A 56,516-nucleotide genomic window follows, 5' to 3' on the forward strand; every position below is an offset into this window, starting at 1 on the left:
TTCTAACAATTCAGAGTGAATTTTTCTCATAGAATTAGTGACTTTCTGCCTATGTTCTTCCAGTTCTTCTATGCGGGAATAGGAACTTCCGAAATCCTGATTCCCCCCTTCAAAGAATTTAGTAACAACATCCCAAATTTTATTCTCTGTTACGGCATCAAACTCATCCTTTTGGAGAGTGGGCGACTCTTTCAAACCCTTTCTATAAGAAAATGTTTTCTTCATTGTATTTGCCTTTACAAATCAACCCCTGATTTCTCGGAGAATATCGGCTTGACTACCAAGTGCATACGCCGAGTTCACAATAAAGAAGCCAAAATTGTTGGACTTGGCTTCGTCTATGGCGGAGAGAACCAACTTCTTCTGTTTGCCCTCAATGCCATTCCTCGCAAAAAACTCATCAACACGCTCACCATTAATCACATCTTCACCGACACAATCACAAGCAGAACAATAAATACCACCATAGCGGCGGTATAAGCCCTCACAAAACCGCTTTGGAGAATACTGAAAAACCGCGCGAGCCTTTTCGTCGCGTCCGCAACACCGTTCACCGCGCCGTCCACAACGGAAGTATCAAACTCCGCGAAAGATTTTGAAAAATGCCTGAATGGAACCGAAAACACCTTTTCGTAAAACTCATTGAGCAGAATTTGAGAATGCGAAAACCTTCTCGCCGCGCCGATTGCCGTGGTTTCCACAATTTTCTCCCGCAAGCGCGGAGAGGCTTGGTATAACAGAAGCGCGGCACCGATTCCGCCAAACGCGGCAATCACCGAAACAAGCGCAAGGGTGTAATGGCTGAGCCCGCCGTTGGCGGAGGGAACAAACACGCCCGTAACAGGCTCAAGAAAATGCGTAAGAAACTCTTCACCGAACGGAAAAAACTCCGAGAGAAAATGTGGGACGGAAAGAAAACCGCCAAAAATCGCGAGCGCCGCAAGGCACACGAGAGGAATCGTCATAACTGGCGGAGACTCATAGATTTTTTCCGCCGCTTCGGGCGGAGTGTTGTTTCCGCCCTCAAAAACGCGGAGATAAAGCCGCATCATATAAAACGCCGTCAGCATCGCGCCGAAAACAGCGGCGACCCAGTGCAAAACAAAACCGCCGTCATAAACAGCGGCAAGAATGGAATCCTTGCTGAAAAATCCCGCAAAAAACGGCACGCCTGAAATTGCCAGAGTTCCAATGAGAAAAGTGAACGCGGTAACGGGGATTTTTTTTCTCAATCCACCCATAAATTTCATATCCTGCTCGCCGCCCAGAGCGTGAATAACACTGCCCGCTCCGAGAAAAAGTAACGCCTTGAAAAAAGCGTGCGTTACAAGATGAAAAATTGCCACTCCGAACGCTCCCGCTCCCGCCGCCATAAACATAAAACCGAGTTGGCTAACGGTTGAATACGCAAGAACTTTTTTTATGTCGGTCTGGGAAACCGCGATGTAAGCCGCCACAAGAGCGGTAAAAACCGCCACTGTTAGAATGACAAACTGCGCGTCCGGCGCCGAGGAATAAAGAACGGCGAGTCGCGCGAGCATATAAACTCCGGCGGTAACCATGGTCGCCGCATGGATAAGAGCGCTTACGGGAGTGGGTCCCGCCATCGCGTCCGGAAGCCATACATAAAGCGGAAACTGCGCGCTTTTTCCAACCGCTCCGATAAAAAGAAGCAAACACACGGCGGTAAGAGCCCACTGCGGAGCGGCGGGAGCGGCGGAAATAATTTCAGAAAATTCAAGGGAGCCGAAAACCGCAAACACCAGAAAAATTCCCAGCATAAAACCGAAATCCCCTATGCGGTTCACGACAAACGCTTTTCTGCCGGCATCAGATTTTGCTGAGTCATTGAACCAGAAACCGATGAGCAGGTAGGAGACAAAACCCACTCCCTCCCAACCGGCAAACATTACGACAAACCCCGAGCCGAGAACGAGCAGAAGCATAAAAAACACAAACAAATTCAGAAGCGCGAAATAGCGCGGAACCGCGCCGTCTCCTTTCATGTATCCGGCTGAATACACGTGAATCAAAAACCCCACCCACGTTATGACAAGTGTCATCACCGCGGACAGGCGGTCAAAAACAAAACTGAAAGATACCGCGAGTGAGCCGGAGGAGAACCATTCAAAAAATCTGAACTGCTCGGGCGAGCCGGAATAAACACCGTACGCGAGAACCGAAGCGCAAAGCGCGGAAATCAGAACTGCCACCGAACCGACAAAAGCGGACGCCTTCGCCTCAAAACCGGGCGACACAGCGTGCAAACGCCGGAGAAGTCCGGTTGAAATCAAAATGCCGTTGATGAACGCTCCGGCAAGAGGGGTTAAAAGTATTAAAGGCAACATCATCCGCGAAAGTTTCTTATCAAATCTATGTTCAGACTTTTCAGCCCGGAGTAGAGAACAATAACCAGCGCAAGCCCGATTGCGACCTCCGCCGCCGCCACCGTTATGGAAACCAGAACCAGCACATTGCCCGCTCCGTCTTCAAAAAGCCGCGAAAACGCTATGAGGCAAAGGTTTGCCGCATTAAGCATAATCTCAACCGACATCAGAACAACAAGAATGTTTTTTCTTGTGAACACACCGAAAGCCCCAATGACAAAAAGGGCAAACGCAAGCGCGATGTATCCGTCCGGCGTCAACGCAGACCCCTTGAAATCGCCACCGTTCCGACAATCGCCGCCACAATGAGAATTGAAGTTACTTCAAAAGCAAACAGATAGTCCGTGAGCAAAAGCCACGACATCTCCGAAACTGTTCCGTCAAAATCTCCCGTGCGGGCTGGCGCGGCGAACGGGGCAATTTTCAGCCCGAAATACACCGCCGCGACAATCGCGGGCAGAAGAAATGACAGTTTTTTCGGAATCTCCGACGGACCGAATTCCTCGTCGCTTTTGCGCACATTGAGAAAAACAATCGTGAAAAGAAAAAGAACGACAATTGCGCCCGCATAAACAAGCACCTGAACCGCCGCCAGAAAATGAGCGTCAAGAATACCGAAAAGCACGGCGGATGAAACGATTGTTACAACAAGTGAAATCGCGCACAGAGCCGTGTTTGGAAGCAAAACAACCGCAATCGCGGACACAACGGCGAGCGCGGAAAATATGTAAAAGAAAAGCGACTCGGCAACGGGCATTTGGTTGAACTTTACAGGAAATAGGGGGTGAGGCAATAGAAAGTCTCAGTATTCAACACCTTGCTTATCCTTATCTGTCCACCTTGTTAACAGTAGGTTTTGGTATATGCAATGGCATATTCGGATTTCCTTTTACAAATGGGGCAATACAAATAAGTCGGTGGGCATTCTTGCTTGGATACCACTGTTTCCGCCAATGCATACGGACCCACCAACGCTTGTCCCACTCTGATTTACCTGTGCCTGGTTGATCTTTTATTTTTCTCCAAGTTACTACATTAACTTCAGTTTGGCTTACTGGTAAATCCATACCTATGCGCTTTCGGTCCGGTCGTTTCAATGCCTTTTCGCTTAGCACATCTACAAGTTTTTGCTCTAAGAAAGCAGTCATTTTTGCCGCAATAAAAAACCATGGATGATGAGCCGGTACGGCTGGTGCTACTAGCCTGAGAATATCTTTTTCAAGAGCTTCTGCTATAACCACTTGTTTATTATCAGGAATATTTTCCTCTACAGGGTTAGGATATATTCCCAACACTTCTCTCTGAGGCGTAATGATTATTGCAAAAGGAAAAAAGTTTTTTGAAAGATGTAATCTGTCAGCGACTTTGCCTTCATTAATCTTTCTAAACAGGTGAAACCCTACACCAATACCTTCAGGAAGTATGAGCGACTCTGTTTCCAAGTTGTCAACATCGGGCATTGACAACACCTCTTCAATTTGTTCCGTGTGCCAATACCATGTCGGCATATCATCAAAAAACAAATCCTCGAAATGAGATTCTAGCATTTGTTTTACAGCCTCTGCTTCCCCCGCACTGCTAGTAGAAAAATGAGAATTGACTATGCGGTCCCAACGTTTTTTATCTGGTATATATCTTTTTATAATTTCATGTTTGGACAACATCTGTTGTTGTTTTGTTGTTTCCGCAATTTCTTTCCAGCTATCAGCGCCCTGAAAACAACCCCGATTAATAAGGGTCTCCGTTATTCTTTCCACTGTGGGATGGCACTTTGAACATAGGGCTACAAGATTCTCTAGATTATCTGTCCCGCCGCGTCTTCTTGAAACAATATGATGAACATGAAGATTTTGCTTTTCAGGTTTATCCCCGCAAATCCGACACACCTTATCTCTTTCTCTTACTTCGGTGTATATGTCCGTCTCTGCTATTTTTTCCCATTTCCCCGACTTCACTTTATTTCACCCCGACCCTCATGCACCACTTACTCACCGGACAAACATCGCACTTTGGCGAGATGGGTTTGCAGATTGTCTGCCCGAACGCGACAAGCAGACCGTTGTATTCAATCCAGTATTTTCCCGGCAGTTTTTCGCGTAGCGCAAACTCGGTTTTTTCCGGCGTTTTTGTGCGCACATAGCCAAGCCTATTGGAAATTCTGTGAACGTGTATGTCAACACAAATCCCGGGTTTGCCGTAACCGAGTGTTACGACAAGATTGGCGGTTTTTCTTCCGACTCCATCAAAATCCAGAAGTTCATCAATCGTGTCCGGCACTTCACCGCCGCGCTCATTTTCAAGCCGCTTGCAAAGTTTGATTATGTTCGCCGCTTTTGTTCTGTAAAAACCAACCGGATAGATCAGTTTTTGAACCGTTTTCTCTCCCAGAGAGATAATCGCACGAGGCGTTTTCGCTTCGGCAAATAATCTTCTTGAAGCCGCCGCGGTTGTTTCGTCTCTTGTGCGCAAACTCAAGATTGTGGAAATCAAAATCCTGAACGGGTCGCCGCCGTGCGTTTCCTCAAGGTTCATAACGGGCGGATTCCACTTTCGGGACTTAGTCCTCAAAATTGAGATGACTTTTGAAATGTTGGCGTCCGCAAACGCACCCTTATCAAAAGCCCGTATTGCGCGGGATGTTTTCGGCAACGGTCTATTGAAGCGGCTCATCGCCGCCCGCGGCGGCGCACATCTGCCTCAAATCCTCCCATTTTTGAAAGAAGCGCGCGGAAATTTCGTAAGACTCTTTCCACTTGCCCTCGTCAAGCAGGGAGAAAATCTTGGCGACCTGCTCAACCGAACGCTCCCTGTCAAGCGACTGCGGCGTCAGAACCGAGCACACATCGCCGTAGTTCAAAACCGCATAGCCGCCCTCCTCACGCCCTGAAAACCATCTGTCCATATTTCTCACACCTTTTTCCATCCACTCAACCATCGCACGCAGTTTTTCGTGATCTGTTTTGTCAAACGCGCGCGAAAGAGTCTCTTCGGCGGCGGCGAGTTTTTCCCGCGTGGGGCCGACCTTTGTGTTGTAATGAATTGAACTAAAACCCCAGTGGGAATAAAAATTACGCCTGCCCGATTCCTCAAAAGCGGCAAACCATTCAAACGGAACCGCGTTCTCGCACGAAAGTATGTTGGGATTTTCCGCGCCGCCCAGAGGACAGACGTATAGAACCCCGTCTTCGCTTCTGATGAAAAAACAGTCTCTCACGGCGGGCTCTTCAACCCCCATGTGGTCGGCAATGGCGCGGCGGAAGTTCCCGTATTCATTACCGAACCAGATGCCAAACGGAGACATGGGACCTCCCCAATACTGCTCGTAAAAATCTATGTATTGCCGCCAGTATGAACGCTCATCTTCGGGCACGCTTTCAATGGAATCGTAGATAATGAGAGTGCTCTGCGCCACGCGGCAAATACCTCTCAGCAAGTATAAGGGCGTCTGTGCCGGCACGCAAAACCGCCGGCCGGTTTCAAACCTCGTCTATGGTTTCTATAACGGTTTCCACCACCCACTTTTCGATGGATTTTTGCGAAATGCCACCGAGCAGTTTTTTGAACTCTCTCACGGGAACAACCACTTTTGCCGCAGAACTGTGTCCACCGCCTCCGCCCTGCTTCATCTGTTCGCGAAGAACTTTGCCGTTTTTGCCGTTTTCGGACCCGAACATATGGAAAAGGTGCCGCGCCACCCTGCCCGCGCTCTTAACATAGCCAACATTGCGCAACGAAAGCAGAAAGTAGGAATCCCGCAAAATCCCGAACGAAGCGACCCATTCGGTGTCTTTTACCTGCATACAGAAATCAGCCATTTTTGGAATCATGTATTCATGATTCACCTTGCCCAGATTAACAAAAAGCACACCGTCTTTAACCCGGTGACGCGCAAGCGATTTGCCGAACACCTTAAGTTGGTCGGAGGGAATTTCCGCCTTTTCTATTTTCCTCAAAAGTCCGAGGTTGGCTTTTTGATAGAGAAAGGTGAACGCTTCAATGTCGTCATCACCGGCATCGCGGGCGAGGGAAAATGTGTCGGTCTTTATCCCGTAGAGCAGAGCGGTCGCGAGCCGTTCGGAAATTTCCATCCCTGAAGCGCGCAACAATCCCGTCATTATTGTTGAGGTAGCTCCCTCATCGGCGCTTATCCTCACAAAACTGGCTTTGTAGTTTTCCACTTCGGGATGGTGGTCAATAACGGAATCCACCTTTGGAAGAATATCGCCGAAAAAAGACGGCTGAACATCAACCATGGCTACCGAATCAAAGTTTTTCGCCTGCCGCAGGGTGACGGAAACAACATCAATTTCAAGCATATCCATCATCGCAACATTTTCCGGGCGCGAAACGGTTGTGCCAAAATGCCCGATTGTCGCCGTCTGGCGATTCCTTCCCAGCAGAGTTCTCAAGGCAAGCGCACTTGCCATCGCGTCCGGGTCGGGATGGTCGTGAAGGAGAATCAGAATTTTATCCGCGCCTTCGTGAACCTTCTTCAATTTTGCTACACCAGATTTACTCATGACCTCTGACCGCTTCGGCACGCTTTTGAAAGATCGGAAACAAAATCCGCAATTTTATCAAGCATGGCGGCGTCCGCCGAAAACTCTTCCACCATGCGCATTATAGAGCTTCCCACAACCACCGCATCCGCAAAAGACGCGACTCTGCCCGCCTGCTCCGGGGTTGAAATTCCGAACCCGACACCGACCGGAAGACCGGTTTTGTTTCTTATTTTTTCAACAAGCCCTTTCACGTTCCCGTAGTCCATTTCAGGACGCTCTCCCGTAACGCCCGTGATTGAGACAAGATATATGAACCCTCCGGCAAGACGCGCGACCGCCTCTATGCGCTTGTCGGTTGTGTTGGGAGACAGCAGAAAAATCTCGTCCAGCCCTTTCTCTTTCAGGGAGGAGTTGAACTCCGCCGCCTCTTCGGGCGGCAGGTCAACGGTTAGAATGCCGTCCGCTCCGGCGGCTTTGGCATCCGCTGTGAGACGCTCAATACCGTAACGGTAAAACGGGTTGTAATAACCGAAAAGAAGAATAGGAATATCAGAGCGGTCCCTGATTTTCCGCACGGTTTTCAAGATCTTTTCAAGAGTCGCGCCTGACTCAAGAGCCCTTTCGCAAGCCCTTTGAATAACGGGCCCGTCCGCCATGGGGTCTGAAAACGGAATGCCTATCTCAAGTATGTCCGCGCCGCTTGAAGCTATTCGCACGGCGATTTCCTCAGTCAGTTGAAGAGATGGGTCTCCCGCGGTGAGATAGCACACAAGAGCCGCATCGCCGCGCTCTTTCAGTTCGGAAAATTTTTGATTGATTGCCTTAGGCATTGTGAAAAAAGGAATTTGCGTCTTTGAAGGAAAAGACGCCCGCCCGCCTCATTTTGGAAATGGAAATTATAACAGCAAAAAGTAAGCGGTCAATTAAACGGAAAAGTTGCCGGCGGCGGACGGTCTAATAATCCCCAAACGCGTAGTATTTGGTAAGGACGAAATTCAAGAAAAAACCTATGCAAATTGAAAAGCCGTTCGCAAGAAATATACCGTCAAAAGGAAGAATCGGCAGACTCTGTATTTCGCCGAAATGAAAACCGTCAACCAGAAGCCAGAGAATCAGCAAACTTACAACAAGCGCCGCCACGCCCGACAAAAATTTACGCCACGAAGCCATGGCAAGCGAGCGCCCTCTGATTCTGAAAACAAAATTCATGCAGATAAGAAAATTAACAGTCGTCCCGATTGAGAAAGAAATGGTTTTCGCCACAAACCATTCCGTCACCACAAACTGCGCTCCGCCCGGTAGGAAAACGGTAATTGAGCCAAACACGAGAATCTGTCTGACAATCTCAAAAACCATCAAATCAATCGTTGCCGAAACCACACCCACAAGCGCGTATTTCAAAAAATGGCGCGCCCACTGAGGTAACCGGCTCTCAATTTTCGTAACTTCTTCCATCTCTTCCTATCCATCCGCCCTCTGGGCGACCACGTCTATATCTTTGTCCCCCCTGCCCGAAAGGCAAACCACAACAGTCGCGCTTGCGGGCATGTCCGTAGCAACCTTCATTACATAAGAAACTGCGTGAGCGCTCTCAAGAGCGGGAATTATACCTTCGGTTTCAGAGAGAAAATAGAACGCTTCAAGCGCATCATCATCTGACACCGAAACGTATTCGGCAAGACCCGCATCGTGGAAAAACGAGTGCTCGGGACCCACGCCCGGATAGTCAAGACCGGCGGCAATAGAGTGCGCCTTCTCTATCTGCCCGTCATCGTCTTGAAGAACAAATGTTCTGCTACCGTGCAAAACCCCTTGAGAGCCCCGCGTGATTGTCGCTGAATTGTTGCCCGGCTCAAGTCCGCCGCCACCCGCCTCAACACCGACTTTCACCACTTCCGAATCTTCAATAAACGGATAAAACAAACCCGCCGCGTTTGAGCCGCCGCCAACACACGCAACAAGCAGATTCGGTTTTCCAACTCCGGCGGATGTGAATTGCTTTTTCACTTCGGTACCGATGACGGATTGAAAATCCCTGACCATTGTGGGATACGGATGCGGTCCCGCTACGCTACCGATAACATAAAAAGTGTCCGCAACGTTTGTTACCCAGTCTCTCATCGCTTCGTTCAGAGCGTCTTTGAGAGTCGCGCTTCCGGTATCAACGGGATGAATTGTCGCACCGAGAGCACGCATCCGCAAAAGGTTCATTTTCTGCCGTTCGGTGTCTTTTCGCCCCATGTAAACTTCGCATTTTTTCCCTGAAAGAGCGGCGACCGTGGCGGTGGCAACTCCATGCTGCCCCGCTCCGGTTTCTGCGATAATGCGGTTTTTGCCCATTCTGTCGGCAAGCATAATCTGCCCGATTGTGTTGTTTATCTTGTGCGCTCCGGTGTGCGCCAAATCTTCGCGTTTAAGATAGATTTGCGCGCCGCCGAGTTTTTTTGTCATTCTTTCGGCAAAATAAAGAGGCGTGGGTCTGCCCGCAAAATCCGCAAGACATTTGCCAACCGCGTTTGTGAAATCGGGGTCGGATATGGCTTTTTTATAAGCCTCTTCCAGTTCAAGAAGCGGGGGCATCAGGGTTTCCGAAACAAAACGCCCCCCAAAATCTCCGAAAAAACCTTCCTTATTCATTGTTGTCGGCAATTTGTACTTCTTCCATAAACTTTTTCAGTTTGCCCAAATCTTTCACGCCCGGGGTTTTTTCAACCCCGGAACAAACATCAACCGCGTAGGGCTTTGCCGCTCCAATGGACTCGGCGACATTGCCGGAATTAAGCCCGCCTGAAAGAAACAGTTTTTTGCCCTTCAAGTCAATCCCGCTCAATAAATCCCAGTTAAAGGTTCTGCCGGTTCCACCGAACTGCCTGTCGGCAAAAGTGTCAAGCAACACAAAATTTGAGTCGTAATCGTCTATCTCCTTCAAACTGTCTCTGTCTTTGACTCTAACCGCTTTCATATAGACGCCGGGGATTTGGCTGCAGAACTGCGGCGTTTCATCGCCGTGAATTTGAGCCAGATCAAGCCCGACCGATTTCATAACACCGCCGATAAAATCAACTTCCTGATTTACAAAAACCCCGGCCTTCACAACATCTGACGGCAGAAGAGACGCTATACGCGCCGCCGATTCGGGTTCAATATGCCTTCTGCTACCCGGATAAAAGATGAAACCCACAGCCGCCGCGCCCATATCCGCCGCCATAATGGCGTCATCGGCGTTAGTTATTCCGCAAACCTTAACTCTTGTCATCGGAAAACCACTATAACAGGCGCAAACGGGTTTTGGAATTACCGTTCAGGCGTTACCGGACTCACTGAAAAACAGGACGAACGGACGGCGGACCGTTATCTTTTTCTGGCGGACATCGGAACAAAATTCCTTTTGTTCTTTCCCGTATACACCTGACGCGGACGCGCTATTTTAGTCTCCGGATTCGTTATCATCTCTTCCCACTGAGCCAGCCACCCGGTGGTTCGCGCGATGGCAAAAAGAACAGTAAACATGCTCACCGGAAGTCCGAGACTCTGGTATATAAGACCGGAGTAGAAATCCACGTTGGGGTAGAGTTGCCTCTTTACGAAGTAGTCGTCTTCAAGAGCGATTCTCTCAAGCTCAAGCGCGATTTCAAGAAGCGGATTTTTGCCGACTTTAGAGAAAACCTTGTGCGCTATGTCCTTGATTATCGCGGCGCGCGGGTCGTATGCTTTATAAACTCTGTGCCCAAATCCCATAAGGCGGAATTCACCGTTTTTCGCCCTCTTTATGTAGTCCGGTATCCGCTTTTTATCACCTATCTCCGCAAGCATTTTCAGCACCGCTTCGTTTGCCCCTCCGTGCAGAGGCCCGTAAAGCGCGCTCACTGCGGCGGCGGTCGCGGAATAAGGGTCGGGCAAACTGCTTCCCGCGTCTCTCATAACACTTGTGCTACAGTTCTGCTCATGGTCAGCGTGAAGTATGAAAAGCACATCCATCGCTTTTTCAACAACGGGGTCCGGCTTGTATTTTCTCGTTCCCACTCTGAACATCATATTAAGGAAATTCCCCGTATAACTCAGGTCGTTGTCGGGATAGTTATACGGAAGCCCTATCGCGTGCCGATACGAAAACGCCGCGATTGTCGGCATTTTTGCGATAAGCCGATGAATTTGAATCATGCGATTGTCGCGGTCTTCCACGTCCTTGGCTTCGGGATAGAAGGTTGAAAGCGCGCCCACGGTGCTCATCATCATCCCCATCGGGTGAGCGTCATAGCGGTAACCGTCCATGAATTTCTTGATGTTTTCGTGCAGAAAAGTGTGGTGAGTGATGTTATAACCCCATTCGTCATACTGTTTTTTATTGGGTAACTCGCCATGAATCAACAAATAGGCAACCTCGAGAAAATTGCTTTTTTTCGCGAGTTGCTCAATGGGATATCCCCTGTATCTGAGAATCCCTTTTTCGCCGTCTATGAAGGTTACTGAGCTCTGGCAAGATGCCGTGTTTGTGAAAGCGGGGTCGTAACTCATCATTCCGAAATCGGTCTTTTTGACCTTAATCTGCCTTAAATCGGCGGCTTTGATGGTACTGTTGTCAACGGGAATTTCATATTTGCTCCCCGTTCTGTTATCCGTGATTGTAAGAGTGTTCTTAGGCATTTGTTTATCCCTCCTTTTCAACTACGACAACCGGACTGAAGCACCCTGAAAATAGAGAATTCGGTTGCTTAAAACTGTGATTGGCAGTTTACACGCAACAGCGCGCTTTATCAAACATCCCGGGCGGTCTAATCAAACTCCACAAGGGCGGAATCAATGCTTTCAAGACTGTTCGCAAGCAGTCTTTCGATGTCCGCTTCGCTTTTCGCGCGCATAAGTTTTCTCCTCAAACCTGCAAGAAATTCGGCGTCCGTGTGGTTTGCAATAAATCTGACAATCGGAATCCTGTATGGCGAAACGCTCAAGTTTTTGTATCCGAGCGCGGAAATCAGAAGAGCGCCCTTCGGAGAACCCGCTATTTCACCGCAAATCGAGACCTCAATCCTGTTTCTGTCCGAGCTTTTTCGTATTGTGTCAAGCACGCGCAAAACCGCCGGATGAAAAGAGGTGTAAAGATGCCCTACCGCACTTGAGTTCCTGTCAACCGCGAGCAAATACTGAACAAGATCGTTCGTGCCAACAGAAATGAAATCAACAATTTCAGCGTATTCATTAAGAAGCGGAACAAGCGCGGGCACCTCAAGCATAACACCGAGCGGCGGAATCTTGTCCGGCGCAAGCCCCGCTTCGGACGCGGTGTCGTCCATAATCTGTTTCGCGGTCTCAACCTCCCAGATGTTTGAAACCATCGGAAGCAAAATCCTCAGGCGCGCGCCGCCCACAGCGGCAAGCATTATGGATTTTATCTGCTCCCTGAACAGGTCAAGATATTCCATTGAGAACCGAATCGCCCTCAAACCGAGAAGAGGATTCTCCTCTTCGGGAATATTGAAATACGGAAGCACCTTGTCCGCGCCGATGTCAAGCGTTCTGACTGTTACGCTTCCGCCGAATTTGCGCGATATGTCACCGTAGATTTTTGTCTGCTCATCAACGCCGGGCGGTTTTTCAAAGCTCGCGAACGCAAACTCCGTTCTGAAAAGCCCCACATCGGAAACTCCGTGTCGCACAGCGGTTTCAATATCGTCCGGAAAACCTATATTCGCCGTGAGAATCATTTCCCGCGCCACGTCCGTAATCTTCTCATCGGACTCAAAAAGATGGCGGATTTCCTCAATTCTCCTGCCGCTACTTTCATACTCCTTCACAAGCATTTCATCGGGATTGACAAAAACAAAACCCGTTCTGCCGTCAACGATGACTTTGTCGCCGGAGTTAATGAGGTCGCAAACATTCTCTATCCCGATAACAACGGGTATGCCGAGCGATTTGGCAATTATGACCGCATGCGAAGTTTCCCCGCCTCTTTCGGTTATAACGCCCGCTATTTTGTTTTTACCAAGCATTGAAACAAACGAGGGGCCTATCTCCCGCGCGACCAGTATTGTGGAACTGTCGGAGCCCTCTAACGGCTCCGCTTCTTTTTTCTTGAACCTTACAAGTTCGTGAAGAAGTTTCTCGCCTATGTCTCTAAAATCCTGCGCTTTTTCCCTCACATACCTGTCCGAGTGGTGCTCAAATCTCCCGGCAATTGACTCAATACCCTGAACAACGGCTGTTTCTGCGGAAACATCGCCCTTTTCAACGCGCGAAATAATCACACCCCGAACCGAATCCGAGCTTTCGCTTGAAAGAAGCATCAGATGGGCTTCAAAAATCTCAATCTCGCTCGCGGAAAGAACATCGTCTTTTTGCAAAACCCCTATGAGGTCTTTCATATCTTTTTCAACGCGCAAGAACGCTTCAAAAAGACGTTTTTTCTCCTCATCCGCGGACTGCGGAGGCGGAGAGAACATGCCCGCGCTTCCGAAAAGCCCGCTTATGAGAAAAGCGTTTCCGACCGCGACTCCGGAAGACACTCCTTTGCCCTGATAGGTTCTGGTTTTGTGCTCAATGATGGAAGGCGTATGAAGCCGGTCAAGGGTGTCCGCAACTTCAAGAAGTCCGGCCAGACGCGAAGCGATAATCTCAAAAAGCGTCTGCTCGGCGGGGGTAATGTGGCGCCGCTGGCTTGTCTGCCCCACCAAAACGCCGACACAGTGGTTTTTAAGAACAATGGGAACGCCGAGATAACATTCGTATTTTTCCTCTCCGGTGTTTTCAATCGGTTTGTATTTAGGATGGCTGGAAACATTCATGGTCACAAAAGGACGCATGGTTTTGAATATCATTCCCGCTATTCCCTCACCGCTTGAAATTGTTATTTCGGCGTCCGTTTCGCTGTCAAATCCTGTGTTGGCCCTCAGGCGTAAGGTGCTGTTGTCGCCGTCAATTATGTATACTGAAACGACTTCGAAATGAAGCGACTCACTTATTTTGTTGACAACTCCCTTGAGAATAGTGTTCAGGCCTGTGGATTTATTCACAAAATCGCTTATTTCCTGAACTATTTTCAGATGGAGATGCTCTCTGTCCACGGTTGTTCGTGACATGTCGCCTAATTATACCGACAAAAAGAGAGCTAACGGCCGGGCTGAACTGAAATGAGAAAAGAAAACCAAAAACTGCGTGTGGCGATTATAGGGTCCGGTCCGGCGGGTTTTTACACAGCGGACAGGATTTTTAAAAAAAGTCCCGTTCCGGTACAGATTGACATGTTTGATTTGCTGCCAACCCCTCACGGACTCGTGCGGCAGGGTGTTGCGCCTGACCACCAGAAAATCAAAAGTGTATCAAAGATGTTTGACAAAATTGCCTCAGAACCCGGTTTTCGTTTTTTTGGATTTGTGGAGTTTGGAAAAGACATAACTCTCAGCGATATAAGGAAAAATTATCATCAAATAGTTTTCGCCACCGGAGCGCAAACGGACAAAAAAATTCAAATTCCCGGCGAAGATCTGGTCCGGAGCCACACGGCGACCGAGTTTGTCGCGTGGTACAACGGTCACCCGCACTTTTCAAATCTTGATTTCGACTTGTCGGGCGAACGCGCCGTTATAATCGGGGTGGGTAATGTCGCAGTTGATGTGGCGAGGATATTGTGCCTCAGTCCGGCGGAGATGCTCAAAACTGACATCGCCGACTACGCGCTTGAAAAACTCTCATCAAGCGGCATCAAAGAAGTATTCATAATCGGGCGCAGGGGACCCGCGCAGGCGGCTTTCACAAACCCCGAACTGAAAGAGCTTGGCAACCTTGAAGAGGCGGACGCGCAGGCGCGCCCGGAAGATGTGCGACTTGACACCGTAACGAGCAAGTTTCTTGAAAAAAATCCTGACGCGGCAACTGAGAAAAAACTTGAAATTCTCCGTGGGTTTTCACAACGGCGCTCAGGGAAAAAGAAAACCCTGCATTTCAGATTTCTGCTTTCCCCGTTGAGCATCGACCCCGGTACGGACGGCGGAGTGCAAAGTGTGACTTTCGCGAAAAACCGTCTTGTAAAAAAGGATGACGGAACCCTCGCCGCAAATGCCACCGGGGAAACCGAAACAATGGAAGTGGCGATTATTTTCCGCTCAATCGGTTACACGGGAGTCGCCCTGAAAGACGTTCCTTTTGACGAAAAATCGGGAGTTATTCCCAACGACGCGGGCAGAGTCCTGGATAAACCCGGCGGGAAGCAACTTGAAGGTCTCTATACGACCGGCTGGATTAAAAGAGGCGCGACCGGAATTATCGGGACAAATAAAATGGACTCCACCGAAACGGTTGATTTGATGCTTGAGGATTTTGCCGAAGGGAAAACCCTGAGCCCCTCCGCGCCTCAGGATGCGGTTGACAAACTGCTTCAGAAAACAAAACCGGACTACGTAAGTTACCGAAAGTGGTCTTATATAGACGGCAAGGAAAAGACAAAAGGCGAAAAAACGGGACGCCCGAGGGTTAAATACACAAGCATCGAAGACATCTTCAAAGCGTTGAAAAAATAAATCCCGCGTCCGGCACGTTAAACAGCCGTAAGTTTCAATCTGCGTCTTACAGGGTCAACTTTGCGTATCTTCGCTCTGACTTGCCCGCCTTCCTTTAAAACGTCCTTTTTTTCGCCGTGAAGCGGGAACTCCAGACAATACTGCGGGAAATACGCGAACACTCTCCCGTCCGCGATACGCGAAACAGTTCCCTCAAGCCGCGCTTGCGAGTCCATCATTCTGAAATGCTCAAAAAGCCAAAACCGTGTTCTGCTTCTCTGAACAACGCGCCTGTCATGAATTATCTGTTCGGTTTCGGAGATGATTTGCAGAATAGATTTTTCATCAAGCCCCGCTTCGCGGCGAATTTCGGACATAATCTGCCTCTGCACAATCAGGTCGCGGTATCTCCTTATGGGCGAGGTCGCCTGCGCGTAACACTCAACTCCGAGCGAGCGGTGCGAGTCCGGATAAATGTTGATTTTGGATGGCTTCATAAATCTGCCTATCCGAACCGGGAAAAGCGGGTCTTTTTCATCAACATCTCGCGCGGCGGGAGAAATGGGCTCGGTCTGGGAACGGAAAATTGCGGGCACGGAGTTTTGTTTGAGAAAGACGGCGGAAACATTGTTCGTGGCTATCATAAGTTCGGAAACAACAAGGTGTGCCTGGCCTTTGGGCTGCGCGAAGCCGGCTTTGATGTTTCCGTCCGCGTCCACGCGGATTTTTAACTCCGGAACATTCACTATCAACGCGCCCCGCTCAATCCTTTTGTGCTTCAATGCCGCGCATATCTCCGCAAGTTTCTTCCAATCGCCCCCGGTCTCAATTAACCCCTCCGCTTCGTCGTAAGTCATGTTGCGTTTGACGGAAATTTTTGTCGCGGCGAAACGAAAATCGCTCATCTCAAGGGTACACGGGTCAAAATCCATAAAAACCGAAAGCGCGGCGCGCTCGGTTTTCTCAATTAAACTGAGCCGCCCCTTTATCAGTTCCGAGGGGAAAATATCTACCCTGCGCTCGGGAAAATACATAGTTTCAGCTGCTTGCTTCGCCTCGCGATCAAGCGCGCCGTCCGGGCGAATGATTAGAGCGACATTGGAAATATGAACCCCTACGCGCAAACAGGTTTCGGAAGTCTCAAGGGAAATTGCGTCATCAATATCCTCTGTCGTCTCATCGTCAATTGAAAAAGTTTCAAGCGCGGTCAAATCCTCAAGAGAACCGGTTTCTGTTTTTCCGGAAATCAGGCGCGCTGACTCTTCAAGCGCTTCGGGCGAAAAACCGTCCTTGATTCGGGCGGCTATCATCACGGGGTCGGAACCTTCGGGCAAGTCACCTGATTCAATCAGCAATTCGGTCGCCTCTGCGGAATCTTTTATTCCGGTGTTTGATAAAATCGCGTGCGCGGTTTTGAAAGCGGGATTCTCCTCGGCATTTTCAATATAAGCAATCACGGCTTTCACGCACCTTTGCCTGTCAAAACCTTCAGGTTCGAACTCCGAGCCTGAAAGAACCGACCGTATCCACTGCTCCGACAAATCACCCTGTATTTTGTCCATGGCGCGTTTTTTGACACGGGCAAGCACTTTTTCAACGCATTTTTCGGCAAGCGGGCGGTAACCACCCTTGTACCGTTTGAAATAGACCGTGTCTTTGTCAACAGCCCAGAATAGTTTGAGGATTTCGTCCGCATCCGGCTCGGAGCCGGATGAATAAACCGACAAAATTTCGCCAAAGGAAACCGTCTCTCCCGCGCCGGCAAAATGCTCCCATAGAGGTTTTAAATCAAAACCGTCTTTGGCGGCTTCAAGATTTTTTCTGAGACGCCGCATCTCCATTTTCCACTCGGCGTCCGTTTTCAGGTCAAGCGTTATGCCCGCGCTGAACGCGACTTTGTCATCTGAAACCCGCATGTTTTTTCCTTCTTCGGAAAAAACCGTTACAGCGCCGTCCTCTGAGGAAATAAAAATTCCGCAACACGGCTCCTTTCTCTTTCTGAAAATTACAATTTCGCCCGGTTTCATCTCATCTGGATTTCCGGAAATTGAGAGCCGCGCCAATGAAATCCCTGAAAAGAGGATGCGGACACAAAGGAGTTGAAAGAAATTCGGGGTGAAACTGACATCCTACAAACCACGGGTGTTTTTTGAGTTCAACAATCTCCACAAGCGAAGAATCCGGCGACTCGCCACTTGCCACAAGTCCGCCCGCCTTGAGTTCTGAAAGGTAATCGTTATTGAATTCAAGACGGTGTCTGTGCCGCTCTGATATGCGCTTTTTCCCATATGCCTTGTGTGCGCGCGTGCCGTTTCGCAACACACACGGGAAAGCGCCGAGCCTCATAGTCCCCCCTTTCTTTTCAATGTCTTTCTGCCCGCTCAGAAAGTCAATCACCGGATGTGGCGAGTGGGCGTCCACCTCACTTGAATGGGCTTTTTTTATTCCGCAAACGTCTCGCGCGAATTCCACAACCGCCATTTGCATTCCGAGACAAATTCCAAAAAACGGAATGTTGTTTTTTCTTGCGCGCGCTATCGCTTTTATCTTGCCCTCATAACCTCTCTCTCCAAAACCGCCGGGCACCAGAATGCCGTCCGCGTCTTTGAGAAGTAACGAACTCTCATTTTTGATTTCCGCGGAATCAATGTATTTGATGTTCACCTCGCAACCGTTTGCCATTCCTCCATGAACAAGGGCTTCGTGAAGACTTTTGTAGGTGTCGCTCTGTCCCGTTACATATTTGCCCACAACCGCTATCGTAACGGTCTTTGACATTTTGCCGATGCTTTCAAACATCCTGCGCCAACCCGTCAGTCTGGGGTTTCTCGTCCATATGTTCAGCTGTGAGGCGACCGTTTCGTCAAAACCCTCACCGTGCAACACAAGCGGCACTTCATAGACTGAGTCCACATCCTTGCCGGATACAACCGAATTGAAATCAACATTGCAGAAAAGCGCGATTTTCCGTTTGATTTCATCGGGGAGTTGCTTTTCGGTGCGGCACAGAAGAACATCGGGCTGAATTCCAATCTTCAGCAACTCCTTCACGCTGTGCTGTGTGGGTTTTGTCTTAAATTCCCCCGAAGCGCCTGCGTAGGGAACGTATGTCAGATGTATGAAAACGGTGTTTTCCCTTCCAAGTTCAGACCGCAACTGGCGCACGGCTTCAAGGAACGGCAGACTTTCAATGTCTCCCACGGTGCCGCCTATCTCAACAATCACAACATCTTTTTCGCCGCTGTTGCCCAGCAATTCTATTCTGGATTTAATCTCATCGGTGATGTGAGGAATAACCTGAACGGTTTTGCCGAGAAACTCGCCCTCTCTTTCTTTTGTTATGACCGAATGATAGACCGTTCCCGAAGTAAAATTGCACGCGCGTGTAAGTTCGGCTTTTGTAAAACGCTGGTAGTGACCAAGGTCAAGATCGGTTTCGGCTCCGTCATCGGTAACAAAAACCTCTCCGTGCTCATAGGGGTTCATCGTTCCGGGGTCAACATTGATATAGGGGTCAAGTTTCTGAACGCCGATTGTGAGTCCTCTGCTTTCAAGCAGAAGCCCCAGAGACGCGGCGGCTATGCCCTTGCCAAGAGACGACATCACGCCGCCCGTAACAAAAACGTATTTGACGGGGCGGACTTTCTTTTGCGTGGAAGGTTTTCTGTTCATTAAGCTATCTCCCGCACACGCAAGGCAATCTCTCTTGACGCCTTGCCCCTGTGGCTTATGCGGTTTTTCTCTTCAGCGGAAATTTCAGCCATTGTTTTCCCTAAAGACGGGAGAAAGAAAACAGGGTCATAGCCAAATCCGCCATCACCTTTTTTTGCCTCCGCTATCACTCCTTCGCACACTCCGTCCACAACAATTTTCTCCCCGTCCGGCAAAATCAGAGTCAGAACGCAAACATAGCGTGCGCCTCTGTCCTGAACGCCTTTGAGTTCCGACATCAATTTATCCAAGTTTTCCTCATCGGTGGAGTTTTCGCCCGCGTAACGCGCGCTGCGCACTCCGGGTCTGCCGCCGAGCGCGTGAATTTCAATTCCCGAATCGTCCGCGAGCACGGCGGGCACAACGGAGCGTTCGGAACGAACAGTTTCAAAAACCGCTCGGGCTTTAAGAAGCGAATTTCCCGCGAAGGTTTCGCCGGTTTCCTCCGGCATAACAACCGAAGGAAAATCTTTGAGGGATAAAATTTTGTTGAAAACTCCGCTCATCAGGCAGCCGAATTCACGCGCTTTGCCTTCATTGCCGGTCGCAACAATGATTTCATCAAGGTTCACAGAATTATTCCATTTAATCTGGTGGAGGCGGCGGGAATTGAACCCGCGTCCGCAAAAGAGAATCACCCAGCCTCTACATGCTTATCCCGCCGTAATTTGACGGAGAAAGTTGCCGGCGGGCGAGCGCTTTTTCCGTTTTCCCGATGAGTTTTCTCACCCGTTCGCGCACCGGAAGCCGCGAACAAGCCAGCCTGCTGGATGCCGCCTCACGAAGCCCGCAGGCATTGCCGCGTGAAGCGCTGCGGCGTTAATTAGGCCGCAAGTGCGTTAATTGGTTCGCCGTTTAATAAGCGAGAGGTCAGTTTAACGAGTTAGCCAAGCTCGGCATGCAACATGAGCTGTCTTCAGATACGTCGAAGCCAGTTCGCCCCCTGTCGGGATACGGATACTAATGAATTGAAGGCGATATTTCAAGAATGGGTTTTGAGCAACTGTAATTTCAATTAAAAATGTGCCGCCGAAGTTTCCGCGCCAAAGAGGGATTTAATTTGTTCAACCGCTCCCACGCTTCTTTTGCCTTCTTGTCCTGACGGTTGAGTTTGTAAGAACCTGCCAAGTTATACCACGCTTCCGCAAACTCAGGATTTATTCGGAGTACCTCTCTATATGACTCTACCGCTTCCCCGTATCTGCCTTGTCTGCCATAAACATTCCCCAAGTTATACCACGCTTCCGCATACTCAGGATTTATTCGGAGTGCCTCTCTGTATGACTCTACCGCTTCCCCGTATCTGCCTTGTTTAGCATAAGAAAGTCCCAAGTTATTCCACGCACCCGCAAGCTCAGGATTTATTCGGAGTGCCTCTCTATATGACTCTACCGCTTCCCCGTATCTGCCTTGGTTATAATAAGAAACTCCCAAGTTATTCCACGCTTCCGCATCCTCAGGATCTATTCGCAACGCCTCACGAAAAGACTCTATTTCTTCCCCGTATCTGCCTTGTTTTGCATAAGTAGTTCCCAAGTTATTCCACGCTTCCGCAAGCTCAGGATTTATTCGGAGTGCCTCTCTATATGACTCTATCGCTTGTCCGTGTCTGCCTTGTTTGGCATAAGAAAATCCCAAATAAAACCACCCCAAAGAATCAGAAGGTAAAAGTTCAATCCACTTCAAGGAGTGCTTTTCAAGTTCAACCCAATCCTAACTATCAACCAGAGAATTTGCCAAGATGAGATTCAGCAAACGAAAACCGGCAATCAGTGTTTCGGAGCTTATAGTAGAATCGGTCTCAATCCCGCTTACACGGACTTCCTCTATCCATTCAACTGGAGTTGCAAACCCTATGTTTTGTGCCTCTTCCAAAACAAAAGACACAATGCCGACAAGATTGCCTTTCTTATCAAAAAGCCCACCCCCTGAGGAACCTGATGAAACTGATGCGTCAGTCTGAATAATCGGGGGAGAGTCTTTCTTATCTCTGCGCAGTTGAGAAACCAGCCCCGCGCTTAAACTGTAATCCATTCCTTCGGGCGAACCGATTGCGTAAACGGATTCACCAATTTTCAGAGAATTTGATGGGCGAATTTTTGCCTTTTTGCTTTTCAATCCCGGAACATTCAGCAAACAGACATCTTTTTCCCAATCGGCGCGGAAAAGCGTGGCGGTTTTTGGCTGCCCCGTTTTGGTATGAACGGTTATTTTTTCTCCGTTTTCTATAACATGACAGTTTGTAACAACTTCGCCTTTGCCGATGACAACACCGCTACCCTGTGATGTATTTTTCCCTTCGTCATCATAAACATAGACAACCACAACTGAGCGGGACGCTTTCTTAAAAACCTTTGAAGCGTCTTGCGCGAACGCAAAGGAAGCAAGTGCGAAAAACGCAATTGGCAACAGAAAAATTGTTTTCAATCTCACAGACATTCCGTTGATTTTATCACAAGTTTTCTCAATGCCACGGATAGGGGTCTTTATCAACGGGATTGCTGATATTTATCGTATCGATTGGGGTTGTAGTTTTGATTTTTGTTTTTGCGTTTAACCTTTGCTCTCAGTTCGACGGGCGCGGTTTTGAGGCATAAGCGCCTGCCGGATTTTCTCACGCTCCGGTATGTTCGGGGTCCGCTTTGACCGTTTTTTTATAAAATTCAATCGCTTTGGAGTAAAGCCTCTGCGTCTTGTAAGCGACTCCCGCCGGATGCAGAGTTTCGGCTTTACCGTAAAAACCTTTTTCCGCCTGAACAATTCAGGACTACCGGGCTGCGGAACCTCCGAACGCCGACACGGAAGTTGCCGCAAACAAAACGAGAACCGCAAAAAATGCCAAACAGCGCGTCATCTTCTTTTCATTTCCCTTTTCATCGCTCTTTCCATTTCCCTGTCGGCTTCGCGTTTTTTGACGTCGGAACGCTTGTCGTAAAGCTTCTTTCCTTTTGCGAGCGCGACTTCCACCTTCGCAAAACCGCCGCGAAAATAGATTGAGGTTGGCACAAGCGTGTAGCCCTTCATTTGAGTTTTACCGATAAGTTTGTCTATTTCGCGCTTTTTCAAAAGCAGTTTGCGCGAACGGTTGGGCTCATGATCAAGCGCGCCCGCCGCCTCATACGGCGCGATGTAGCTGCCTACGAGATGAACCTCGCCGCGCTGTGCAACCGCATAACTCTCTTTTATGCTCGCCTTGCCGTTTCGCAGGGATTTGACTTCGGAGCCCGTCAGCACAAGACCGGCTTCAAACTTCTCCTCTATGTGATAATCCCTGTTAACGGTCGGATGTTTGCATACACGCTTCATCGGAAATCACCGTGCGGCTCCCGGCATTGCCGGACAAACCGCATCTTCCATAATAAAAATAACTCCGATAAAACAGAATATGAAAATTAGTAGAAAGTTCCCGCCACTCCAAGAACCGCCGCTATAAAACTTACCGGAGCCAAATCCTCTATTGTGTCCAGACTTGTGTTGGCTTTGAAAATCATCTCCTGCGCGGCTTCATAGAGGTCTTCCTCGTTGATAATTTTGCCGACTGAACCCTCGCCTTTGTCCACTTTTGTGAGTATGGAATTGAGCCGAGTCGCGGCTTGCGCGGCTTCATCAAGAAATTCTCCGGCGTCCTGAATGATTTTGTCGAAATCATGCGGAGTTTTGCCATCCAGAGACTCCCCGGACGCAAGCGCGCGCCCTTGCGGAGAACCTAATGAAAGATTGACGTAACTTGTTCCCAGAAGGCTGCTGAGACGCACGGTGGCGACTGTGTTTGTGTTCAGGGGAATATCTTTGCGCACTCTCACGCTCACTTTTATTCTGCCGCCGTCCGAAGAAAAACCTATGCTTCTTACATTGCCCACCCTGACTCCCTCCATCTTGACAAGCGAGCCCTCTTCAAGCCCCGAAACGGAGTCAAAATACACATCCAGATTTCTATAACCGGAAAGAAAAGACGACGAGCCCGCGAACTCAAGCACAACCATAATCGCCAGAATACCGGCAAGAAAAAAACCGCCGATTTGCAAATCTCTTTTTTTCAATCCCTTCAACTTTGCTCCTCTAAACTCTCTTCAGCATTGGAACCGGAGAAAAAACCGCGCACAAGCGGATTTTTGCTGGTGGAGATTTCCTCATATGTGCCAGTCTCAACAATCTGTCCACTGTGCATTATAGATAACCGTTCAGCGAGAGCAAAAGCAAGTTCAACATCGTGCGTTACCACAATCTGGGTTATTCCAATTTCGCGTCTGATAATAAGCAGTAAATCCCTGACGGATTTTTTTGTCGCGGGGTCAAGCCCGGTTGTGGGCTCGTCAAAAAGTATTACATCGGGATTGGTCAAAAGCGCGCGGGCGATTGCAACACGCCTGCGCATCCCGCCGCTCAATTCTGAAGGCATGGCGGACTCCCTGCCCGCGAGCCCGACAAGCGAAAGAACCGCAGTGGAAAGTTCTTTTATGGCGCTTTCGCAATCAATAACCCCGTGCTCCCTGATAAACAGTTCCACATTTTCCGAAACGCTCATTGAATTAAAAAGCGCCGAGGACTGAAAAACAAAAGAAACAGTTGTGCGCGTAACCTCAATAGGCTCCGAACCTATCAACACCTCTCCCGCGTCCGGAGTTTCAAGCCCCGAAATGTGCCTCATGAGCAATGTTTTTCCCGAACCGCTTCTGCCGAGAAGAACAATCATCTCGCCGGCGGAAACTTTGAAGTCAACCCCTTTGAGAACTTCCTGCCCGTCAAACGATTTTCTCAAACCCCGAACTTCAACCGAAACCGGTTTTCCGTTCAGAAATGACAGGAGTTTATCAATATTGTTGCCGCTCATCAGACTTCGCGCGCTCCGCCCTTAAATTATCCCCGCAAGGAACAGGATTTTTGATATGAAATAGTCGCATACGAGAATCATCACTATTGACGCGACAACCGCGCGCGTAACCGAAACCCCGATTTGGCGAGGCCCGCCGGTTGTTTCAAGCCCGATTTTGCAACAAATCACCAAAATAACAAAACCGAAAACAAGCGCTTTTATAACGCCGTTCAAAACCGTTTTCAGATCAACGAAATCACCCAGATTATTGAAATAGGTAACCGCCGGAAGAGAAATCTCCGGATTTGTCGCTCCAACGAGCGCACCGCCGAGCCAGCCCGTAACAATCATTAAAAGCACAAGAATTGGCATTGAAACCGCAAAAGCCACGAGGCGGGGCATCACAAGAAATTTTACGGGGTCTATTTTCATTGTTTTGAGCGCATCAATCTCATCGTAAACCCTCATTGACGCAAGTTCCGCGGTTATTGATGAACCCAAACGCCCGGCAACCAGAATTGAACACATAACAGGCCCGATTTCCCTTGAAACCGCCACGCCTATGAGCCCGCCGAGAGTTTCCTGAATTCCAAAATCGGCAAGAAGCGGACCCGTTTGAAGGGCAAGAACCGCGCCGCCCGAAAGCCCGATAACCGAAGCGACAAGAAGCGTGTCTGAGCCGATTACGACTATTTGAAAAAACACCTTGTCCGCGTTCGCTCTGATGTCTTTACACCAGTAAGCGGAGAGAAAAAACAAACGAAGCGCGCCGCCCGTGAAAAACGCAAAACGGTTTAGAATTCCCTCTTTCATCTGCGGCAATTCTCCACACTTTTTACGGGACTTCCAACCTTAAGCGGTAAAAACAAGAATCGTATTCTGCGCCCCTGCAAGTCTGACGCGTAGCCAAACGCCTTTCCGGCAATATGAAAAAAACTCTCATCGCATGATTTTCTGAAATTCAAAGTTCCGAACAAAAGAGAAACCGCAGTTCCCTTTCCGCGTTTTCTGCGGACTTCAAAAACTCTCCATAGAAAAGAGTAGTTTCTGTAAAACTTCGCGCTTGAACCGACAAACGGCTCAAAAGGCGCAAGCATGTGAAAATAAGAACGTCCCTTGTCATCGCGTTTGTATGAAAACACGGGCCACAAATCAACCTTGAGCGAACTGCCCCTCCGAATTTTGTCAAACGGGGTTTCGCGCACAACTTTAAGAGCAATCAGAAAACTGTCTTTTTTATATTCATGATGTTTGAATTTCAGTCTGGAAGACGTGTAAAGCGGCCATAGGAGAAACTTTGTTTTCTTCACCCCAAACGTCTCGGATGTTTCAAAAAAAGGAAAAAATCTCACTCTTCTCTCCGTATCGCTTTTTTTGAAATTTATAATGGGCCACGGCAAATGAATAGAACGCAGATTACGTTCCGGATCAACGCTTTTCTGAAAAAAGGGCCACATATACATTGTGTGTGATTCGGTTCCGTAATTAATTCTGTAATAAAAAGGAAAAAACGCCCTGTAGCGTCTGTAGGTTTCACCGCTTCCTTTTTTCACATCAAAATGAAAAGGCCACAGCAAAAATCTGGAATGGGAATTCTTTCCTTTAGACCACCCGAACAGGGGCCAGAAGCGAATCCCTTTTTTCTTGCCCGAATAAAACGCGAAGACGGGCCACAAGAAATTGCGGGAAATCTCGCCATCTGAACTGACGGTACGAAAATAGAGAGGGAAAAGAACAAATTTTGTTTTCCCGCCAAAATTTCCGTAAAACGGCGCAAACGCAAAAGACCTTTCCGCCGGATTCGGAGATGAGCGGTGAAAAATCAGAGGGTATATTCTGAGACTTTTTCCGCCGGAGCCGGTCAAGCCGGTTTGTTTTGAAAACGAAAGAGAATTAAAGAAAATCCCCATCCTGTATCCTCTCGGAGTTGCCCGATAGTGAAAAAAAGGATACAGAAAATCAAGGGACATAGAATCAAGCGACCTGTCTTTTTTAACATAAAACAGGGGCCTGAACGCAAACTCGGTTCTTTTTTCGTCTTTCACTCTGAGGAATGGTCCAAATGAATACGCGGACACAGAACTGTCTTCGCGGGAAACCCCAAATGGGTCAGGTCTGAGAAAAAGCGCGTCCGCCGGGCGGGTTTGAACCACAATCATGAAAAAGACAATTAGCGAAAAAATCGCACGCGATGTTATACGGCAACTCAATTTTCCTGATGTGGCTCCGCCGGCTCGTTTGAAATTCTTACACGAACTTTGCCCCCGATGAGCGTCATGATTTCGTAAGGTATGGTGCCCGCCCACTGCGCCACATCTTCAACGAAAATTCCCTCGCCCCCGAATAAAATCACTTCATCCCCGATTTTAACCTGCGGAACACCGGTAATATCCAGAGTTGTAAAATCCATGCACACTTCTCCCACGACCGGAACGGAAACACCGTTTACCGAAACACGGGCGCGGTTGGAAAGGCTTCTGTAATACCCGTCCTTGTATCCGACCGGAATGGTCGCGAGCAGCGAGGATTTTTTTGTTTTAAAAGTCCCGCCGTAACCAATCGGCTTGCCCGCGCCGATTTTTCTTATTCTTACAACCGAAGTTTTAACCTTCATGACCGGAGCCAGCCCGTTTTTTTCAAAAGACGAGCCGTAAAGCATAATTCCGGGCCTTACCATGTTGCCAAACGATTCTGAAAATCTCTGAATCGCCGCGCTGTTCGCCATATGTTTGAAGTATGGACGCACGCCTGAATTTTCAAGATCCGAAACAACCGAATTAAATTCGGCAATCTGCTTAAAAGTCGGTTCGGGTTCAGAAGCCGAAGAATGGGCGAAATGAGTAAACACACCCGCGAGATTCAAGCCCGGTAAGGTGCGCGCTTTTTCCATTAAATCAAAAACATCTTCCCTTGTGGCGCCGAGGCGTGCCATTCCGGTGTCTATCTTAAGGTGGTATTCCACCTTTTTGCCGGATTTTTTTGCGGCTTTGGAAAGAGAATTAAGACAGTTTTCCGTAAAAACCGAAAGCGTAAGCCCGGCTTTGACGGCATCCGCGACCAAACAGTCCTGCGTCACGCCCATAACAAGAACGGGCGCCGAAACACCGGACTCCCTTATCTCCAGCCCCTCCTCAACCGAGGAAACTCCAAGCATCACAACCGGAGGAAGTTTCGCGAGTTTTCTGCTGATTTCAACCGCGCCGTGCCCGTACGCATCCGCCTTGACGACAGCCGTTATCCCGACATCCTTTCCGACCGTCCGCGCCGACAATTCCACATTGCTTCTCAATGCATTGAAATCAATTTCAGTCCATACGCGGTTCATCAAACAGAGGTTTGTGAGAAAATTAAAACCTTTCGTTATGATAAGATACCGTCGCTTGGAAAGCAACACGGGCCTTTACTGCAATGAATCCGACCGAGTCAAAATCAACAAAAATCATAGGAGCGATACTAGCGACAAGACTTCTCGGAATTTTCCTTATTCTTCCCGTTTTCAGTTCCTACGCTTTGCAGTATCCGGGCTCTTCACATTTTCTCACGGGGCTGGCTTTCGGCATATACGCGCTAACGCAGGCTCTTTTTCAAATTCCATTCGGAAGGGCGAGTGACAGATTCGGAAGAAAACCCGTAATCGTGGGAGGGCTCATGCTTTTCTGCGCGGGCAGCATCGGTTGCGGGCTGGCGGAAAACATCTGGCAACTCATAATCGCGAGAGCGGTTCAGGGGAGCGGCGCTGTAGGCGCGGTAGCAATAGCCGCACTCGGAGATTTCACAAGACCTGAAGTTCGGGGGCAGTCTTTCGCGATAACAGGCCTGATCATCGGCGCGAGTTTTATGGTTTCGCTTCTCGCGGGTCCCGTTATGGCGTCATGGATGGGGTTTGAAACGCTTTTTTACGTTCTCGCCGCTCTCGGAGTCGCTTCAATTACAATAACTCTCGCGTTTTTCCCCAATGAAAAAACAGATGTCGTACACGAGCCTGAAGAACCCGCACCCACGCTCCGGAAAAACTCAAAAATAAAGGAAATACTCGTAAGTTCTTTCATACTGTCTTCCATTCTCAACATCTTCCTGTTTGTATATCCGCTCAGTTGGGAAAGCACGGCGGGAGAAAGAATTTCCCATATCTGGGAAGCGTATTTTATTATGCTTCTTCCCGCGGCGTTTTTCGCTTATCCTTTCCTGAAAATTATGGAGAGAAGAAAGAAAATGAACATTCCCCCACCTGTGGCGATTGCTCTTCTGGCCACGGGAACGGCTATCGCGGCACTGATTCCGGGCAAGACCGGATTGATTGTCGCGGGCACGATTTTCTTTCTCGGACACTCAATCTTTCAACCACTTCTTCCCGCTTTTCTCACTCAAGTGGTGTCAAGCGGGTCGCGCGGAAATGTGGCGGGATTGCTCAACCTCGCGAGTTTTCTCGGAGCGTTTACGGGAAGCATGCTCGCGGGATTGTTGTTTCCCGCAGGATTCGGCTTAGCTTTGGCTCTGTGTTTTGTGCTCATAGCGGCTTGGCCGCTCGTGGGAATTCCCAAACCTCCAAGCAGTGGAGCGGTTTAGAGGCGTACAACATAAGATGACTTTCCCCGAACTTTACAGAAATCCGTCCAAACCGGTCATATCATTTGAGATATTTCCTCCGAAAACACCGGAGGGAAAGGGAAACCTCCTGTCCTCTCTGGAAGTCCTTGCGAAACTCTCCCCGGGATTTATCTCAGTTACATACGGCGCAATGGGGTCAACCCGCGGAAACAGTTTTGAGATTGCGTCCCACATAAAAGACAAACTGAAAATTGAGACCGCAAGCCACCTGACCTGCGTGGGATCCTCAAGCGCGGAAATAGATTTGATTCTAAAAAACCTGCGCGAGCGCGGCATAGAAAACATCGTGGCGTTGCGGGGAGACCCGCCCGACAACCGGAAGAAGTTCACCACGGCGCATGGCGGATATTCACACGCAAACGAATTGGTGGAACATATACGGGGTTTTGAAAGTGAAAACCGAAACGGGCGTTTCGGCGTGGCAGTGGCTGGATATCCGGAAAAACACATTGAAGCCCCCTCGCTTGAGAAAGACATAGAAAACCTTGCGAAAAAAATTCACGCCGGTGCGGATACAATAATCACGCAACTGTTTTATGACAACCGGTTCTATTTTGACTATGTGAAAAAAGTCAGGCGCGCCGGACTTGAAAATCCCGTAATACCGGGGCTCATGCCAATTCTCTCAATGCGGCAGGTCTTGAAAATAACATCAATGTGCGGAACTACGGTCCCCGAGTCTATAATGAAACGCCTTGAAGAGTGCGAAAGAAAAAACGGCGACATTGGACAGGTCGCAATAGACATCTGTGCCGAACAGGCGGAAAACCTTCTGAGCGAAGGCGTGCCGGGAATACATTTTTATGTTCTGAACAGGGCTTCGTATGTCAAATCCGTGCTGAAACGGCTCGGCTTGTGAGCACAAGTCAGGGCGCAAGCCGTTCCACAATCCAATCTGATTCCTCTTTGCGATATCTTATTCTGTCGTGCATGCGGTTTGCCCTGCCCTGCCAAAATTCAAAAACCGAAGGCACCACCCTATACCCCTTCCAGAACGGCGGGCGCGGGATTGTTTCGGAATTCTCAAATTGCACCGCACGCCGTGCGAATTCTTTATCAATTTCATCCCTGCCGCTTACGACACGCCCTTGAATCGAAGCCCACGCCCCTATGCGGCTCTCGCGGGGTCTTTGCGCAAAATAGTCATCCGCTTCGGAGTCTTCCACGGACTCAATTTGACCCCCAATCCTTACCTGCCTCTCAAGAACATTCCAGAAAAAACATATTGCCACATGTGGATTGGAGTCCATCTCCGAAGCTTTTCTGCTAAGCGAATTTGTGTAGAAAACAAAGCTGTTTTCATTGAAATTTTTGAGGAGCAACACCCTTGACGAAGGCGCGCCGTCTTTGGACGCGGTTGAAAGCGTGAACGCATTCGGCAAATCCATGCCGGAGTCGCAGGCGTCTTTATACCAGACAAGAAACTGCTTGAACGGGTCGCAGTCAATATCGGACTCATCAAGACCCATAAGCAAATATTGTCTGTCGTTTTTCTTCACAACTCCGTTCTCCCGAGTTCGGCGCGGAGAAATGTCTCCAAATTTCCGTCTTCAAAATGGAATCCGGCGTTTATTAGTTTTTCGGGAACAACCCGCACGCTACTCATAATAACTTCCTCTCCCATCTCTCCTAAAACAAATTTTATAAGCGGCTCGCTCAATGACAAAAAAACCGGTCGCCTCAAAGCCCGCGAGAGACAGCGGGTGAAGTCGGCGTTTGGCATCGGCGTGGGCGATACTATGTTCACCGGCCCCGAAACGGAATCGTTTGCGAGAATAAACTCCATAGCCCTGACGGCGTCCCGTTTTGATATCCAACTCATATAACCGCTTCCGTCCCCTATTCGGGCCCCAAGACCCAGCAGAAACGGAATTCTCATCATTTTCAGAGCCGCGCCATCGCGCGCGAGCACGATTCCAAACCGCAAGTTCACAACCCTTGTCGCGGAACCGGCGGCTCTTGCCGCGTTTTCCCATTTTTCCGCGACCCGCGCGAGAAAGCCCTGTCCAGCGCCGCTACGCTCGGAAAGAACCTCATCATCCCTGTTCCCGTAAAAACCGGTTGCGGACGCGCAAATAAAAACCTTCGGCGGATTTTCAAGTCCCAACAGAGCGGAAGCCAGAAACTCCGTGCCTGCCACTCTGCTGTGCTCAATTTCGGCTTTTACAGAATCCGTCCATCTGCGCATTATGTTCCTTCCGGCAAGATGAATGACGGCGTCCGCTCCTTCAAAATCGCGCGGGTTGAACTTGCCCCGTACGGGGTCGCACAGAACCGCTCCCTCTTGCTTGCGCGCTCCGCGGCTGTCTCTGACAATGAGCAAAACCTCATGCCCACGGGCTTTGAGGGAAGAGACGAGGCTTTTTCCGATAAAACCTCCCGAACCGGATACTAAAACCTTCACAGTTTTCGGAATAGTCTTTAATAAAATGTAAAAAATCAATGGGCGGAACGCGCACGGGCGTTCTTAACCGCCGAAAGTTTCAATAATTCTTTTCTGATACATCTCAACCTGTTCGGGTTCAAGATAGTAATGAGGAGCGCTCAAAATCGGCAAATCCAGATAGTCCGAGCAGCCGTCAAGTTTCTTTCTACACTCATCAGCCGTGCCGACAATGGCAAAAGTGTCAAGCATATCATCGGTCACATTCTCAATCATCGCACGCACGTCGCCTTTGAAATAGGAATCACGGATTTTTTCCGCTTGCCCGATAAAACCGTGAAGCGTAAACGGCTTCCAATAAGTCTTTACGGTGGCGTAAAAAGCGACTGTGGCTTTGGCGGCTCTGCGCGTTTCTTCCAGATCGTTTTTTCCGCAAACCGCGCAGATAAAAATTGAAGAAACGCAAAAATCCGACCGTGCGCGCCCGGCGGACTCAAGCCCTTCACGTAGAACGGGAACAATAGTCTCCTCAATATATTTCTTTGAACAGACTATGTGCCCAATGTAACCGTCCGCGCATAAAGCCGCCGCGCGCGCCATTCCGCCGCCGACTGCCGCGAGAAAAATCGGCACATCGGTGCGGACGGGCTTGAAGGGCCTTGTGAACCCTTTGATGTTAATATCGTAATATTCGCCACCGTAAGCAACATCATTTCCGGTATGCGAACCCAGAATAACGCGCCTGACGACGTCAACACACTCTTTTATTCTCGTAACGGGTTTGCCGTGCGGTTGTCCGTGCCACGTTTCGTTCGTGCGTCTGGCGCCGGAACCGAGCCCGAGTATCAGCCGTCCGTCCGAAGCCTCGTCTATGTCCATCGCGCTTATCGCCGTAATCAGCGGGCTTCTGACAAAAGCAAGCGCAACTGAGCTGCCAAGTTTAATTTTGGAGGTATGCTGAGCAATCGCGGCAAGTTGCTGAAAAGCGGTTCTGTAAAGTTCGGTCGCCCAGACGGAATGGAACCCCGCGCTTTCAGCGTATTTGGAAATTTCCACTATGCCTTTGAGAGAGTGGGAGTCAACTATCAGTCCAAGAGGAGTTTTTTTCATTCCGGAAGGAATTACCCTTTTTTCTCGTCGCCGTTTTCTCCGGCATCGGTATCGGATGGTTGTTCATCCTGCGCGGGCGTGTTTGTTTCAGCGGGTTTAGCCTCCGCTTCGTGCTGTTTTTCCTCGTTCTGAAGCTGGTTACTTTGAGGTTGTGCGGCTTCGGGGTTTTCCTTTTTCTCTTTCTTCGCTTCCTTTACACCCTCTTTCGCTTCGGCGGATTCAGGGGATTTCTCCTCCTCTTTTTTCGGAGGCGGAGGCGAAGGCAGACTTGATTTACGAGGCGTTTTTGTGCGGGTGGACGGCTGGTATTCCTCGGTTACAAGCTCTATCTGGGAAATCGGCGTCTGGTCTCCTTTTCTGTAATCCAGACTGATAATTCTTGAGTAACCGCCGGGACGCTGTTTGTATCTTTCCGCAATCTCGGTAAACACCTTGCGCGCGACTTCTTTGTCCCTTATGTAACCGAAAATCCGTCTTTTGTAAGATAGCCCTCCGTTCGAAGCTCCTTTTTCCAAGCCGTTTTTGGCAAGCGTGATAATTTTATCCACCACCCGCTTCAACTCTTTTGCTTTTGTATCAGTTGTGCGGATTTTTTCGTGTCTGAAGAGTTCAGTCGCCAAATTGCGAAACATCGCCTTTCTGTGCTTGGTCGTAACGCCAAGTTTTCTTCCCAATCTTCTGTTTCTCATCACACAATTTTCCCAAAGCGCAACAAACCTGTTACTTGGCGCGGCTTTCTTTTACCTTTTCGTAAATCTCCTGATTGATTTTCATGTCAAGAGTGAGCGACGGCGAAAGAGTTTTGAGTTTGTCGCTCACATCTTCAAGCGAACTTTTACCGAAACTCGGAAGATGCAGCAGTTCTCTCTCACTTTTCTGAACCAAATCCCCGACATACTTCATATCCGCACTGGTCATACAATTCAGCGACCTGACGGAAAAATCCACTTCATCAAGCGGCGTGAACAGAACATCTTCATCGCCTTTAATTACGAGAGTCTCTTCGGTACTCTCCTCCTGTTCCAATTCCTGTTCGTTGAAATTGATAAATCTGCCGAGCTGGTGAGTGATTATTTTCGCCGCGTAGGCAAGCGCGTTTTCAGCAAGCACCGAACCCTTTGTCCATATCTCAATTTCAAGATTTTCGTAGTCGGTTTTTCTGCCAACACGAGCGTTTTTGATTGTGTAATTCACCTTTGTGACCGGAGAGAAAAAAGCGTCAACGGGCAGATACTCTTCCCCCATTGAACGCGCGTTCTCTCTTTCCTCAACGGGTTGATAGCCTCTGCCGGTTTCAACCACCAGACTCATCTCAAGTTTTGTTTTGTCTGAAACGGTCGCTATGAAATGGTCGCCGTTGAGAACCTCAATTTTGTTCGTTGATTTGATGTCCGAAGCCGTAACCTCTCCGGGACCCTGAAAGACCATCTCCACAATTTGAGACTCGGAGGTTGTCGTTTTGAAATTCACGCCTTTGAGGTTGATGAGGATTTCCACAGCGTCCTCAACAACTCCGGGGATTGAAGAAAACTCGTGAAGAACTCCCTCTATTTTGACCGCCGTGACGGCCGGACCTTGCAACGAGGAAAGAAGAACTCGCCTGAGCGCGTTACCTATCGTAACGCCGTAACCCCTTTCAAGCGGCTCGAAACTGAATTTCCCGTAGAAAGGCGTCGCGGTCTTTTCGTCTTTGTTGACTTTCTTCGGTACTACAAGCGTTGTCCAATTATTCTGAAAATCTTTCAATATCTATGTCCTCCACTAAAAAAAAGCAAAATGCTTCAATATCACACCACGAATCATACTCTTGAGTAAAATTCAACAATCAAGTTTTCACTGACCGGAATCTGAACATCCTCCCTTTCAGGCGTTTTGTTCATGATTCCTTTGTACTTTTCCCTGTCGAGGCTCAGCCAACCGGGAATTCCTTTTTTCTCCGAAAGCCCCAGCGATTTGTTGACGCTTGGCATCTTTCTGCTCCGCTCCCTGACTTCAACAACACTTGAAGGGGTTACTCTGTAAGATGACACGTCCACGCGCCTGCCGTCAACATTGATGTGCCCGAGATTCACAAGTTGGCGAGCCTGATTTCGGGACGAGGCAAAGCCGAGCCGGAATACAACATTGTCAAGTCGTGTTTCAATAATTGAGAGAAGCAATGACCCCGTAACACCTTTCGTTCTTGCCGCCTCTCTGAAATAGATTTTGAACTGACGCTCGGTCATTCCGTAAATCCTTTTGGCTTTCTGTTTCTCCCTGAGCCTCAATCCGTATTCGGTAATCCTTCTGCGTATTCTCTTGCCCTGCAAACCGGGAGGATACGGCTTTCTCTCTATGGCGCACTTACTTGTCATACACCTTTCGCCTTTGAGAAACAACTGTTCCCCTTCTCTTCTGCATAATTTGCACGCGGGTCCTGTATATCTTGCCATCTACAACTCTCCCTCTTAAACCCGTCTCTTACCCGGAGGTCTGCATCCGTTGTGAGGAATAGGTGTAACGTCTCTGATTGACGCGACCCGCAAACCCGCCGCCTGAATTGATCTTATTGCCGATTCCCTTCCGGGACCGGGTCCCTTCACATACACACGCACGGACTTCATTCCGGAACTCAGCGCCCTTTTTGCCGCATCTTCAGCTGCAACCTGAGCCGCAAACGGGGTTCCCTTTCTCGTGCCTTTGAAGCCTCTGGTTCCTCCGCTTGACCACGCAATCACATCTCCCTGAGGATCGGACACGGTAATAATCGTGTTGCCAAAAGTGGCGTGTATATTTACCAGCCCCTCTTCAACAGACCTTTTTACTTTTTTCTTTGTTCCTTTCTTCGCCACTGCGTTCTATCCCCTGCTATTTTTTGCTAACCTTGTTTTTCTTTGCTATCGCCGTACCTCTGGGACCCTTCCTTGTTCTCGCGTTCGCCTTTGTTTTCTGTCCGCGCACCGGAAGCCCCATCCGGTGTCTTATTCCCCTGTAACATCCAATCTCCACCAGACGCTTGATGTTCATTTGCACATCTTTGCGCAAATCACCCTCAACAACGCATTTTTCTTCAATAAAATTCCTGATGTTCGCCAACTCTTTGTCGTTCAGATCTTTAGCCCGCTTCGTTGGGTCTATTTTCAAAGAATCCACTATGTCTCCGGCCATGGCTCTGCCTATCCCGTATATGTGGGTCAAAGCGAACTGAACCCTCTTTTCCGAGGGGATATCTATTCCCGCTATTCTTGGCATCTCTACCCCTGTCTCTGCTTACAACGTTTGTTTACGCAGATAACCCTCACTACGCCTCTGCGCTTGATAATCCTGCACTTGTTACAGATTTTTTTTACTGATGACCTTACCTTCAATTTACCCTGTCCGTCCTCATTCTGTATGTAATCCTGCCACGCGACAAATCGTACGGAGAAATTTCAATCTTTACCTTGTCGCCTGGAACAATTCTCACAAACCTCGACCTCGCTCTTCTCATCTTACCTGAAACATATGCTAAAACCTTTCTACCATTTCCCATTTCCACTCTGAACATGGCGTTTGGCAACGCCTCAACAACCGTTCCCTCAAATTCAACTGCGTCTCCCTTTGGCATTAAAACATCTGTCCTCAACTGCTCCTAATTAAAACTCGTGAGCACTTCCGGACCATTTTCCGTTATGGCAACCGTGTGCTCAAAATGAGCGGACATTTTACCATCACTTGTAACAACAGTCCAATTATCAGACAAAGTTTTTATATCCGCTTCCCCTTCGTTAACCATTGGTTCTATCGCCAAAGCCATGCCGGGACGCAGTATCGGACCTGCTCCCGCCCCTCCGGGGGGAAGAAAATTCGGCACTTGCGGCTCTTCGTGAAGATTTTCACCAATGCCGTGCCCAACAAACGCTTTTACGACCGAAAAGCCCTTATTTTCAGCGTGTTGCTGTATGGTTTCGGATATATAATAGAGTCGTTTTGAGGGAAACGCCTTCTCTATGCCCCTGTCAAGAGACTCTTTGGCGGCTTGAAGAAGTTTCTCAGTCCGTGGTGTTGTTGTGCCGATGGGAACAGTTATGGCGGAATCGCCGTAAAACCCGTCCACAAAAGCGCCGAAGTCAATTCCCACAATGTCGCCGTCTTTAAGTATTCTGTCTTTTGAAGGTATGCCGTGAACAACTTCGTCATTTACCGAAGCGCAAATTGAACACGGAAAATCCATATACCCCTTGAAAGCAGGTCTGGCAGAGCGTTTCTCGGCAATTTCCTCGGCGATTCGGTTGAGTTCCCATGTGGAAACACCCTCACGTACGGTTTCGCTGAGTTTTTCAAGAACCTCGGATACAACCGAAGCCGCAACCTTCATTCCGTTAAATTTCCGTTTTATTTCACCCGCGGTCATGTGTTACAATCCCGAAACCACCGAATTGATTCTTTCCCTGACATCATCAATGGTTCCCGTTCCCTCTATGTCATTAAAAATCCCTTTTGACCTGTAATAGTCGGCAAGCGGAAGTGTCTGTTTGCGATAAACGTCAAGACGGTTTCGTATAACGCCTTCGTTGTCATCTTCGCGCCCCTCCAGTTCCGCCCTCTTCAAAAGCCTTTCCACAACTTCGTCCTCGTCCACTTTGAGGTACAAAACCGCCTCAATAAATAGATTCTGACTCTCAAGCATGCCATCAAGCGAGCGCGCCTGCTCAATTGTTCTCGGAAAGCCATCAAACAGAAAACCGGCCCCGTCCAAGCTGCCTATCTTCTCTCTGATAATATCTATGACAACCTCGTCCGGCACCAGTTCGCCCTTGTCCATGTAGCTTTTTGCCATCACTCCCGTTTCGGTTTGCCTCTTCACGGCATCTCTGAGTAAATCACCCGTGGATATGTGCTCCGCGTTGTAGGTGCTCGTGATAAAACTGGCTTGAGTCCCTTTTCCCGCTCCCGGCGGTCCGAATATTATCAAATTCATAATTTCACCCGGTTTTTTAAAAACGTTTCCTACGACGGCCGCCCTGCCCTCGTGGGCGGCGTGCCCCACCACCGCCACCCGCAGTTGCGAATGAATCATAATTGCGAGTTATCACAAAAGACTGAACGCGCTGCATAAAATCAAGCGTTACGCCGATTATAATCAGAAGCGATGTGCCGCCGAAATAAAACGGCAGGTTGAAAGGATCCCTCTGGAGAAAACTCGGCAACACACAAACGGCTACAAGATAGATTGAGCCGATAAGGGTGATTTTGTTCAGAATTGAGCCGATATACTCCGAAGTTTTCGCCCCGGGTCTTATCCCCGGCACATTTGCCCCGCTGTTTTTAATGTTGTCTGAAAGGTCATTCGGATCATACACAATTCCTGTGTAAAAAAATGAAAAGAAAATAATAAGAACCGCAAAGACAATGTTGTAAACAAAGGGGTTTTGTATCACCTCCTCCGAAATTGTTCTCATAAAAGGCGTGTCCGTAATGGCGACTAAAGTCGCCGGAAATATAAGAAGCGAAGACGCAAAGATGGGCGGAATAACCCCCGAAGGATTGATTTTAAGAGGAAGATGCGTCGTGCCGCCTTCCATCATTTTTCTTCCCATAACCTTTCTGGGGTGCTGAATGGGAATCTTCCTTGAAGCGGTCTCAACAAAAACAATTATTGCCATCACAAAAACCAGAAAAACAAAGATTAAAAGCATTCCGAGCACGGTTATGTCTCCCACACGCACAAGCCGCAGCATGTTCCACAGAGCGCCGGGGGTGCCAGCAAGAATTGACATTGTGATTATCAGAGAAACGCCGTTTCCTATACCCTTCTCAGATATCTGTTCTCCGAGCCACATAACAAGCATCGAGCCTGAGGTGAGCGTCAAAATTGTGCTCAGGCGAAAGCCGAGCCCCGGTGCTTCGGCAGCCCCGGTTTCAAGAGCGAGAGTAAGAACGGTTGCCTGAATAATTGAGATCGGTACCGTGCCGTAGCGTGAATACTGGTTGATTTTTCTCCTTCCCGCCTGCCCCTCTTCTTTTTGAAGAGCTTCAAGAGAAGGAATCGCCTTGACCATAAGCGACATAAGAATTGAAGCCGTAATGTAGGGAATTACCCCAAGGGCAAAAATCGACGCCTGTTCAAGGGCGCCGCCCGAAAACACATTAAAAAGGTCAAACGCCGTTCCGCTCGTCCTTTCAAAAAGCTGAGTGATTTGCGCCGGAGATATGCCCGGAACCGGAATAAAAACTCCGAGCCTGTAAACAATTAGAATAAACAGCGTAAAAAGCAGTCTTCTGTTCAGTTCCGAAATACGGGGAATTCCAGAAGCAGACGCGCTCATACAATCTCTACCTTGCCGCCGGAACGCTCTATTTTTTCCATTGAAGAGCTGCTCGCGGCGTCAACCTTGAGAGTCAGTTTCTTTTCAGTTTTTCCATTGCCGAGAAGTTTTACGGGGCGTTTTCCGCTTATAAGGCGTTTCTGGACAAGCGCCTCGGTATCCACTGTGGCGCCGTCTTCAAAACGCTCAAGCGCGCTTATATTTACGGTGTCGTAGGAAACCTTGAACCTGTTTTTGAAACCTCTTTTCGGAATCCTCATTTTCAGGGGTGTCTGTCCACCCTCAAACCAGCGCGAGACTCCTTTTCCGGAACGCGACCCCTGCCCATTCTGTCCGCGTCCGGCGGTTTTTCCTTTTGAACCGGCTCCCCTTCCAACTCTCTGGCGGGACTTGGCTGAACCGGCGGGTTTTGGTAATCTGTCAAGCATTTCAGTTTAAACCTCTAAAACTTGTAATACGGAGGAAGATCAAGATCGGAAACTTCCTTTTCGCGCTCAAGCGCGACCTGCTCCGGAAGTGTAAGTTGGGAAAGCGCTTTTATGGTCGCCGCCACAACATTAATGGGATTTCTTGAGCCTACAACCTTGGAAAGAATATCACTGATACCCGCAAGGTCCGCGACCGCGCGAACGGGGCCTCCGGAAATAACTCCCGTTCCCGGAGCCGCCGGCAGAAGCACGACACGGCTTGATGAACTCTCACACGAAACCTCGTGCGGTATGGTTGAACCGTGCAGAGAAACTTTTATAAGATTTTTGCGCGCTTTGTCCGTTCCTTTCTTAATCGCGTTCGGGACTTCGTTTGACTTGCCCAGCCCGTAACCCACTATGCCGTTGCCGTTGCCGACAACCGTCATCGCGGTGAAATGGAAACGTTTTCCGCCCTTTGTAACCTTGGCGACACGCCTGATGTCAACTACTTTCTCTTCCAGTTCAAGCCCCGCGGGGTCAACGAAACCGGAACCCGTAATACTGTTATTAGAACTCAAGACCTTTCTCCCTTAAACCTGCGGCGAGTGACTTCACCCTTCCGTGAAACGGATATCCGCCTCTGTCAAAAACTACTTTTTTCACTCCGCCCGCGACTGAAACCTCTCCGAGATATTCGCCGACCGCTTTTGCCTGCTCCACCTTTGAATCCTTCTCACTGATGTTTTTTTTGACTTCAGGAGTAAGTGAAGACGCGGCAAACATTGTTCTTCCGACTACATCGTCAACAATCTGGGCGTAGATATATCTGGAGGATTTGAAAACGCACAGCCTCGGAACACTCATTGTGCCGGACACTTTTCTCCTTATCCTTTTATGCCTTCTGTTTCTCAGAGTTTTCCTGTCCCTAATCATTTCTTCACACCTGATTTTCCGGGCTTCAATCTTATATTTTCGCCGGCAAATCTCACGCCTTTCCCTTTGTAAGCGTCAGGCTCGCGTAGTTTTCTTATATTCGCCGCCGCCTCGCCGACAACCTGTTTGTTAATCCCCTCAAGTGTCAGCCTTGTTCCCCGTCCTTCCACTTTCGCCGTTACACCCTGAGGCAACGAGAATGTGATGGGGTGGGAATAACCAAGCGACATCTTAAGCGAGTCTTTACCCGACATCTCGGCTTTATATCCCGTGCCGACTATCTCAAGCGTTCTCGTAAATCCTTCGGAAACGCCCTGAACGGAATTCGCTATGAGCATTCTTACAAGACCATGGTGGGATTTCATTTTCTTTGTTTCATCCGTTTTCACATTTACAAACCCGTCTGCGATTTCAACACTTAGGCCTTCGGGAACCCTAACCGGCAACTCGCCTTTGGGCCCCTTTACGCTGAGAAGACCGCCTGACTGGCTGATGTCAACCTTTTCCGGTAACGGCACTGGTTTGTTTCCTATTCTTGACATATTAAACTCACACCACAGTGCAGATAACTTCTCCACCTATGCCCATGTCTCTGGCGTGGCGACCAGTCATTATACCTTTTGAAGTTGAAAGTATCGCAGTGCCCATGCCCGTAACAACACGAGGAATTCTGTCTTTTCCTACGTAAATCCTTCCACTGGGTTTGCTCACTCTTTTGAAGTTTTTGATTCCCGGAGCACCCTGCGTAGAGTATTTGAGTTTGACCACAATCTCCTTCTTCACACCTTCTCCCGAGATATTAAAATCGGCGATATACCCTTCTTCCTTCAACACCCTTCCTATCTCAACCTTGATGTTGGAGTGTGGAATCAAAACCTCGGCGTGCCGGACCATAAGGGCGTTTTTTATTCTCGCAAGCATGTCTGCTATTGGATCTGTCATTCTTACCTTCCCGCAAGTTAGAAACTTGCTTTTCTCACTCCCACGATTTCACCCCGGCTCGCAAGTTCCCTGAAACACAGACGGCACATACCGAACTGTCTTAAGAAAGCCCTCGGCCTCCCGCACAAAGAACAACGGTTAACCTTGCGAACCTTGTATTTCGGTTTCCTCAGAGATTTTTCCCAAAGCGCTTTTCTTGCCATTATTCAGTCTCCCGGGCAAAGGGCATGCCCATTTCTTCAAGAAGCACTTTTGCCTCTTCGTTACTATTTGAAGTTGTTACAAAGGTTATATTGAGCCCCTTCACCCTTGAAACCTTGCTGTAATCAATTTCGAGGAAGATGATGTGCTCCCTTATTCCCAGCGTGTAGTTTCCTCCGCCGTCAAATGAAGTCAAACTCACTCCTCTGAAATCCCTTACTCTCGGCAGCGCAAGATTCACAAAACGGTCAAAAAACTCGTACATCATTTTCCCTCTGAGTGTAACTGCGCAACCAATCGGCAGACCTTCACGGAGTTTGAAGCCCGCTATGGATTTTTTGGACTTTGTAATAATAGGCTTTTGACCGGCAATAAGAGCAAGTTCCTGCACAGCTTCATCAACCACATTCTTGTTGCGCCCCGCCTCGCTCAAGCGGCCGAGTCCCATGTTCAAAACAACGCGCTCAAGGCGCGGAACCATCATTGAGTTTGAGTAAGAATTCCTTTCCATAATCCGGGGAATCACTTGCTCATTGAAAATCTTCTTCATTCTCGGCTGTGGAGCGCTCATCATATCTGTTTTCCCGTTTTGCGATTCACGCGGAGTTTTTTACCTTTTTCATCGATCTTATAACCCGTTCTGATGGGAGACGATTCTTTGGAATCATAAAGCATCAGGTTTGATATGTGGAGGCTGGCCTCTTTGTCAATAATTCCGCCTGACGGATTTTTCTGGTTCGGGCGCACATTGCGTTTTACCATGTTGAGTTTTTCCACAATAGCCCTGCCCCTGTCGACAACTATCTTTGACACGGTGCCCTGCTTGCCTTTCTCTTTTCCGGCAAGCACGATGACTTCATCGCCCTTCTTAATGTGAAATTTCGCCGTGCCCACTTAAACAACCTCCGGAGCAAGCGAGATAATCTTCATAAACCCTTTAAATCTCAACTCTCTGGCGATGGGCCCGAAAACTCTGGTTCCTATGGGTCCGCCGTCTTTGTCAATAATCACCGCAGCGTTGTTGTCAAAACGGACATAGGTGCCGTCCGGCCTTCTGCTTTCTTTCTTGACGCGCACAACAACCGCCTTGCAGACCTCGCCCTTGGAAACTCTGGAATTCGGCATCGCATCTTTTACAGACACGACTATTTCATCTCCGAGGCGCGCGTATCTTCTTCTGGAACCCTTGAGAACTTTTATGCAGTAAAGCCTTTTCGCGCCGGTATTGTCCGCCGATTCAAGAAATGAACTTGACTGAATCATTGCCCGGCACCATCCCCCGCGCCAACCGGACGCGATTTTTCAACTATCTTCCCAACCCGCCATCTTTTGGTCTTGCTGACGGGTTTGGACTCGTATATCAAGGCCTTGTCGCCGACTTCACACTGGTTGTTGCCGTCGTGAACAACATAGCGCACTCTCTTCTTGATTGACCTGTTGTAAACAAGGTGCTTTTTGATGGTTACCACGTCCACAATGGCGGTTTTGTCGCCGTTTGTCCGCACAACGGTTCCCGTAAGCGAAGTGAAACGCCCTCTTTTCTTATTTTTTTCAGCCATTTTCTTCCTTCACACTTTCCTGTCCACTATTTCTCTTAAGCTCCGCTCTAACCGTTTTTATCCTTGCTATGTCCCTTCTCAACAGTTTGATTTGTGCGAAAGCATTGTTCTGCTTTGTCACAACCTGCATGCGGAGATTGAAAAGAGAAGTCGTCAGCTCACGCTCTTTCTTATTGAGGTCGCCAGCCGTTAACTCCCTGAGTTTATCGGGTTTTTCAGCCATTATACAACCTCTTCGCTCCGTTCAACCGTGCGCGTTTTTACCGGAAGTTTGTGAGCCGCCAACCTGAACGCCTCCTTTGCAAGCGCGACTGGAACACCGCTGAGTTCATAAAGCATCTGCCCGCGCCGAATTGGAGCCACGTATTCGGAAACATCACCCTTTCCTTTTCCCATTCTTGTTTCAGCGGGCTTTTTTGTCAGAGGCTTGTCGGGGAAAATCCGTATCCACAACTTCGCGCCCCTTTTGACGTAACGCGTTATGGCAATCCTGGCAGCTTCTATCTGCCGCGAAGTAAGGCGCCCGTTCTCAAGAGTCTGAAGACCGAACTGACCAAAATCTATGTCGGTCCCTCTGGTTGCCGCCCCGCGTATGCGCCCTTTGCGCATCTTGCGGTATTTTGTTTTTTTAGGCTGTAACATCTTCGCCTCTTTGTTCGGAAGAGGTTCTCTTCTCTATGATTTCCCCTTTAAAAATCCAAGTTTTTATTCCGATAATTCCGTATTTTGTTTTTGCCTCGGCAAAACCGTAGTCAATGTCGGCTCTGAGTTTTGTAAGCGGAACACCGCCTTCCTTATACCACTCTCTCCTCGCTATCTCCGCGCCGGCAAGCCGCCCCGAAACCATTATTTTTATTCCAAGCGCGCCCGTCCTCATCGCCGATGAAATCGCCTGTTTCATCGCTCTTTTGTAAGCGACCCTGCGCTCTATCTGCAAAGCGACGTTTTCTGCGACCATTTGAGCGTCCGTCTCCGACCTGCGCACCTCTTTGATGTCCACAACCATTTCCTTGCCCGTGCGCTCCTGCAACTCCCTTCTAATCCTTTCTATTTCCTGCCCGCTGCGTCCTATGATAATTCCGGGTCTGAGAGCGTGTATGACGACTTTTATCTTTTTCTGAACAACGCGCTCTATCTCAATTCTGGAAATGCCCGCCTGATAGAAGTCCTTTTTCAAGAACCTTCTTATCCTGATGTCCTCGTTGAGCATGTCAGTGAAGGATCTCTTCTCCGCATACCACTTGGAGTCCCAAGTCTTTGTTATGCCTATTCTCAAACCTATCGGGTTTACTTTCTGTCCCATGCTACATTCCCTTCCTTTCAAGCACTATCGTTACGTGGCTTGTTTTTCTCTTTCTCTGAAACGCGCGCCCCATGGCTCTGGCTTTGAACCTTTTAAGAACAGGTCCCTCGTCCGCATAAGTCTCTTTGATGTAGAGCTCTTCGGGCTCTGAATACCCTTTCTCGGACGCATTGGCGACCGCAGATTTGAGCAAATCGGCAAGAACAAGAGACACTCTCTTGCGCGTGAGATGCAACACTGAAAATGCCTCTTCCACATTTTTGCCTCTTATAAGGGCAAGAACAAGGCGAACCTTATCGGGCGACATTCTGTAGTATTTAAGAATGGATTTTGAAACCATTTGAAAAACTCTCCGCTCTTATTTGCCCACCTTTGACTTTTTGTCGCCGCCAGCATGGCTGTTGAAATTCCTTGTTGGCGAAAATTCACCGAGTTTGTGCCCTATCATGTGCTCATTAACGGAAACGGGAATAAACCTTTTCCCGTTGTGAACGGCGATTGTAAGCCCTATCATTTCGGGTATTACCATTGATGACCGCGACCATGTTTTAATGAAAACATCGCCTTGCGGCTGATTCTTCGCCGCTACCACTTTTTTGAGAAGTTTCTCGTGAATATAGGGTTGTTTTTGTAATTTTTGCGCCATTGTCTTTAATCCATTCCGTATCCAACCCTTCTGGGTTTGACGATATATTTGTCCGTCCGCTTGTTTTTCCGCGTTTTGTATCCGATTGTTATCCAGCCCCACGGAGAAACGGGATGCGGATTCCCTTTAGAGGCTTTTCCCTCTCCACCGCCGTGCGGGTGGTCAACAGGGTTCATTGCCACACCTCTGACTGTCGGTCTGCGGCGTCTATGGCGGTTTCTTCCGGCTTTTCCTATAGACACAAGTTCATGCTCTGAGTTACCCACTTTTCCGACTGTCGCCATGCATTCAAGGCTGAGCATTCTTATCTCGCCGGACGGAAGTTTCAAAAGCGCGCGGTTTCCCTCTTTCGCAGTAATCTGGACCGAACTCCCCGCCGAGCGGGCAATTTTTCCGCCGCCGCCGGGGCGAAGCTCAACGTTGTGAACAAAAACACCGGTCGGAATGTCTTTGAGTTTCAGCGAGTTGCCGACCGAAACCTCAGGCTCTCCACCAGAAAAAACCGTGTCTCCGACGGAAATCCCGTCGCACGCTATGATGTATCTCTTCTCTCCGTCCGCGTAGTTCAAAAGTGCTATTCTCGCAGACCTGTAAGGATCGTACTCTATCGAGGCAACATTTGCGGGAACCCCGACTTTGTTGCGTTTGAAATCCACAACCCTGTAACGCCTCTTGTGTCCGCCGCCGCGAGTGTAGACTGAGATTCTGCCTCCACCCCCTCTTCCCGCCTTGTTCGGAATTGAAGAAACAAGGGGTTTGTGCGGAACGGACGAGGTAAGTTCGGTGAAATCTTCACCTGTCCTGAAACGCGTGCCCGGAGATGTCGGATTAAACTTTCTTATTCCCATTACGTGCCCTCGAATATATCTATGGTTCCCTCAACAACCTTCACATACGCCTTCTTGTAGCCGGACTTTCTGCCTGAAACACGCCCGCCTCTTTTAACGGTTTTACCCGGCATCAAAGCTGTTCTTACACCTCTTACTTTCACCCCAAAAGCCTTCTCAACTGAATCTTTTATCTGGTGTTTTTTGGATTTTTCATCAACCGAAAAAACATACCAGCCCTTTTCGCGCAGAGAAAAACTCTTCTCCGTGACAAGCGGGGCTTGAATAATTTTGTGCGGACTACTCAATGCGAAAGAGCCTCCTGGACGGACTTGACCGCTTCAACGGTCATAATCAAACTCTCAAATCCCAAAGTGTCATAAACATTGACGCCTTTGTCGGCCAGCATTTTGACGCCCGGAATGTTGTTCGCGGACTTCGCGAAGTTTTCCCAGCCACTGTTCGGAACGTCAATAAAAAGCGCGCTTGAAACGCCGAAAGCACTCATTATTTCGGTAACCCGTTTTGTCTTAATCTCCGGCAACTCAAAATCTTGCACAACCGTAATAGCCCCGTCGCGGAACTTTGCAGAAAGCGCCGATTTGAGCGCCTGCTTTCTGACCTTGCGGGGAACCTTGAATGACCAGTCTTTAGGTTTCGGACCGAAGGTCACACCGCCTTTTTTCCATATGGGCGACCTTATTGAACCGTGCCGGGCCCGCCCCGTGTGCTTCTGCTTCCACGGCTTGATGCCGCCGCCCCGGACTTCTCCACGCGTTTTTGTTGAGGCGGTGCCGCTTCTCGCCGAAGCGCGCTGCCACTTCACAACAAACTGCATCAGGTCTTCCCTTATTGGAGATTCAAATACCTCGTCTCTCAAATCAAGGGTGTCAACCTGCTTTTTGTTCATGTCATAGACTTCAACTGTCGGCAACTTGACTGCCTCCCTTCACTGAATGTCTTATAAATATTCCCGAACCCCGGTGCCCCGGAACCGAACCTTTAACGACAACGAGGTTTTTTTCCATATCCACCGAAACAACCTTCAGCCCCTGAGAGGTGACTCCCGTCCCTCCCGACCTTCCAGCCATTTTGATTCCTTTCCACACGCGCGCCGGATAGGACGCCTGACCGATTGAGCCGGGCCTGCGGTGCGCCTTGCCGCCGTGCGAAGCGGCCTGACCGGCAAAGCCGTGCCTTTTCATCACGCCCGTAAAACCCTTGCCCTTTGATGAACCTATCACGTCAACCTTGTCTCCCTCTTTAAACATCATCCCGGCGGTAAAAATTTCTCCGGGTTTCACTTCTCCGTCATCGCAACTGACTTCAACTATCCTCTTCATCGCGGGAAGCCCTGCGGGAGAACAATGACCTGTTGCCGCCTTATTAGCGGAAAAATCCTCTTCAAATCCAATTTGAACCGAGCAATAGCCGTCGTTCTCTTCGGTCTTTTTCTGAATCACATAGCACGGGCCCACTTCAAGCACGGTAACGGGAACAAGCACTGAACCGTCCTTAAACATCTGCGTCATCGCCACTTTTTTACCTGTAAGTCCACCTATCATTGTCGTCTATCCCGTCATGTGAGCTTAATGTCATCAACATCAACGCCGGAAGCCAAATCCAGCTTCATAAGTTCGTCAACCGTCTGGTGGGTCGGCTCAAGTATGTAAACAACCCTTTTGTGAGTCCTTATCTCAAAATGCTCCCTTGAGTTTTTATTCACATGGGGAGACCTGAGAACGCAAATTCTGCGAATGAGCGTGGGCAGAGGAAAGGGTCCCGAAATTCTCGCGCCCGTTCTCTTCGCCGTGTCGGCTATATCAAAAGCCGATTTGTCAATAAGCCGATGATCAAACGACTTAAGTTTTATTCTTATTTTTGAAGCAAGACTCATGACTACTACTCAATAATTCCAGTAACGACGCCGGCGCCGACAGTTTTGCCTCCCTCCCTTATGGCGAAACGCAACTGCTCCTCCATCGCCACAGGCGCTATTAACTCAACTTCCACATTTACACTGTCACCCGGCATCACCATCTCAACACCATCGGGCAACTTCACCGAACCCGTTACATCCGTCGTCCGTAAATAAAACTGAGGCCTGTAACCCGGAAAAAACGGAGTGTGCCTTCCACCCTCCTCCTTCTTCAACACGTACACCTCGGCGGAAAACTTCTTGTGAGGCATAATGCTGCCCACTGCCGACAACACCTGCCCTCTCTCAACAGTCTCCTTGTCCACGCCGCGCAACAACACCCCAACGTTGTCACCCGCAACCGCATCGTCCAGTATCTTGCGGAACATCTCAAGACTCGTCGCAACCGTCTTAACCGTCTCCTTGAATCCCACAATCTCCACCTCGTCACCCGCGTTTATCTTGCCCCTCTCCACTCTGCCCGTAACAACCGTGCCTCTGCCCGATATAGTGAAAACATCCTCAACAGCCATAATGAACGGCTTGTCAACCTCTCTCACGGGCTCAGGTACATAACTGTCCACCGCACTCATCAACTCTTTAATCTGAGCCGCAGAGTCTCCGTCCCCCTCAAGGGCCTTGAGCGCGCTTACCTTCACTATCGGTATGTCGTCCCCGGGAAACTTGTACTCATTCAGCAAATCCCGTATCTCAAGCTCAACCAAATCCAAAAGCTCAGGGTCGTCCAGCATGTCAACCTTGTTCAACGCAACCACTATCGACGGAACCCCCACCTGACGCGCCAACAGGATGTGCTCCCGCGTCTGAGGCATAGGACCATCCGGCGCGCTTACAACCAGTATCGCACCGTCCATCTGCGCAGCCCCCGTTATCATGTTCTTCACATAGTCCGCGTGACCGGGACAGTCAACATGCGCGTAGTGCCGTGACTCCGTCTCGTACTCAACATGCGATATGTTTATCGTTATCCCCCTGTCCTTCTCCTCAGGAGACTTGTCTATGTCCCCAAACTCCACAAACTCCGCCTTGTCCAATACCTTCGTTATCGCAGCCGTAAGGGTCGTCTTGCCATGATCAACATGACCTATCGTCCCTATATTTAAATGTGGCTTGCCCCTCTCAAACTTCTCTTTAGACATCTCTTCTTACCTCCTCAAAATGCCTGCAAATTCAACATTCTAAACATTCTCCGCGGTCGCTCTGAGTTCTTCAACAATATTCTTTGGAAGAACCTCGTAACAGGAAAACTCCATTGTGAAGGAACCCCTTCCCTCAGTCATCGACCTTAGCTCGGTAGCATATCCGAATACTTCGCCAAGGGGAACATCAGATTTAATAGCCTGCATCGCACCACGCATCTCCGTACTTACTATTTTTCCCCTTCTGGAATTCAAATCACCTATGATGTTCCCCGTAAAATCCTCTGGCGCGACAACCTCAAGACTCATAACCGGTTCAAGGATTGACGGAGAAGCCTTGGAAAAACCGTCTTTGAAAGCCATTGAGCCCGCGATTTTGAAAGCGATTTCAGACGAATCAACCTCGTGGAATGAGCCATCGTAAAGAGTAACACGCACATCCACGACCGGATAGCCCAAAACAATGCCGGTTTCCATAACTTCACGAATGCCCTTCTCCACGGCGGGAACATACTCTCTGGGTATCGCACCGCCCTTGATTTGGTCAACAAACTCAAAGCCCTCGCCCCTTTCAAGAGGGTCAACCTTGATTTTCACATGCCCGTATTGCCCGCGTCCGCCCGTCTGCCTTATGAATTTGGCTTCAACATCCGATGACCCCAGAATGGTTTCCCTGTAAGCGACCTGCGGTTTGCCCACGCTTGAGTCCACGTTAAACTCCCTTGAAAGCCGGTCAACAATAACCTCAAGGTGAAGCTCTCCCATTCCCGATATGACAGTCTGCCCCGTCTCCTCATCGCTTTTAACTCTGAAAGACGGGTCTTCAAGCGCAAGACGGGAGAGGGAAATTCCGAGTTTTTCCTGATCGGGCTTGGATTTGGGCTCAATCGCAATGGAGATAACCGGGTCGGATATGTTCAAACTTTCAAGAACAATGGGCTTGTTCAGATCGCAAAGAGTGTCGCCCGTTACGGAGGTTTTCAGCCCCACCGCGGCAACAATTCCTCCCGCGTCTATCTCCTTGATTTCCTCTCTTTTGTTGGCATGCATTCTCACCAGACGCCCGATTTTTTCTTTCTTATCCTTTGTGGAATTGAGCACGGTGCTGCCGGAAACAAGTTTTCCGGAATAAACCCTTATATATGTAAGCTGTCCGACAAACGGGTCGTTCATAATCTTGAAAGCGAGCCCTGAGAAAGGCGCGTCCGGGTCGGAAACCCTTGAGTCTTCGGAGCCGTCTTCTTTTGTGCCGGAAATCGGGGGAAGGTCAACCGGAGACGGAAGATAGTCAACAACGGCGTCAAGCAGAAGTTGAACCCCTTTGTTTTTGAAAGCGGAACCGCAAAAAACCGGAATGATTTTAAGCGCGGTGGTCTGTTCTCTTATGACCTTTTTCACAGTGGCCATGTCCACTTCCTCATCGCTTAGGTACGCCTCCATTATTGAGTCGTCAAAATCTGCCAGCGCTTCAAGCAACTGCTTGCGACCGGCGGTGAACTGCTCCTGATAATCTTCGGGAATATCCTGCAACTCAAACTTGGCGCCCAAAGATTCACCGTCCCAAACCGCGAGTTTGCAGGAAACAAGGTCAACTATGCCCTTGAATTCCTCACCTTCAAACCAGGGAATATGCATATAGACGGGACGCGCGTTAAGACGCTCTTCAACCTGTTTGACAACCTTGAAGAAATCCGCGCCGATTCTATCCATTTTGTTTACAAAACAGATTCTCGGAACCCCGTAACGGTCCGCCTGTCTCCAGACGGTTTCAGTCTGCGGCTCAACGCCGCCAACGCAGTCAAACACAACAACCGCGCCGTCAAGCACCTTGAGCGAACGCTCAACCTCAATGGTGAAGTCAACATGGCCCGGGGTGTCAACAATGTTAATTCTGTGGTCGTCCCAGAAACAGGTGGTGGTCGCCGAAGTGATTGTTATTCCGCGCTCCCTCTCCTGCTCCATCCAGTCCATAGTGGCGGTTCCTTCGTGAACCTCGCCAATTTTGTAGGTCAGACCCGTGTAGAAAAGAATGCGCTCGGTGGTTGTGGTTTTGCCGGCGTCAATATGGGCTACAATCCCTATATTGCGCACCTTGTCCATGGGGACTTTGATTTCTTCCGCCATTGCTCGTCCCCGTGATTACCATCTGTAATGGGCAAAAGCTCTGTTGGCTTCCGCCATTTTGTGGGTGTCTTCCCTCTTTTTGATTGCGGTTCCCCGATTTTGTGAGGCGTCCAGAATTTCCAAAGCAAGTTTTTCGCGCACACCGTGCTCGGTTCTTTTGCGCGCGGCATCAAGCAACCAGCGGATTGCCAGATAGTTTCTGCGGACGGGTTTAACTTCCATAGGAACCTGATAGGTGGCTCCGCCGACCCGTCTTGACCTGACTTCAAGAGACGGCTTGATGTTTTCCATAGCAGAGAAGAAAACCTTTATAGGCTCTTTTGTGTTCGCCTTTTCGGAAAGCAAATCAAGAACACCGTAAAAAATCTGCTCCGCTTTGCTTTTTTTGCCGTCCAGCATAAGAGAATTGAGAAACTTCGCGACAAAAACATCTCCGAAGCGCGGGTCGGACTCAACTCTGATTTTTGCTGATGAACTCTTTCTGACCATATCCCTTCCCCTACTTCGGTTTCTTGCTACCGTATTTTGAGCGCCCTCTGCGTCTGTTCTCAACACCGGTTGTGTCGAGCGAACCTCTGACTATGTGGTATCTAACGCCCGGAAGGTCTTTCACTCTGCCGCCTCTGACGAGAACAACCGAGTGCTCCTGCAGAGAATGCCCCTCTCCCGGAATGTATGCGGTTACCTCAATGCCGTTTGTGAGACGCACCCTTGAGACCTTTCTCATCGCGGAATTCGGCTTCTTCGGCGTGGTGGTATAAACCCTCACGCACACACCCCTTCTCTGCGGGTTGTTCTGCAATGCGGGCGAGCTGGTTTTAGCAACGGCACGCTTCCGCCCCTTCCTTATAAGTTGATTTGCACTCGGCATTATTTTTTCATCTCCGCCTTCAATAAAGCAGACCGCTATATCTATCAGCGAACAAGCGGGTTGTCAAGAAATACGCGGGAATTGGACTTATATGGAATCAAAAAACTTTTTGAGCTCTCGCACGACCGTTTCAAAATGCCCTTCCAGAGTCCCGCATTGTGGGATTGAATTAATAAAATGGCGGCCGTAGTGTTTGCGCGTTATGCGGCTGTCAAGAACGGCAACCGCGCCCCTGTCGGTCGCCGTGCGTATGAGCCGCCCGAACGCCTGACGGAAGTTAATAACCGCCACCGGAACGGCGTATTGGTTGAAGGCGTCTTTTCCGGACTGTTTTATCGCCTCCATTCGCGCCTGAAAAACCGGCTCGGCAGGCACGCTGAAAGGCAACCCCGTGATTACCACAAGCCGCAAGGCATCTCCTGCGATGTCAACGCCTTCCCTGAAACTGTCAGTGCCGAAAAGCACGGCGTTTCCGTCCGCTTTGAACTCCGCGAGAATCTTCTCCCTCGGCATGTCTCCCTGCGTCAAAACCCTGATGCCGTCCCCTTCCAGTTCGGGCGCAAGAGCCACGCTCACCTCTTTGAGAAGCCGGTATGAAGTAAAAAGAACAAGCGCGCCGCCGCGCGAAGCCCTGACGCAGTCGTAAATCGCCCGGCCGAGCCTTTCGGAATAAACGTCAGTCGCTTCAGGCGCGGGCAAATCATCCGGTAGAGCGAGAAGCGCCTGCCTCTTGTGGTCAAAAGGCGAAGGAACGGCAAGCTCGGTTATTCTTTCATTGTCTCTGAGCCCCAGAGAGTTTTTTTGAAATTCAAAACCGTCTTTTTCCCGTAGTGTCGCAGATGTCAAAATCAGGGTTTTGCACCTGTCGTAAAGCCGCTCTTTCAGATATGGGGCAATGTCAATCGGCGACATGGAAACTGAAGCAAACTTCCGGCGGTTTCTTTTGCCCGCCTCAACACTTTTCACAAAATTCACTTGCGAACTGTCACCCGCGGCAAAACCGCGTATGACGGCCGAGTGGCGGTCAATCCCCGCAAAAACGGCTTTGAGTTCCGCAACAATGCCGACCGTTTCATCGCCGCCCTCAGAGTCAAGAACGGCAAGTGCTTTTCTCACCTCGCCCGACAAATCCGCCATGCTTTCACTCACTTGAGGATACAGCGAAACCGCTTTCCCCCACCGCCCGCCGCTTTCAATCTCATCGTCCATAACGCGGATACTGAAACCGTATGAGCCATCCGGCGAACTTTCTTCAAAGGAATTGTAAAGCGATTCAAAAAAGCGTTTGGAAGCAGTTTCAACTTTTTTGATTCTCGGCGGAAAAACCTTTTGCATAGCGGAAAGGATTTCCATAACACGGCTCCGCGCGTCCGCCGCGCGAATATTATTTTTCGCCAGACGCGCCGCCCGCGCCGCCACACGTTTGAGGCGGTTCAGGGTTTTTGTGACCCCCAGGCTTGAAGTTTTCAATGTGAAATGCATAGTCGCCGAGCCGGCAACATTGTGAGCCTCATCTATAACAACCCTGCCGACCGGCGGCAGAACACCCGCGTCGTCCCTGCCAGCGGAATGCTTTATTGAGATGTCCGAAAAAAGAAGATGGTGGTTGACAACTATCAAATCCGCTTTCGCGATTTTCCTGCGCGCCTTGAAAAAGAAACATTCGTTGTAGTGTGGACATTCCCTTCTCACACAACTTTCGCTTTCTGCGGCAAACCTGTCCCACTGTTGCTCAGACGGCGTAAAACCCATGTCAAAAACAGAACCGTCTTCGGTCTTTTCTGCCCAATCAAGAATGGCGCGCGCCTCATCAACGCCATCTTCCGCGTCCGGGTCCGGAAGCGGTAACTCGCCTTTTACCTCATCCGAGCGCAAAAGGCACAGATAGTTCCTCATTCCCTTTGCCAGAGCGAACTCCACCTTGCGCCCCAGAACTTTGCTTAAAAGCGGAATGTCTTTACTGATAATCTGGTCTTGAAGGTTGATTGTGTTTGTGGAAACAATAACTTTCTCACCGTTCAAGAGAGCCCATTTCGCGGCGGGCAGAAGGTAGGAAAGCGTTTTGCCGATACCCGTTGGCGCTTCAAGAAGTGAAAAAGAGTCGCCGTTGAAAGCCGATGTGATTTCGCGCACAAGAGACTGCTGTTGTTTTCTGAATTCATATCCCTCGCCGAAAGTCTTTTCCACCATTCCACCGGGCAGAAAATATGACGCTATTTCATCGGGGCTCATAAAGGTTTTCTCCCCGGCAATGACCGCTTCGGGAAAAACCTCGTCCGGCTCCACGGTGGCGATTAATCTGTTTTTTTCGCTTCTGTCCATTCTACAAACAGCGAATTAACGGCAATTTGCCCGCCGCGTCCGCCGTGTGTAACTTAACCGCCGGAGGGATGGCCGAGCGGACGAAGGCGCTGGTCTCGAAAACCAGTGGGGCCTCACGGCTCTCAGGGGTTCGAATCCCCTTCCCTCCGCACCTCAAACAGTCTCCATAATCGTTCTTCTTTTTTCCAAATCCGCGCCGACCACGCGCAGTTTCAGTTCGTCTCCGAGGTTGAACCACTTTCTGCGTCCGCCGCGTTTCATTCTCTCGCGCGGGACAAAACCCTCGGCGCAAATCTCCTTCAGTTCAAGAAACATTCCGAACGGCAGAATACTGATTACCTTGCCGGTAAATTTCCTGCCCGTGAGGGTTTTCATAAAGTTCGCGGTTTCAAGTCCGACGGTTTCCCGTTCGGCTTTTTCAGCTTTCCTCTCAAGCACCGAAGCCATCTCGCACAAATTGTCAAGTGGGCCGCGTGCGTATCCGCTACGCCCTTTGCAACTGAGCCGGTCAACCATTCTGTGCGCGATGATGTCGGGATAACGCCTGATGGGCGAGGTGAAATGCGAATATCTTTCAATTCCGAGCCCGAAATGCCCGACTTCGCGCGTTGAATAAACCGCCCTCTGAAGCGATTTAAGAACCATCATTTTTACCGCGCCTTCCTGTTTTTTGTCCCTGAAATCGGCGAGCAATTTCTGAATTGCCTTGCCCGCCAAACGCCGCTCAATGCTCGCTTTGTAACCTAGTTTCCCAAGTTCGGCGGAAAGGTCCGAAAGCGATTCAGAGGTCGGCGGCTCATGAACTCTGTAAACCCCCCACCCCTCGCCATCGCAAAGCCGCGAACCGACGGCCCTGTTTGCCGCTATCATAAACTGCTCAATAATCATGTTCGCAACACCTCGCTGAGCATTTCGCACGTCCTGCACCACACCAAGTGAATTCCTTACAAGTTCGGGCTCGGGCAGGTCAAAATCAAGTTCACCGCCCTCAAGACTGCGTTTTTTCATTTTGCCGTAAAGATTTTTCATCATACTCAAACTTTCTTTGATTTCCGGCGACAGTTTCGCGCCCTTTCCATCTTCAAGAAAAGCGGTTACCTGAGAATAGGTAAGACGCGCCGCGCTTTTGATGATGCTGTTGTAAATGTGAAAGTCCTCAAGCGTGCCGTCACGTGAAAACTCCATCTCAACAGTTTTTGTGAGACGGCCTTTGTTCGGAACAAGACTGCACAAATCGTTTGAAAGAGCTTCGGGAAGCATAGGTATGACGCGGGTGTCAAGATAGACGCTTGTGCCGCGCTTGAGCGCCTCTACGTCAAGGGGGCTTCCCTCCTTAACATAGTGGGAAACGTCCGCGATGCAGACCCACAAAGTGAATCCTGAACCCCGTTTTACAATGCCGACCGCGTCATCGTAGTCTTTGGCGTCGTCACCGTCTATCGTGAAAATGGTTTTCTTTCTGAGGTCAACCCTGCCATCGGCCGAATCAGACGGACGCCGTCTGCTCAACTCCCCGGCGTGCTTCAAAACCGTTTCGGGAAACTTGCCGGGAAGGGAATGTTTGTATTCAATAGCCTTTTTCTCGGTCTCAAACTCGCCCGCCCGTCCAATTATTTTTTCCACGCTTGCCACCGGAACAGCCTCTTTGCCACCGCTGGGGCGGGTGCCCGCATATCTAACTATCGCGAGATAGCCGTTTCTGAGTTTCGGCGCGCCGTCCTTTTTGCCGGAAACAAGGGCGTATTGAAAGTCCTCGCCTCTGGGAATAAGAACCACACCTCCTTCGGGTCCGGCAACGGCTTTGGCAAGAAAGGTTTCCGGAATCTGCCCGGGTTTTTTCGCCGCAGGTTTTGCCTTGCGTACGGACGGACGCCCGTTGCCGGGTTTGCGGCGCTTGGGGCGTTTTGTCAGCAATTTTTTATCCGGCGCGGAAAAGTTATGGAATTCAGGAAAGTCGCAAGCGCTCCTGAAATTGAAAAGATGCGCATCGGGGAACATTGTATATGGAATAAACGGGTTTTACACCTCTTGAAAAAAACACCCGTTTGTATACAATCGGGCGCACAAGCAAAGTCTTGTTCTACAGGGGTTTTAAAGTTGCTTAAAACAAACATTCCGGGAGGGATTGCCGTAGTCGCCTTTATTCTGCTCGTGGTGGGATTCGGCATTTCTCTGAACACCTCAATAAACTGGGGGCTTTACTTCAAAATCCTCGCCGTGGTCGGGTCCATCGCGCTCGCCGTGGCGCTCATAACGCGGTTTCTCCCGTCTTCGGAAAAAAACTGACCGAATTCCTAACTCACTATTCGCGGAGTGATAAAGAGAATGAGTTCTCTTTCCACCGTTTGCCTTTTTGAGCTTTTGAATATGGAGCCGAGAAGCGGAATTGATGACAAAACCGGCACTTTGGAACTGCTTTTGCTTGTGGTTGTGGTTGTGGTAACTATTCCGCCGAGCACTATCGTCTCGCCGTCTTCGGCAAGAACTCTGGTTTTCGCCTCATTCCGCCTGATTGAGGGTTGCGAACCAACTGCAAAAGTCGCGTCCGGAGAGTTATCCGTGATGGAAATATCCATAAAGATATTGCCGTCATTTGTGATTTTCGGCTTAACCTCAAGGCTTAAAGTGGCGTCCGCAAATTCGGTTTTGGTGCCCTGTTCGGACACAGTTGAAAACGGAATTGAGATTCCTTGCTCTATTCTTGCCACCGAATTGTCAACGGTGATGATTTTTGGAGAGGAAAGTATTTTCACCTTGCCTTTGTCTTCAAGCGCGGACAGGCGGATATCAAGGTCAAAAGTGCCCGCCAGATTTCCAAGAACAACCCCGAGCACCCCTCCGCTTCCCGTGCCGACCGCGGCGGGCATATCAACAATGAAACCGTCATCAACATTGCCAAAAGCAGTGTCTATCCGCGTTCTGCCAACTTGTATGCTTGCCGGAAATCGCGCGCCGGTGTTCTTGCTTGTGTAACGTGTTCCCCATTGAATTCCGAGTTCCCTTGAAA

At 49.4% G+C, this 56,516-nt stretch carries 70 protein-coding genes, 1 tRNA gene and 1 other RNA gene (2 of these 72 cut by a window edge); 5 read left to right on the forward strand and 67 right to left on the reverse strand.

Annotated elements, in window-relative coordinates; genetic code table 11:
• The 15 genes from GKS04_04935 to ptsP form a co-directional block, all read right to left on the reverse strand.
• Positions 1-225, reverse strand: partial view of a hypothetical protein gene (locus GKS04_04935; protein QMU56473.1) — the 5' end (the start) only. The gene continues 684 nt to the left of window position 1, outside the view; the window shows 225 of its 909 coding nt (coding positions 1-225); the start codon lies at positions 223-225; its stop codon lies off the left edge, out of view.
• Between the two features lie 18 nt (positions 226-243).
• Positions 244-423: a hypothetical protein gene (locus GKS04_04940; protein QMU56474.1), complete on the reverse strand. Its 180-nt coding sequence runs from the start codon at positions 421-423 to the stop codon at positions 244-246.
• Complete coding sequence (nuoL, locus tag GKS04_04945) at positions 420-2,351, reverse strand: NADH-quinone oxidoreductase subunit L (protein ID QMU56475.1); 1,932 nt, start codon at positions 2,349-2,351, stop codon at positions 420-422. Before nuoL ends, GKS04_04940 begins: the two co-directional genes overlap by 4 nt.
• Complete coding sequence (gene nuoK, locus GKS04_04950) at positions 2,348-2,647, reverse strand: NADH-quinone oxidoreductase subunit NuoK (GenBank protein QMU56476.1); 300 nt, start codon at positions 2,645-2,647, stop codon at positions 2,348-2,350. The genes nuoL and nuoK overlap by 4 nt, the downstream gene beginning before the upstream one ends.
• The gene (locus GKS04_04955; protein QMU56477.1) at positions 2,644-3,144 is read right to left on the reverse strand and encodes an NADH-quinone oxidoreductase subunit J; all 501 of its coding nucleotides are present in this window, start codon (positions 3,142-3,144) and stop codon (positions 2,644-2,646) included. The genes nuoK and GKS04_04955 overlap by 4 nt, the downstream gene beginning before the upstream one ends.
• Before the next feature lie 70 nt (positions 3,145-3,214).
• Positions 3,215-4,342 (reverse strand): hypothetical protein, encoded by a 1,128-nt coding sequence (locus GKS04_04960; GenBank protein QMU56478.1) that lies wholly within the window; start codon positions 4,340-4,342, stop codon positions 3,215-3,217.
• Between the two features lies 1 nt (position 4,343).
• A complete protein-coding gene (locus GKS04_04965; GenBank protein QMU56479.1) occupies positions 4,344-5,057 on the reverse strand; it encodes an endonuclease III in 714 nt (237 codons plus the stop codon).
• Entirely contained in the window at positions 5,041-5,799 is a 759-nt protein-coding gene (locus GKS04_04970; GenBank protein ID QMU56480.1) for a hypothetical protein, read from the reverse strand. Before GKS04_04970 ends, GKS04_04965 begins: the two co-directional genes overlap by 17 nt.
• Before the next feature lie 64 nt (positions 5,800-5,863).
• A complete protein-coding gene (locus GKS04_04975; protein ID QMU56481.1) occupies positions 5,864-6,907 on the reverse strand; it encodes a hypothetical protein in 1,044 nt (347 codons plus the stop codon).
• Complete coding sequence (locus GKS04_04980; protein QMU56482.1) at positions 6,904-7,719, reverse strand: tryptophan synthase subunit alpha; 816 nt, start codon at positions 7,717-7,719, stop codon at positions 6,904-6,906. The genes GKS04_04975 and GKS04_04980 overlap by 4 nt, the downstream gene beginning before the upstream one ends.
• A gap of 124 nt (positions 7,720-7,843) precedes the next feature.
• A complete protein-coding gene (locus GKS04_04985) occupies positions 7,844-8,344 on the reverse strand; it encodes a hypothetical protein (protein QMU56483.1) in 501 nt (166 codons plus the stop codon).
• Positions 8,345-8,350: 6 nt separating this feature from the next.
• The gene (gene trpB, locus GKS04_04990; GenBank protein ID QMU56484.1) at positions 8,351-9,526 is read right to left on the reverse strand and encodes a tryptophan synthase subunit beta; all 1,176 of its coding nucleotides are present in this window, start codon (positions 9,524-9,526) and stop codon (positions 8,351-8,353) included.
• Entirely contained in the window at positions 9,519-10,145 is a 627-nt protein-coding gene (locus GKS04_04995) for a phosphoribosylanthranilate isomerase (GenBank protein ID QMU56485.1), read from the reverse strand. Before GKS04_04995 ends, trpB begins: the two co-directional genes overlap by 8 nt.
• 95 nt (positions 10,146-10,240) lie before the next feature.
• Positions 10,241-11,533, reverse strand: a complete 1,293-nt coding sequence (locus GKS04_05000; protein QMU56486.1) for a citrate synthase — start codon at positions 11,531-11,533, stop codon at positions 10,241-10,243.
• A 128-nt stretch (positions 11,534-11,661) separates the two neighbouring features.
• Positions 11,662-13,965: a phosphoenolpyruvate--protein phosphotransferase gene (ptsP, locus tag GKS04_05005; GenBank protein ID QMU56487.1), complete on the reverse strand. Its 2,304-nt coding sequence runs from the start codon at positions 13,963-13,965 to the stop codon at positions 11,662-11,664.
• A 51-nt stretch (positions 13,966-14,016) separates the two neighbouring features.
• On the opposite strand from ptsP, the gene GKS04_05010 reads away from it, so the two are divergent.
• Positions 14,017-15,402: an NADP oxidoreductase gene (locus GKS04_05010; protein QMU56488.1), complete on the forward strand. Its 1,386-nt coding sequence runs from the start codon at positions 14,017-14,019 to the stop codon at positions 15,400-15,402.
• A gap of 17 nt (positions 15,403-15,419) precedes the next feature.
• Here GKS04_05010 and GKS04_05015 read toward each other — a convergent pair whose 3' ends face one another.
• The 12 genes from GKS04_05015 to alr form a co-directional block, all read right to left on the reverse strand.
• Entirely contained in the window at positions 15,420-17,408 is a 1,989-nt protein-coding gene (locus tag GKS04_05015; protein QMU56489.1) for an RNB domain-containing ribonuclease, read from the reverse strand.
• Position 17,409: 1 nt separating this feature from the next.
• Positions 17,410-19,053 (reverse strand): CTP synthase, encoded by a 1,644-nt coding sequence (locus GKS04_05020; protein ID QMU56490.1) that lies wholly within the window; start codon positions 19,051-19,053, stop codon positions 17,410-17,412.
• Complete coding sequence (gene rdgB, locus GKS04_05025) at positions 19,053-19,664, reverse strand: RdgB/HAM1 family non-canonical purine NTP pyrophosphatase (GenBank protein QMU56491.1); 612 nt, start codon at positions 19,662-19,664, stop codon at positions 19,053-19,055. The genes GKS04_05020 and rdgB overlap by 1 nt, the downstream gene beginning before the upstream one ends.
• A 19-nt stretch (positions 19,665-19,683) precedes the next feature.
• Positions 19,684-20,036: a transfer-messenger RNA gene (gene ssrA, locus GKS04_05030) on the reverse strand.
• 67 nt (positions 20,037-20,103) lie between these two features.
• Entirely contained in the window at positions 20,104-20,778 is a 675-nt protein-coding gene (locus GKS04_05035; protein ID QMU56492.1) for a tetratricopeptide repeat protein, read from the reverse strand.
• A gap of 27 nt (positions 20,779-20,805) precedes the next feature.
• The gene (locus GKS04_05040) at positions 20,806-21,531 is read right to left on the reverse strand and encodes a trypsin-like serine protease (protein ID QMU56493.1); all 726 of its coding nucleotides are present in this window, start codon (positions 21,529-21,531) and stop codon (positions 20,806-20,808) included.
• Positions 21,532-21,942: 411 nt separating this feature from the next.
• The gene (gene smpB / locus GKS04_05045; GenBank protein QMU56494.1) at positions 21,943-22,398 is read right to left on the reverse strand and encodes an SsrA-binding protein SmpB; all 456 of its coding nucleotides are present in this window, start codon (positions 22,396-22,398) and stop codon (positions 21,943-21,945) included.
• A gap of 86 nt (positions 22,399-22,484) precedes the next feature.
• Complete coding sequence (locus tag GKS04_05050) at positions 22,485-23,132, reverse strand: MCE family protein (GenBank protein ID QMU56495.1); 648 nt, start codon at positions 23,130-23,132, stop codon at positions 22,485-22,487.
• 5 nt (positions 23,133-23,137) lie between these two features.
• A complete protein-coding gene (locus GKS04_05055; GenBank protein QMU56496.1) occupies positions 23,138-23,923 on the reverse strand; it encodes an ATP-binding cassette domain-containing protein in 786 nt (261 codons plus the stop codon).
• Between the two features lie 21 nt (positions 23,924-23,944).
• Positions 23,945-24,727, reverse strand: a complete 783-nt coding sequence (locus GKS04_05060; GenBank protein QMU56497.1) for a hypothetical protein — start codon at positions 24,725-24,727, stop codon at positions 23,945-23,947.
• Entirely contained in the window at positions 24,715-26,115 is a 1,401-nt protein-coding gene (locus GKS04_05065; protein ID QMU56498.1) for a hypothetical protein, read from the reverse strand. The genes GKS04_05060 and GKS04_05065 overlap by 13 nt, the downstream gene beginning before the upstream one ends.
• Positions 26,112-27,296: an alanine racemase gene (alr, locus tag GKS04_05070; GenBank protein QMU56499.1), complete on the reverse strand. Its 1,185-nt coding sequence runs from the start codon at positions 27,294-27,296 to the stop codon at positions 26,112-26,114. The genes GKS04_05065 and alr overlap by 4 nt, the downstream gene beginning before the upstream one ends.
• Positions 27,297-27,313: 17 nt before the next feature.
• Here alr and GKS04_05075 point away from each other — a divergent pair, with 17 nt between their 5' ends.
• On the forward strand, positions 27,314-28,471 hold the full coding sequence (locus tag GKS04_05075) for an MFS transporter (GenBank protein ID QMU56500.1): 1,158 nt from the start codon (positions 27,314-27,316) through the stop codon (positions 28,469-28,471).
• Between the two features lie 16 nt (positions 28,472-28,487).
• Positions 28,488-29,372, forward strand: a complete 885-nt coding sequence (gene metF, locus GKS04_05080; protein QMU56501.1) for a methylenetetrahydrofolate reductase [NAD(P)H] — start codon at positions 28,488-28,490, stop codon at positions 29,370-29,372.
• 7 nt (positions 29,373-29,379) lie between these two features.
• Here metF and pdxH read toward each other — a convergent pair whose 3' ends face one another.
• The 38 genes from pdxH to GKS04_05270 all read right to left on the reverse strand — a co-directional run bounded on the left by pdxH (position 29,380) and on the right by GKS04_05270 (position 53,509).
• Positions 29,380-29,982, reverse strand: coding sequence for a pyridoxamine 5'-phosphate oxidase (gene pdxH / locus GKS04_05085; GenBank protein ID QMU56705.1), 603 nt, complete (start codon positions 29,980-29,982; stop codon positions 29,380-29,382).
• Positions 29,983-30,008: 26 nt separating this feature from the next.
• Entirely contained in the window at positions 30,009-30,956 is a 948-nt protein-coding gene (locus tag GKS04_05090; protein QMU56502.1) for a TIGR01777 family protein, read from the reverse strand.
• Between the two features lie 24 nt (positions 30,957-30,980).
• The gene (locus tag GKS04_05095; protein QMU56503.1) at positions 30,981-32,006 is read right to left on the reverse strand and encodes an LLM class flavin-dependent oxidoreductase; all 1,026 of its coding nucleotides are present in this window, start codon (positions 32,004-32,006) and stop codon (positions 30,981-30,983) included.
• 11 nt (positions 32,007-32,017) lie between these two features.
• On the reverse strand, positions 32,018-32,695 hold the full coding sequence (gene rplQ, locus GKS04_05100; protein ID QMU56504.1) for a 50S ribosomal protein L17: 678 nt from the start codon (positions 32,693-32,695) through the stop codon (positions 32,018-32,020).
• 31 nt (positions 32,696-32,726) lie between these two features.
• Positions 32,727-33,755, reverse strand: coding sequence for a DNA-directed RNA polymerase subunit alpha (locus tag GKS04_05105; protein ID QMU56505.1), 1,029 nt, complete (start codon positions 33,753-33,755; stop codon positions 32,727-32,729).
• Positions 33,756-33,805: 50 nt separating this feature from the next.
• Positions 33,806-34,438, reverse strand: coding sequence for a 30S ribosomal protein S4 (gene rpsD, locus GKS04_05110; GenBank protein ID QMU56506.1), 633 nt, complete (start codon positions 34,436-34,438; stop codon positions 33,806-33,808).
• A gap of 15 nt (positions 34,439-34,453) precedes the next feature.
• A complete protein-coding gene (gene rpsK / locus GKS04_05115; protein ID QMU56507.1) occupies positions 34,454-34,837 on the reverse strand; it encodes a 30S ribosomal protein S11 in 384 nt (127 codons plus the stop codon).
• Between the two features lie 16 nt (positions 34,838-34,853).
• A complete protein-coding gene (gene rpsM, locus GKS04_05120; protein QMU56508.1) occupies positions 34,854-35,237 on the reverse strand; it encodes a 30S ribosomal protein S13 in 384 nt (127 codons plus the stop codon).
• Positions 35,238-35,239: 2 nt separating this feature from the next.
• Positions 35,240-35,353 carry a 50S ribosomal protein L36 gene (gene rpmJ / locus GKS04_05125; GenBank protein ID QMU56509.1) on the reverse strand — a complete coding sequence of 38 codons (114 nt, stop codon included), beginning with the start codon at positions 35,351-35,353 and terminating at the stop codon, positions 35,240-35,242.
• The gene (gene infA, locus GKS04_05130; GenBank protein ID QMU56510.1) at positions 35,350-35,592 is read right to left on the reverse strand and encodes a translation initiation factor IF-1; all 243 of its coding nucleotides are present in this window, start codon (positions 35,590-35,592) and stop codon (positions 35,350-35,352) included. Before infA ends, rpmJ begins: the two co-directional genes overlap by 4 nt.
• A gap of 24 nt (positions 35,593-35,616) precedes the next feature.
• Positions 35,617-36,378: a type I methionyl aminopeptidase gene (gene map / locus GKS04_05135; GenBank protein ID QMU56511.1), complete on the reverse strand. Its 762-nt coding sequence runs from the start codon at positions 36,376-36,378 to the stop codon at positions 35,617-35,619.
• A gap of 3 nt (positions 36,379-36,381) precedes the next feature.
• A complete protein-coding gene (locus GKS04_05140; protein ID QMU56706.1) occupies positions 36,382-36,948 on the reverse strand; it encodes an adenylate kinase in 567 nt (188 codons plus the stop codon).
• Between the two features lie 13 nt (positions 36,949-36,961).
• Positions 36,962-38,293, reverse strand: a complete 1,332-nt coding sequence (secY, locus tag GKS04_05145) for a preprotein translocase subunit SecY (protein QMU56512.1) — start codon at positions 38,291-38,293, stop codon at positions 36,962-36,964.
• Positions 38,290-38,721: a 50S ribosomal protein L15 gene (gene rplO, locus GKS04_05150; protein QMU56513.1), complete on the reverse strand. Its 432-nt coding sequence runs from the start codon at positions 38,719-38,721 to the stop codon at positions 38,290-38,292. The genes secY and rplO overlap by 4 nt, the downstream gene beginning before the upstream one ends.
• Positions 38,722-38,735: 14 nt before the next feature.
• Positions 38,736-39,263: a 30S ribosomal protein S5 gene (gene rpsE, locus GKS04_05155; protein QMU56707.1), complete on the reverse strand. Its 528-nt coding sequence runs from the start codon at positions 39,261-39,263 to the stop codon at positions 38,736-38,738.
• Positions 39,264-39,270: 7 nt separating this feature from the next.
• On the reverse strand, positions 39,271-39,636 hold the full coding sequence (locus GKS04_05160; protein ID QMU56514.1) for a 50S ribosomal protein L18: 366 nt from the start codon (positions 39,634-39,636) through the stop codon (positions 39,271-39,273).
• Positions 39,633-40,178 carry a 50S ribosomal protein L6 gene (gene rplF, locus GKS04_05165; protein ID QMU56515.1) on the reverse strand — a complete coding sequence of 182 codons (546 nt, stop codon included), beginning with the start codon at positions 40,176-40,178 and terminating at the stop codon, positions 39,633-39,635. Before rplF ends, GKS04_05160 begins: the two co-directional genes overlap by 4 nt.
• Positions 40,179-40,185: 7 nt before the next feature.
• The gene (gene rpsH, locus GKS04_05170) at positions 40,186-40,578 is read right to left on the reverse strand and encodes a 30S ribosomal protein S8 (protein ID QMU56516.1); all 393 of its coding nucleotides are present in this window, start codon (positions 40,576-40,578) and stop codon (positions 40,186-40,188) included.
• A gap of 17 nt (positions 40,579-40,595) precedes the next feature.
• Entirely contained in the window at positions 40,596-40,781 is a 186-nt protein-coding gene (locus tag GKS04_05175; GenBank protein ID QMU56517.1) for a type Z 30S ribosomal protein S14, read from the reverse strand.
• On the reverse strand, positions 40,781-41,329 hold the full coding sequence (rplE, locus tag GKS04_05180; protein ID QMU56708.1) for a 50S ribosomal protein L5: 549 nt from the start codon (positions 41,327-41,329) through the stop codon (positions 40,781-40,783). Before rplE ends, GKS04_05175 begins: the two co-directional genes overlap by 1 nt.
• 20 nt (positions 41,330-41,349) lie before the next feature.
• Positions 41,350-41,673 (reverse strand): 50S ribosomal protein L24, encoded by a 324-nt coding sequence (rplX, locus tag GKS04_05185; GenBank protein ID QMU56518.1) that lies wholly within the window; start codon positions 41,671-41,673, stop codon positions 41,350-41,352.
• The gene (gene rplN, locus GKS04_05190) at positions 41,674-42,042 is read right to left on the reverse strand and encodes a 50S ribosomal protein L14 (GenBank protein ID QMU56519.1); all 369 of its coding nucleotides are present in this window, start codon (positions 42,040-42,042) and stop codon (positions 41,674-41,676) included.
• Positions 42,039-42,338, reverse strand: coding sequence for a 30S ribosomal protein S17 (gene rpsQ / locus GKS04_05195; protein QMU56520.1), 300 nt, complete (start codon positions 42,336-42,338; stop codon positions 42,039-42,041). The genes rplN and rpsQ overlap by 4 nt, the downstream gene beginning before the upstream one ends.
• A complete protein-coding gene (gene rpmC / locus GKS04_05200) occupies positions 42,331-42,561 on the reverse strand; it encodes a 50S ribosomal protein L29 (GenBank protein ID QMU56521.1) in 231 nt (76 codons plus the stop codon). The genes rpsQ and rpmC overlap by 8 nt, the downstream gene beginning before the upstream one ends.
• The gene (gene rplP, locus GKS04_05205; protein QMU56522.1) at positions 42,561-42,980 is read right to left on the reverse strand and encodes a 50S ribosomal protein L16; all 420 of its coding nucleotides are present in this window, start codon (positions 42,978-42,980) and stop codon (positions 42,561-42,563) included. The genes rpmC and rplP overlap by 1 nt, the downstream gene beginning before the upstream one ends.
• A complete protein-coding gene (rpsC, locus tag GKS04_05210; protein QMU56523.1) occupies positions 42,967-43,641 on the reverse strand; it encodes a 30S ribosomal protein S3 in 675 nt (224 codons plus the stop codon). The genes rplP and rpsC overlap by 14 nt, the downstream gene beginning before the upstream one ends.
• A 1-nt stretch (position 43,642) precedes the next feature.
• Positions 43,643-43,981: a 50S ribosomal protein L22 gene (gene rplV / locus GKS04_05215; protein QMU56524.1), complete on the reverse strand. Its 339-nt coding sequence runs from the start codon at positions 43,979-43,981 to the stop codon at positions 43,643-43,645.
• 18 nt (positions 43,982-43,999) lie between these two features.
• Entirely contained in the window at positions 44,000-44,287 is a 288-nt protein-coding gene (rpsS, locus tag GKS04_05220; protein ID QMU56525.1) for a 30S ribosomal protein S19, read from the reverse strand.
• 5 nt (positions 44,288-44,292) lie between these two features.
• Positions 44,293-45,135: a 50S ribosomal protein L2 gene (gene rplB / locus GKS04_05225; protein ID QMU56526.1), complete on the reverse strand. Its 843-nt coding sequence runs from the start codon at positions 45,133-45,135 to the stop codon at positions 44,293-44,295.
• Complete coding sequence (gene rplW, locus GKS04_05230; protein QMU56527.1) at positions 45,135-45,422, reverse strand: 50S ribosomal protein L23; 288 nt, start codon at positions 45,420-45,422, stop codon at positions 45,135-45,137. Before rplW ends, rplB begins: the two co-directional genes overlap by 1 nt.
• A complete protein-coding gene (rplD, locus tag GKS04_05235) occupies positions 45,419-46,048 on the reverse strand; it encodes a 50S ribosomal protein L4 (GenBank protein ID QMU56528.1) in 630 nt (209 codons plus the stop codon). Before rplD ends, rplW begins: the two co-directional genes overlap by 4 nt.
• The gene (rplC, locus tag GKS04_05240) at positions 46,035-46,676 is read right to left on the reverse strand and encodes a 50S ribosomal protein L3 (GenBank protein ID QMU56709.1); all 642 of its coding nucleotides are present in this window, start codon (positions 46,674-46,676) and stop codon (positions 46,035-46,037) included. Before rplC ends, rplD begins: the two co-directional genes overlap by 14 nt.
• Positions 46,677-46,693: 17 nt before the next feature.
• Complete coding sequence (rpsJ, locus tag GKS04_05245) at positions 46,694-47,011, reverse strand: 30S ribosomal protein S10 (GenBank protein ID QMU56529.1); 318 nt, start codon at positions 47,009-47,011, stop codon at positions 46,694-46,696.
• A gap of 5 nt (positions 47,012-47,016) precedes the next feature.
• A complete protein-coding gene (tuf, locus tag GKS04_05250) occupies positions 47,017-48,192 on the reverse strand; it encodes an elongation factor Tu (GenBank protein QMU56530.1) in 1,176 nt (391 codons plus the stop codon).
• A gap of 39 nt (positions 48,193-48,231) precedes the next feature.
• Positions 48,232-50,316, reverse strand: a complete 2,085-nt coding sequence (fusA, locus tag GKS04_05255) for an elongation factor G (protein QMU56531.1) — start codon at positions 50,314-50,316, stop codon at positions 48,232-48,234.
• A 15-nt stretch (positions 50,317-50,331) separates the two neighbouring features.
• A complete protein-coding gene (rpsG, locus tag GKS04_05260; GenBank protein ID QMU56532.1) occupies positions 50,332-50,805 on the reverse strand; it encodes a 30S ribosomal protein S7 in 474 nt (157 codons plus the stop codon).
• 10 nt (positions 50,806-50,815) lie between these two features.
• Positions 50,816-51,187, reverse strand: a complete 372-nt coding sequence (locus GKS04_05265) for a 30S ribosomal protein S12 (protein QMU56533.1) — start codon at positions 51,185-51,187, stop codon at positions 50,816-50,818.
• A gap of 87 nt (positions 51,188-51,274) precedes the next feature.
• Positions 51,275-53,509, reverse strand: coding sequence for a hypothetical protein (locus GKS04_05270; protein QMU56534.1), 2,235 nt, complete (start codon positions 53,507-53,509; stop codon positions 51,275-51,277).
• 62 nt (positions 53,510-53,571) lie between these two features.
• On the opposite strand from GKS04_05270, the gene GKS04_05275 reads away from it, so the two are divergent.
• Positions 53,572-53,658: transfer RNA gene (locus tag GKS04_05275), tRNA-Ser, on the forward strand.
• A 4-nt stretch (positions 53,659-53,662) separates the two neighbouring features.
• Here GKS04_05275 and GKS04_05280 read toward each other — a convergent pair.
• The gene (locus GKS04_05280) at positions 53,663-55,507 is read right to left on the reverse strand and encodes a VacB/RNase II family 3'-5' exoribonuclease (protein ID QMU56535.1); all 1,845 of its coding nucleotides are present in this window, start codon (positions 55,505-55,507) and stop codon (positions 53,663-53,665) included.
• Between the two features lie 99 nt (positions 55,508-55,606).
• Here GKS04_05280 and GKS04_05285 point away from each other — a divergent pair, with 99 nt between their 5' ends.
• Positions 55,607-55,795: a hypothetical protein gene (locus tag GKS04_05285; protein QMU56536.1), complete on the forward strand. Its 189-nt coding sequence runs from the start codon at positions 55,607-55,609 to the stop codon at positions 55,793-55,795.
• Positions 55,796-55,803: 8 nt separating this feature from the next.
• Here the strand turns inward: GKS04_05285 and pilQ are convergent, their stop codons facing one another.
• A protein-coding gene (pilQ, locus tag GKS04_05290) for a type IV pilus secretin PilQ (GenBank protein QMU56537.1) crosses the window boundary here: on the reverse strand, positions 55,804-56,516 show its 3' portion. It continues 682 nt past the right edge of the window; 713 of the gene's 1,395 nt are visible here — the last part of the coding sequence; its start codon lies off the right edge, out of view; it ends in the stop codon at positions 55,804-55,806.

Source organism: Candidatus Mycalebacterium zealandia, assembly GCA_014075295.1.
Taxonomy (GTDB): Bacteria; Desulfobacterota_D; UBA1144; order Nemesobacterales; family Mycalebacteriaceae; genus Mycalebacterium; species Mycalebacterium zealandia.

Coding starts and splice junctions, on each gene's coding strand:
- nuoL (QMU56475.1), bottom strand. CDS start 2,351: ATGATGTTGCCTTTAATACTTTTAACCCCTCTTGCCGGAGCGTTCATC.
- GKS04_04955 (QMU56477.1), bottom strand. CDS start 3,144: ATGCCCGTTGCCGAGTCGCTTTTCTTTTACATATTTTCCGCGCTCGCC.
- GKS04_04965 (QMU56479.1), bottom strand. CDS start 5,057: ATGAGCCGCTTCAATAGACCGTTGCCGAAAACATCCCGCGCAATACGG.
- GKS04_04975 (QMU56481.1), bottom strand. CDS start 6,907: ATGAGTAAATCTGGTGTAGCAAAATTGAAGAAGGTTCACGAAGGCGCG.
- GKS04_04980 (QMU56482.1), bottom strand. CDS start 7,719: ATGCCTAAGGCAATCAATCAAAAATTTTCCGAACTGAAAGAGCGCGGC.
- GKS04_04985 (QMU56483.1), bottom strand. CDS start 8,344: ATGGAAGAAGTTACGAAAATTGAGAGCCGGTTACCTCAGTGGGCGCGC.
- trpB (QMU56484.1), bottom strand. CDS start 9,526: ATGAATAAGGAAGGTTTTTTCGGAGATTTTGGGGGGCGTTTTGTTTCG.
- GKS04_04995 (QMU56485.1), bottom strand. CDS start 10,145: ATGACAAGAGTTAAGGTTTGCGGAATAACTAACGCCGATGACGCCATT.
- GKS04_05000 (QMU56486.1), bottom strand. CDS start 11,533: ATGCCTAAGAACACTCTTACAATCACGGATAACAGAACGGGGAGCAAA.
- ptsP (QMU56487.1), bottom strand. CDS start 13,965: ATGTCACGAACAACCGTGGACAGAGAGCATCTCCATCTGAAAATAGTT.
- GKS04_05010 (QMU56488.1), top strand. CDS start 14,017: ATGAGAAAAGAAAACCAAAAACTGCGTGTGGCGATTATAGGGTCCGGT.
- GKS04_05015 (QMU56489.1), bottom strand. CDS start 17,408: ATGAAACCGGGCGAAATTGTAATTTTCAGAAAGAGAAAGGAGCCGTGT.
- GKS04_05020 (QMU56490.1), bottom strand. CDS start 19,053: ATGAACAGAAAACCTTCCACGCAAAAGAAAGTCCGCCCCGTCAAATAC.
- GKS04_05040 (QMU56493.1), bottom strand. CDS start 21,531: ATGTCTGTGAGATTGAAAACAATTTTTCTGTTGCCAATTGCGTTTTTC.
- smpB (QMU56494.1), bottom strand. CDS start 22,398: ATGAAGCGTGTATGCAAACATCCGACCGTTAACAGGGATTATCACATA.
- GKS04_05055 (QMU56496.1), bottom strand. CDS start 23,923: ATGAGCGGCAACAATATTGATAAACTCCTGTCATTTCTGAACGGAAAA.
- GKS04_05075 (QMU56500.1), top strand. CDS start 27,314: ATGAATCCGACCGAGTCAAAATCAACAAAAATCATAGGAGCGATACTA.
- metF (QMU56501.1), top strand. CDS start 28,488: ATGACTTTCCCCGAACTTTACAGAAATCCGTCCAAACCGGTCATATCA.
- pdxH (QMU56705.1), bottom strand. CDS start 29,982: ATGGGTCTTGATGAGTCCGATATTGACTGCGACCCGTTCAAGCAGTTT.
- GKS04_05095 (QMU56503.1), bottom strand. CDS start 32,006: ATGAAAAAAACTCCTCTTGGACTGATAGTTGACTCCCACTCTCTCAAA.
- rplQ (QMU56504.1), bottom strand. CDS start 32,695: ATGAGAAACAGAAGATTGGGAAGAAAACTTGGCGTTACGACCAAGCAC.
- rpsD (QMU56506.1), bottom strand. CDS start 34,438: ATGGCAAGATATACAGGACCCGCGTGCAAATTATGCAGAAGAGAAGGG.
- rpsM (QMU56508.1), bottom strand. CDS start 35,237: ATGCCAAGAATAGCGGGAATAGATATCCCCTCGGAAAAGAGGGTTCAG.
- infA (QMU56510.1), bottom strand. CDS start 35,592: ATGCCAAAGGGAGACGCAGTTGAATTTGAGGGAACGGTTGTTGAGGCG.
- map (QMU56511.1), bottom strand. CDS start 36,378: ATGACCGCGGGTGAAATAAAACGGAAATTTAACGGAATGAAGGTTGCG.
- secY (QMU56512.1), bottom strand. CDS start 38,293: ATGAGCGCGTCTGCTTCTGGAATTCCCCGTATTTCGGAACTGAACAGA.
- rplO (QMU56513.1), bottom strand. CDS start 38,721: ATGCTTGACAGATTACCAAAACCCGCCGGTTCAGCCAAGTCCCGCCAG.
- GKS04_05160 (QMU56514.1), bottom strand. CDS start 39,636: ATGATTAGGGACAGGAAAACTCTGAGAAACAGAAGGCATAAAAGGATA.
- rplF (QMU56515.1), bottom strand. CDS start 40,178: ATGTCAAGAATAGGAAACAAACCAGTGCCGTTACCGGAAAAGGTTGAC.
- rpsH (QMU56516.1), bottom strand. CDS start 40,578: ATGACAGATCCAATAGCAGACATGCTTGCGAGAATAAAAAACGCCCTT.
- GKS04_05175 (QMU56517.1), bottom strand. CDS start 40,781: ATGGCAAGAAAAGCGCTTTGGGAAAAATCTCTGAGGAAACCGAAATAC.
- rplE (QMU56708.1), bottom strand. CDS start 41,329: ATGAAGAAGATTTTCAATGAGCAAGTGATTCCCCGGATTATGGAAAGG.
- rplN (QMU56519.1), bottom strand. CDS start 42,042: ATGATTCAGTCAAGTTCATTTCTTGAATCGGCGGACAATACCGGCGCG.
- rpsQ (QMU56520.1), bottom strand. CDS start 42,338: ATGGCTGAAAAAAATAAGAAAAGAGGGCGTTTCACTTCGCTTACGGGA.
- rpmC (QMU56521.1), bottom strand. CDS start 42,561: ATGGCTGAAAAACCCGATAAACTCAGGGAGTTAACGGCTGGCGACCTC.
- rplP (QMU56522.1), bottom strand. CDS start 42,980: ATGTTACAGCCTAAAAAAACAAAATACCGCAAGATGCGCAAAGGGCGC.
- rpsC (QMU56523.1), bottom strand. CDS start 43,641: ATGGGACAGAAAGTAAACCCGATAGGTTTGAGAATAGGCATAACAAAG.
- rplV (QMU56524.1), bottom strand. CDS start 43,981: ATGGTTTCAAAATCCATTCTTAAATACTACAGAATGTCGCCCGATAAG.
- rpsS (QMU56525.1), bottom strand. CDS start 44,287: ATGGCGCAAAAATTACAAAAACAACCCTATATTCACGAGAAACTTCTC.
- rplB (QMU56526.1), bottom strand. CDS start 45,135: ATGGGAATAAGAAAGTTTAATCCGACATCTCCGGGCACGCGTTTCAGG.
- rpsJ (QMU56529.1), bottom strand. CDS start 47,011: ATGAGTCTTGCTTCAAAAATAAGAATAAAACTTAAGTCGTTTGATCAT.
- tuf (QMU56530.1), bottom strand. CDS start 48,192: ATGTCTAAAGAGAAGTTTGAGAGGGGCAAGCCACATTTAAATATAGGG.
- fusA (QMU56531.1), bottom strand. CDS start 50,316: ATGGCGGAAGAAATCAAAGTCCCCATGGACAAGGTGCGCAATATAGGG.
- rpsG (QMU56532.1), bottom strand. CDS start 50,805: ATGGTCAGAAAGAGTTCATCAGCAAAAATCAGAGTTGAGTCCGACCCG.
- GKS04_05265 (QMU56533.1), bottom strand. CDS start 51,187: ATGCCGAGTGCAAATCAACTTATAAGGAAGGGGCGGAAGCGTGCCGTT.
- GKS04_05270 (QMU56534.1), bottom strand. CDS start 53,509: ATGGACAGAAGCGAAAAAAACAGATTAATCGCCACCGTGGAGCCGGAC.
- GKS04_05280 (QMU56535.1), bottom strand. CDS start 55,507: ATGTTCCCCGATGCGCATCTTTTCAATTTCAGGAGCGCTTGCGACTTT.